49 protein-coding genes, 1 tRNA gene and 1 pseudogene (1 of these 51 only partly in view) are annotated in these 56372 nt (G+C 72.7%); 17 read left to right on the top strand and 34 right to left on the bottom strand.

Annotation, left to right across the window (positions count from 1 at the left end; all coding sequences use genetic code 11):
- Positions 1-307: 307 nt before the first annotated feature.
- Positions 308-901 carry a TetR/AcrR family transcriptional regulator gene (locus ACIPRD_RS18245; RefSeq protein ID WP_356399303.1) on the bottom strand — a complete coding sequence of 198 codons (594 nt, stop codon included), beginning with the start codon at positions 899-901 and terminating at the stop codon, positions 308-310.
- A 173-nt stretch (positions 902-1074) separates the two neighbouring features.
- Here ACIPRD_RS18245 and ACIPRD_RS18240 point away from each other — a divergent pair, with 173 nt between their 5' ends.
- Positions 1075-1962 carry an NAD(P)-dependent oxidoreductase gene (locus ACIPRD_RS18240; RefSeq protein ID WP_401564136.1) on the top strand — a complete coding sequence of 296 codons (888 nt, stop codon included), beginning with the start codon at positions 1075-1077 and terminating at the stop codon, positions 1960-1962.
- A 69-nt stretch (positions 1963-2031) separates the two neighbouring features.
- Here the strand turns inward: ACIPRD_RS18240 and ACIPRD_RS18235 are convergent, their stop codons facing one another.
- Positions 2032-2469: a PPOX class F420-dependent oxidoreductase gene (locus ACIPRD_RS18235; RefSeq protein WP_356399305.1), complete on the bottom strand. Its 438-nt coding sequence runs from the start codon at positions 2467-2469 to the stop codon at positions 2032-2034.
- Between the two features lie 143 nt (positions 2470-2612).
- Here ACIPRD_RS18235 and ACIPRD_RS18230 point away from each other — a divergent pair, with 143 nt between their 5' ends.
- From ACIPRD_RS18230 to ACIPRD_RS18220, 3 genes are all read left to right on the top strand, one after another.
- Positions 2613-3200, top strand: coding sequence for a TetR/AcrR family transcriptional regulator (locus ACIPRD_RS18230; RefSeq protein WP_401564132.1), 588 nt, complete (start codon positions 2613-2615; stop codon positions 3198-3200).
- Between the two features lie 62 nt (positions 3201-3262).
- A complete protein-coding gene (locus tag ACIPRD_RS18225; RefSeq protein WP_401564228.1) occupies positions 3263-4660 on the top strand; it encodes an MFS transporter in 1398 nt (465 codons plus the stop codon).
- Between the two features lie 81 nt (positions 4661-4741).
- Positions 4742-5965, top strand: coding sequence for a serine hydrolase domain-containing protein (locus ACIPRD_RS18220; protein ID WP_401564129.1), 1224 nt, complete (start codon positions 4742-4744; stop codon positions 5963-5965).
- A 59-nt stretch (positions 5966-6024) separates the two neighbouring features.
- Here the strand turns inward: ACIPRD_RS18220 and ribA are convergent, their stop codons facing one another.
- The gene (gene ribA / locus ACIPRD_RS18215; protein ID WP_356399313.1) at positions 6025-6684 is read right to left on the bottom strand and encodes a GTP cyclohydrolase II; all 660 of its coding nucleotides are present in this window, start codon (positions 6682-6684) and stop codon (positions 6025-6027) included.
- Between the two features lie 135 nt (positions 6685-6819).
- Between ribA and ACIPRD_RS18210 the strand changes: the two genes are divergently transcribed.
- Positions 6820-7563, top strand: coding sequence for a creatininase family protein (locus ACIPRD_RS18210; protein ID WP_356399792.1), 744 nt, complete (start codon positions 6820-6822; stop codon positions 7561-7563).
- A gap of 101 nt (positions 7564-7664) precedes the next feature.
- On the opposite strand, the pseudogene ACIPRD_RS18205 reads toward ACIPRD_RS18210, so the two are convergent.
- From ACIPRD_RS18205 to ACIPRD_RS18185, 5 genes and pseudogenes are all read right to left on the bottom strand, one after another.
- A pseudogene (locus ACIPRD_RS18205) lies at positions 7665-8783 on the bottom strand (lysylphosphatidylglycerol synthase transmembrane domain-containing protein); the annotation flags it as partial.
- A 314-nt stretch (positions 8784-9097) separates the two neighbouring features.
- Positions 9098-10153, bottom strand: coding sequence for a class I SAM-dependent methyltransferase (locus ACIPRD_RS18200; protein ID WP_401564126.1), 1056 nt, complete (start codon positions 10151-10153; stop codon positions 9098-9100).
- Entirely contained in the window at positions 10150-11331 is a 1182-nt protein-coding gene (locus ACIPRD_RS18195) for a glycosyltransferase family 4 protein (RefSeq protein ID WP_356399317.1), read from the bottom strand. The genes ACIPRD_RS18200 and ACIPRD_RS18195 overlap by 4 nt, the downstream gene beginning before the upstream one ends.
- A complete protein-coding gene (locus ACIPRD_RS18190; protein ID WP_401564123.1) occupies positions 11328-11726 on the bottom strand; it encodes a 6-pyruvoyl trahydropterin synthase family protein in 399 nt (132 codons plus the stop codon). Before ACIPRD_RS18190 ends, ACIPRD_RS18195 begins: the two co-directional genes overlap by 4 nt.
- Before the next feature lie 115 nt (positions 11727-11841).
- Positions 11842-12825: a dehydrogenase gene (locus ACIPRD_RS18185; RefSeq protein ID WP_356399321.1), complete on the bottom strand. Its 984-nt coding sequence runs from the start codon at positions 12823-12825 to the stop codon at positions 11842-11844.
- Between the two features lie 107 nt (positions 12826-12932).
- On the opposite strand from ACIPRD_RS18185, the gene ACIPRD_RS18180 reads away from it, so the two are divergent.
- Complete coding sequence (locus ACIPRD_RS18180) at positions 12933-13718, top strand: CDP-alcohol phosphatidyltransferase family protein (protein WP_356399323.1); 786 nt, start codon at positions 12933-12935, stop codon at positions 13716-13718.
- Between the two features lie 370 nt (positions 13719-14088).
- Here the strand turns inward: ACIPRD_RS18180 and ACIPRD_RS18175 are convergent, their stop codons facing one another.
- From ACIPRD_RS18175 to ACIPRD_RS18125, 11 genes are all read right to left on the bottom strand, one after another.
- Positions 14089-14865, bottom strand: coding sequence for a YcnI family protein (locus ACIPRD_RS18175; RefSeq protein ID WP_401564119.1), 777 nt, complete (start codon positions 14863-14865; stop codon positions 14089-14091).
- Positions 14866-14905: 40 nt separating this feature from the next.
- Positions 14906-15631: a hypothetical protein gene (locus ACIPRD_RS18170; protein WP_401564117.1), complete on the bottom strand. Its 726-nt coding sequence runs from the start codon at positions 15629-15631 to the stop codon at positions 14906-14908.
- Positions 15632-15683: 52 nt separating this feature from the next.
- On the bottom strand, positions 15684-16226 hold the full coding sequence (locus tag ACIPRD_RS18165; RefSeq protein ID WP_356399329.1) for a hypothetical protein: 543 nt from the start codon (positions 16224-16226) through the stop codon (positions 15684-15686).
- Positions 16227-16505: 279 nt separating this feature from the next.
- On the bottom strand, positions 16506-17870 hold the full coding sequence (locus ACIPRD_RS18160; protein WP_401564114.1) for a GH1 family beta-glucosidase: 1365 nt from the start codon (positions 17868-17870) through the stop codon (positions 16506-16508).
- 29 nt (positions 17871-17899) lie between these two features.
- On the bottom strand, positions 17900-18739 hold the full coding sequence (locus ACIPRD_RS18155) for a carbohydrate ABC transporter permease (protein ID WP_401564226.1): 840 nt from the start codon (positions 18737-18739) through the stop codon (positions 17900-17902).
- Between the two features lie 22 nt (positions 18740-18761).
- Positions 18762-19754 carry a sugar ABC transporter permease gene (locus ACIPRD_RS18150; protein WP_356399333.1) on the bottom strand — a complete coding sequence of 331 codons (993 nt, stop codon included), beginning with the start codon at positions 19752-19754 and terminating at the stop codon, positions 18762-18764.
- A gap of 5 nt (positions 19755-19759) precedes the next feature.
- Positions 19760-21076 carry an ABC transporter substrate-binding protein gene (locus tag ACIPRD_RS18145; RefSeq protein WP_401564112.1) on the bottom strand — a complete coding sequence of 439 codons (1317 nt, stop codon included), beginning with the start codon at positions 21074-21076 and terminating at the stop codon, positions 19760-19762.
- Positions 21077-21794: 718 nt separating this feature from the next.
- Positions 21795-23903, bottom strand: a complete 2109-nt coding sequence (fusA, locus tag ACIPRD_RS18140; RefSeq protein ID WP_401564109.1) for an elongation factor G — start codon at positions 23901-23903, stop codon at positions 21795-21797.
- 469 nt (positions 23904-24372) lie between these two features.
- Positions 24373-25395, bottom strand: coding sequence for a nucleotidyl transferase AbiEii/AbiGii toxin family protein (locus ACIPRD_RS18135; protein ID WP_401564107.1), 1023 nt, complete (start codon positions 25393-25395; stop codon positions 24373-24375).
- Positions 25396-25560: 165 nt separating this feature from the next.
- A complete protein-coding gene (locus ACIPRD_RS18130) occupies positions 25561-26613 on the bottom strand; it encodes a nucleotidyl transferase AbiEii/AbiGii toxin family protein (protein WP_401564104.1) in 1053 nt (350 codons plus the stop codon).
- Complete coding sequence (locus tag ACIPRD_RS18125) at positions 26610-27407, bottom strand: hypothetical protein (protein ID WP_401564102.1); 798 nt, start codon at positions 27405-27407, stop codon at positions 26610-26612. The genes ACIPRD_RS18130 and ACIPRD_RS18125 overlap by 4 nt, the downstream gene beginning before the upstream one ends.
- Positions 27408-27665: 258 nt before the next feature.
- Between ACIPRD_RS18125 and ACIPRD_RS18120 the strand changes: the two genes are divergently transcribed.
- Positions 27666-28787 carry a hypothetical protein gene (locus tag ACIPRD_RS18120; protein WP_356399347.1) on the top strand — a complete coding sequence of 374 codons (1122 nt, stop codon included), beginning with the start codon at positions 27666-27668 and terminating at the stop codon, positions 28785-28787.
- A gap of 36 nt (positions 28788-28823) precedes the next feature.
- Here ACIPRD_RS18120 and ACIPRD_RS18115 read toward each other — a convergent pair whose 3' ends face one another.
- Together ACIPRD_RS18115 and ACIPRD_RS18110 are read right to left on the bottom strand one after the other, a co-directional pair.
- The gene (locus tag ACIPRD_RS18115) at positions 28824-31781 is read right to left on the bottom strand and encodes a SpoIIE family protein phosphatase (protein WP_401564100.1); all 2958 of its coding nucleotides are present in this window, start codon (positions 31779-31781) and stop codon (positions 28824-28826) included.
- 164 nt (positions 31782-31945) lie between these two features.
- Positions 31946-33412 carry an acyltransferase gene (locus ACIPRD_RS18110; RefSeq protein WP_401564097.1) on the bottom strand — a complete coding sequence of 489 codons (1467 nt, stop codon included), beginning with the start codon at positions 33410-33412 and terminating at the stop codon, positions 31946-31948.
- Positions 33413-33696: 284 nt separating this feature from the next.
- Between ACIPRD_RS18110 and ACIPRD_RS18105 the strand changes: the two genes are divergently transcribed.
- The 4 genes from ACIPRD_RS18105 to ACIPRD_RS18090 all read left to right on the top strand — a co-directional run bounded on the left by ACIPRD_RS18105 (position 33697) and on the right by ACIPRD_RS18090 (position 36888).
- The gene (locus ACIPRD_RS18105; RefSeq protein WP_401564225.1) at positions 33697-34866 is read left to right on the top strand and encodes a cytochrome P450; all 1170 of its coding nucleotides are present in this window, start codon (positions 33697-33699) and stop codon (positions 34864-34866) included.
- A 383-nt stretch (positions 34867-35249) separates the two neighbouring features.
- Positions 35250-35507: a hypothetical protein gene (locus ACIPRD_RS18100; protein ID WP_401564094.1), complete on the top strand. Its 258-nt coding sequence runs from the start codon at positions 35250-35252 to the stop codon at positions 35505-35507.
- On the top strand, positions 35482-36012 hold the full coding sequence (locus ACIPRD_RS18095; RefSeq protein WP_401564092.1) for a DUF6879 family protein: 531 nt from the start codon (positions 35482-35484) through the stop codon (positions 36010-36012). Before ACIPRD_RS18100 ends, ACIPRD_RS18095 begins: the two co-directional genes overlap by 26 nt.
- A 27-nt stretch (positions 36013-36039) precedes the next feature.
- Positions 36040-36888, top strand: coding sequence for a helix-turn-helix domain-containing protein (locus ACIPRD_RS18090; RefSeq protein WP_401564090.1), 849 nt, complete (start codon positions 36040-36042; stop codon positions 36886-36888).
- 729 nt (positions 36889-37617) lie between these two features.
- Here ACIPRD_RS18090 and ACIPRD_RS18085 read toward each other — a convergent pair.
- The 5 genes from ACIPRD_RS18085 to ACIPRD_RS18065 all read right to left on the bottom strand — a co-directional run bounded on the left by ACIPRD_RS18085 (position 37618) and on the right by ACIPRD_RS18065 (position 41109).
- Positions 37618-37743 carry a hypothetical protein gene (locus tag ACIPRD_RS18085; RefSeq protein ID WP_401564087.1) on the bottom strand — a complete coding sequence of 42 codons (126 nt, stop codon included), beginning with the start codon at positions 37741-37743 and terminating at the stop codon, positions 37618-37620.
- 343 nt (positions 37744-38086) lie between these two features.
- Positions 38087-38174: transfer RNA gene (locus ACIPRD_RS18080), tRNA-Leu, on the bottom strand.
- Positions 38175-38564: 390 nt separating this feature from the next.
- Positions 38565-39512 carry a beta-ketoacyl-ACP synthase III gene (locus ACIPRD_RS18075; RefSeq protein WP_401564084.1) on the bottom strand — a complete coding sequence of 316 codons (948 nt, stop codon included), beginning with the start codon at positions 39510-39512 and terminating at the stop codon, positions 38565-38567.
- Positions 39513-39650: 138 nt separating this feature from the next.
- Positions 39651-39806, bottom strand: coding sequence for a hypothetical protein (locus ACIPRD_RS18070; RefSeq protein ID WP_356399365.1), 156 nt, complete (start codon positions 39804-39806; stop codon positions 39651-39653).
- On the bottom strand, positions 39781-41109 hold the full coding sequence (locus tag ACIPRD_RS18065; protein ID WP_356399367.1) for an OFA family MFS transporter: 1329 nt from the start codon (positions 41107-41109) through the stop codon (positions 39781-39783). The genes ACIPRD_RS18070 and ACIPRD_RS18065 overlap by 26 nt, the downstream gene beginning before the upstream one ends.
- 812 nt (positions 41110-41921) lie before the next feature.
- Here ACIPRD_RS18065 and ACIPRD_RS18060 point away from each other — a divergent pair.
- Entirely contained in the window at positions 41922-43703 is a 1782-nt protein-coding gene (locus tag ACIPRD_RS18060; RefSeq protein WP_401564223.1) for an exo-alpha-sialidase, read from the top strand.
- Here ACIPRD_RS18060 and ACIPRD_RS18055 read toward each other — a convergent pair.
- Entirely contained in the window at positions 43653-44663 is a 1011-nt protein-coding gene (locus tag ACIPRD_RS18055; RefSeq protein WP_401564220.1) for a bile acid:sodium symporter family protein, read from the bottom strand. The genes ACIPRD_RS18060 and ACIPRD_RS18055 overlap by 51 nt on opposite strands.
- Before the next feature lie 236 nt (positions 44664-44899).
- Here ACIPRD_RS18055 and ACIPRD_RS18050 point away from each other — a divergent pair, with 236 nt between their 5' ends.
- The 3 genes from ACIPRD_RS18050 (at position 44900) to ACIPRD_RS18040 (ending at position 48988) form a co-directional block, all read left to right on the top strand.
- Positions 44900-45769 (top strand): LysR family transcriptional regulator, encoded by an 870-nt coding sequence (locus ACIPRD_RS18050; RefSeq protein WP_401564080.1) that lies wholly within the window; start codon positions 44900-44902, stop codon positions 45767-45769.
- A gap of 437 nt (positions 45770-46206) precedes the next feature.
- On the top strand, positions 46207-48033 hold the full coding sequence (locus ACIPRD_RS18045) for an AMP-dependent synthetase/ligase (protein WP_356399371.1): 1827 nt from the start codon (positions 46207-46209) through the stop codon (positions 48031-48033).
- A gap of 118 nt (positions 48034-48151) precedes the next feature.
- Entirely contained in the window at positions 48152-48988 is an 837-nt protein-coding gene (locus ACIPRD_RS18040; protein WP_401564077.1) for an aldo/keto reductase, read from the top strand.
- A gap of 110 nt (positions 48989-49098) precedes the next feature.
- Here ACIPRD_RS18040 and ACIPRD_RS18035 read toward each other — a convergent pair whose 3' ends face one another.
- On the bottom strand, positions 49099-49710 hold the full coding sequence (locus tag ACIPRD_RS18035; RefSeq protein WP_401564074.1) for a hypothetical protein: 612 nt from the start codon (positions 49708-49710) through the stop codon (positions 49099-49101).
- Between the two features lie 192 nt (positions 49711-49902).
- Here ACIPRD_RS18035 and ACIPRD_RS18030 point away from each other — a divergent pair, with 192 nt between their 5' ends.
- Positions 49903-50607: a glycoside hydrolase family 75 protein gene (locus tag ACIPRD_RS18030; protein ID WP_356399376.1), complete on the top strand. Its 705-nt coding sequence runs from the start codon at positions 49903-49905 to the stop codon at positions 50605-50607.
- 13 nt (positions 50608-50620) lie between these two features.
- Here the strand turns inward: ACIPRD_RS18030 and ACIPRD_RS18025 are convergent, their stop codons facing one another.
- The 4 genes from ACIPRD_RS18025 to ACIPRD_RS18010 all read right to left on the bottom strand — a co-directional run bounded on the left by ACIPRD_RS18025 (position 50621) and on the right by ACIPRD_RS18010 (position 53712).
- Positions 50621-51322: an SDR family oxidoreductase gene (locus tag ACIPRD_RS18025; RefSeq protein WP_401564070.1), complete on the bottom strand. Its 702-nt coding sequence runs from the start codon at positions 51320-51322 to the stop codon at positions 50621-50623.
- 155 nt (positions 51323-51477) lie between these two features.
- Positions 51478-52461, bottom strand: coding sequence for a class I SAM-dependent methyltransferase (locus ACIPRD_RS18020; protein ID WP_401564069.1), 984 nt, complete (start codon positions 52459-52461; stop codon positions 51478-51480).
- A gap of 187 nt (positions 52462-52648) precedes the next feature.
- Positions 52649-53401, bottom strand: a complete 753-nt coding sequence (locus ACIPRD_RS18015; RefSeq protein WP_401564066.1) for a class I SAM-dependent methyltransferase — start codon at positions 53399-53401, stop codon at positions 52649-52651.
- A 5-nt stretch (positions 53402-53406) separates the two neighbouring features.
- A complete protein-coding gene (locus tag ACIPRD_RS18010) occupies positions 53407-53712 on the bottom strand; it encodes a 4a-hydroxytetrahydrobiopterin dehydratase (protein ID WP_356399383.1) in 306 nt (101 codons plus the stop codon).
- Positions 53713-54005: 293 nt separating this feature from the next.
- Between ACIPRD_RS18010 and ACIPRD_RS18005 the strand changes: the two genes are divergently transcribed.
- Complete coding sequence (locus ACIPRD_RS18005) at positions 54006-54869, top strand: helix-turn-helix transcriptional regulator (RefSeq protein WP_356399385.1); 864 nt, start codon at positions 54006-54008, stop codon at positions 54867-54869.
- A gap of 75 nt (positions 54870-54944) precedes the next feature.
- Here ACIPRD_RS18005 and ACIPRD_RS18000 read toward each other — a convergent pair whose 3' ends face one another.
- Positions 54945-55370, bottom strand: coding sequence for an OsmC family protein (locus ACIPRD_RS18000; protein WP_356399387.1), 426 nt, complete (start codon positions 55368-55370; stop codon positions 54945-54947).
- A gap of 191 nt (positions 55371-55561) precedes the next feature.
- Positions 55562-56372, bottom strand: the 3' portion of a protein-coding gene (locus ACIPRD_RS17995; protein WP_401564063.1) for a phage holin family protein. It continues 1286 nt past the right edge of the window; only the last 811 of its 2097 coding nucleotides appear in the window; the start codon falls outside the window, past its right edge — the gene reads right to left on this strand; it ends in the stop codon at positions 55562-55564.

The raw sequence follows: 56372 nt of genomic DNA, 5'->3' as shown, positions 1-56372 counted from the left end.
CCGGTACCCCGTGCTCCGGGGCGCTGGGCACACCCCGGAACAGCCGGAACAGGGTGATCATCGGTCGCGATGACGTGGCGGGCGCGACGCCGTGCCCCGTCTCACCGGAGTCTCACCCCTTACACACCCCCACACCCGCTCCTTGCACGGCTCTCACTCTCGCCGGGCGGGGGGGCCGGGCGGGGGCCGGGGACGGAGCCGGGGACGGAGCCGGTCGCGGGACGGCGGCCGGTCGCGGGACAGGGCCGCACGGGACGGCGGCCGGACGCGGGACGGCGACCGAGCGCGGATCGGCGGACGGGCGCGCTCAGGAAGCGGGCAGGGCCGCGTCGAGGAGGGGAGCCAGTTCCCGTACGACGGTCTTCAGCGGGCGTGTGTCCTGTTCCGCGCGCGCCATGAGGATCGCGCCCTCCAGAGCGCTGATCATCAAGGTGGCGAGGGACGCGGCGCGGGCGGGCGGCACCCCCATGCCGGCCAGCGCCCCGGCGACCGGGCCGCGCCAGGCCGTGAACGCGGCGGCCGCCGCCTCGCGGGTGGGGCCTCCCGCCGCGGCGCAGTCCACGGTCGCGGCGGCCACGGGGCAGCCGGACGCGAAGCCCTGCCTGTCGTACTCCCCGGTCCACTGCGCGGCCATCGCCGCGAAGAGACCGGCCGGGGTCGGGGGGGCCAGTTCCGCGAGGAAACGGGCGACCCTGCCTCCCGCGTACCGGCCGGTCCACTCCAGTGCCTCGTTGACCAGCTGTTCCTTGCCGCCGGGGAAGTAGTGCTGGAGCGAGCCGCGCGGTGCCCCGGCATGCGCGGCGACGTCCCGCATGCCGGTGGCGGTGACGCCGTCGCGCCGGATGAGCTGGGCCGCGCTGAACACCATGCGCTCACGCGGGCCGCGCGTGGGCTCCGCCATGTCCGGCCTCCTCCCGCTCTCGCTCCGCCGGCGGCCGCACCGCCGGACCTCCACCCTATGACCGGCGTCATAACAGTCGCTACTATGACAGCCGTCATAGTCGGCATCCCGTCGAGCGAAGGGCGACTCCCGTGGCTCCCGTGACTCCCACGACTCCCGTTCCCTCGGCTCCCGTGACTCCCCCGGCTCTCGGCTTCCTCGGCCTCGGGGTCATGGGCCGGCCGATGGCGCTGCGGCTGGCCGCCGCGGGAACGCCGCTGGTGGTGTGGAACCGCACCCCGGAGCGCGCCGGACCGCTGCGCGCGGCCGACTCCGAGGTGGCGGCGGACCCGGGCGAGGTGTTCGCGCGCACGGACGTGGTGCTGCTGATGCTCGCCGACGAGGCGGCGGCCGACGCCGTCCTGGCCCGCGGCACCCCCGCCTTCGCCGGGCGGGTCGCGGGACGGACCGTGGTCCACATGGGCACGGCCTCCCCCGCCTGGTCCCGCGCCCTGGAGGCCGACGTCCGCGCGGCGGGCGGCCGGTACGTGGAGGCGCCCGTCTCCGGGTCCCGCGTCCCGGCGGAACAGGGGCAGCTGGTCGCCATGCTCGCCGGGGACGAGTCCGCCGTGGACGCCGTACGGCCGCTCCTCGCCCCGCTGTGCCGGGAGACCTTCGCGTGCGGACCGGTGCCGGGCGCGCTGCTGATGAAGCTGTCGGTGAACCTCTTCCTGATCACCCTGGTGACGGGGATGACCGAGGCCTTCCACTTCGCCGAGCGGCAGGGGCTGGACCGGCGGCTGTTCCTGGAGGTGCTCGACGCCGGCCCCATGGCCAGCGCGGTCTCCCGCATGAAGGGGCCCAAGCTGCGGGAGCGGGACTTCGCGGTGCAGGCGGCGGCACTGGACGTGCTGAAGAACAACCGGCTCATCGCGGGGGCGGCCCGCGAGACCGGCCTCGCCTCGCCGCTCCTGGACGTCTGCCACGCGCTGTTCGAGGAGACGGTGGCCCGGGGACACGGCGGCGAGGACATGATCGCGGTGCTGCGCGCGATCGAGGCGAGGACGGAGGGGGCGCGGTAGCCGCCTCCGCCCGTACGCGCGTCCGGTCCGGCCGCCCGCCCCCGCCGACCTCGGCGCCGGCCGCCCCGGTCAGCGCCTGGGCACCCCGTACGCCCGGTCGACCGGCAGGCGTACGACCAGGCGCCGGTCGCGGACCATGGCGGCACGGAAGTCGTCCCAGTCCGGGTGCTCGCCGAGGACGTCGCGGTAGAGCCGGACCAGTTCCTCGACGGTCTCGTCGTGCGGGTCCGCGGCGACCGGCATCAGCTCCGCGGTGCCCTCGGCGACCGTGTAGGCCCAGCGGTCCTCGCTGGTGACGTGGTAGGAGGCGCGGGGGTCGCGGCGCAGGTTGCGGGTCTTGGCGCGGTCGTCGGTGACCGAGATGCGGATGACGCGCTCGTCCGGGTCGTAGGCGTGGCTGACGTTGGACAGCTGGGGGCGCCCGTCGCTCTTGAGGGTGACCAGCACCCCGCCGTGCCCTTCGGAGAGCAGCTTGAGCAGTTCGTCCTGCGTCGAGTCCTGAGTCATACCGGCGTCAACCCCGCACGGCACCCCGGGCATTCCCCGCACGACCCTTCCACGGGCCACCGCGGCACGGAGGCGGTTGGCGGCGGACCACGACAGCCCAGAGGCCGTAGACAATGTCTACGTACTCCTGGTAGACACGGCCCATGACCGAGTCCGACACGAACCTGCGGGCCCGCCTCGTCGACGTCGGCGTGGCCCTGGTGGCCGCCGAGGGAGCCGAGGCACTGACGCTGCGGGAGATCGCCCGGCGCACGGGGGTCTCGCACGGGGCGCCGCGCCGCCACTTCCCCACCCATCTGGAACTGCTGTCCGCGATCGCCCGCCGGGGCTTCACCGACCTGGCCGGCGAGGTGGAGGCGACGCTCGCCGAGACAGTGGGGGCCACCGCGCGCGAGCGGATCGCCGCGCTGGCACGGACCTACCTCCGGTTCGCGCTGGAGCATCCCGGCATGCACGAGCTGATGTTCCGTCATGACGTGCTGGAGAGCGGCCACCTGGGGCTGCGCGGGACGAGCCTTCCCCTCTTCGGACTCTTCGCGGATCTCGTGGGCCAGGTCAGCCCCGGGGCCGACGCCCGGCGGACCGCGGGAGCGCTGTGGGCCGCACTGCACGGACTCGCCCAGCTGTGGCGTTGGGGCAGCCTGCAACTCGCCACCGGTGAGCAGGAGTTCGCACCACTGCTGGACACGGTGCTGAACGCGCACCTCGGGCCACGCGACGGTGAACGGTGAGCCGGGAGGCCGGGCTTGCGCCCGGAAGGGCCCAGGAGCGGCCCTCGGAACGAACGCTGAGGCTGACGCTGGTGAGCAGCGTGGCCGGTGCCGTCCTCGTCGCCCTGGACGGCACTGTCCTCACGGTCGCCCAGCCCACCCTCCAGCGCTCTCTGCACGCGTCGTTCGCCCAGGTGCAGTGGACCAGCACCGCGTATCTCGTCGCGGTGGCGAGCCTGCTGGTGTTCGCGGGGCGGCTCGGTGACCGGTACGGGCAGCGGCGCGTGTTCGCGATCGGCATGCTCGGCTTCGGCGCGGCCTCGGCGGGCATCGGGCTCGCGCCCGGCATCGACTGGGTGATCGGACTGCGGGCGGCCCAGGGCGTGTTCGGGGCGCTGCTCCAACCCGCCACGCTCGGCATGTTGCGGACCGTTTTCCCGCCGGACCGGCTCGCGACGCCCCTCGCGGTGCGGACCAGCGCGATCGGACTGGCGGCGGCCGCGGGACCGCTGCTCGGCGGGGCCCTGGTCGGCGCGTGGGGCTGGCGGGCGGTGTTCTTCCTCAGCGTGCTGCCGGCCCTGGCCCTGGGGCTGCCGGCGCTGCGCAGCACGGACCATGCGGCCGCCGGGGCCGCCAGGGCCGCCAGGGCCGCCGGGGCCGCCAGGGTCGGGACCTCTCGTCCCGGCCTCGATCCCGCCGGTGCCGTCCTGCTCGCGGTGGCCCTGGCCTGCCTCGTGCACACCCTGGTGTCGCTGCCCGCCTCCGCCGCGGCCACCTCCGCCGGACTCGGGGTCGCCGCGCTCAGCGGTGCCGCGTTCGTGTGCCACGAGCGGCGCACCGCGAGCCCGCTGCTGCCGCCCGGGGTGATCGGGTCACCCGCCGTGGGAGCGGCGCTCGCCGTCCTGGTCGCGGCGTCGGCCTCTCTCTTCGGCGCGGTGTTCACCGAGACGTACGTCCTCCAACGCGACCTCGGACTCGATCCGTTCGGCAGCGCGCTGCGCGGCGTGCCGCTGGCGATCCTCATGGTGCTCTCCGCTCCCCTGTGCCCCGCCCTGCTGCGCCGGTGGGGTGCGCGGTGGACGGTGGGAGCGGCGACGGCGGTCCTCGCGCTCGGCGTCCTGGCACTGTCCCGGCCTGCCGGAACGCTCACGGTGGGCTGCGGATTCGCCCTGCTGGGCGCCGGGTTCGGCACGGTGATGGTGGCGGCCACGCATGTCGTCGTACGACGGGCCGAGGTGGCGGCGGCAGGGGTGGCGGGCGGGCTCCAGCAGACCGCGCTGAACGTGGGACCGGTCGTGGGCGTCGCCGCGGCCACCGCCCTGGCGGGCGCGGGTGCGGACCCCGCAAGGACGCTGCTGGTGCTGGCCGCGGTGGCCGCCGTGGCCGTTCCCGCCGCCCGCGCGCTGCCGGGGCGCGGCGTCGTGTCGATCACACAAACACCTGATGAGCGGGTCTTTCCCGGTGGTCCTGCGCGACGATGAGGCTCGTGCGGCCGGGCAGCGGGCGGGCAGGACGGTCCGGCCGGGGCGGCCGCACGGGTACGAGCGTGACGGAGGAGAGCGATGGCACAGCTGCGACAGGAAGCCGAACCCGCCGAGGCCGGGCTGGACAAGAAGGCGCTGGACCGTCTCGACCGGCACTTCGCCCGCCATGTCGACGAGGGGCGGCTGCCCGGCTATCTGGTGGCCGTGGCCCGCGGCGGCCGCGTCGCCCACCTCACCACGTACGGACACCGCGATCTGGCCGCCGGTCTGCCGGTCGAGGCGGACACGCTGTGGCGGATCTACTCCATGACCAAGCCCGTCACGGCGGTCGTGGTGCTGATGCTGGTGGAGGAGGGCAGGCTGTCCCTCGACGATCCGCTCGAGAGGTATCTCCCGGCCTTCGCGAACCCCCGCGTGTACGAGAGCGGTTCGGGAGCGGACGTACGGACCCGGCCTGCCGCCGGACCCGTCCTGATCCGGCATCTGCTCACCCACACCGCGGGCCTGACGTTCGGCTTCTACCACAAGCACCCCGTGGACGCCCTCTACCGCGAGGCGGACCTCGGCTCCTCCGTGCCGGCGGGCGCCGACCTCGCCGAGACGGTCGACGTGTACGCGCGCATGCCGCTCCAGTTCGACCCGGGCACGCAGTGGAACTACTCGGTCGCCACCAATGTGCTGGGGCGTGTGATCGAGGTGGTCTCGGGAAAGCCGCTGGACGAGTTCTTCGCCGAGCGGGTCTTCCGTCCGCTCGGGATGACGGACACCGGCTTCCACATCACCCCCGAACAGGGCACGAGGCTGGCCGAGTTGTACGGCGAGACGGAGGAGGGCGGCATCGAGCCGGTGCCGGGACTGCCGGTACGCGGACGGCCGCGCTTCCTGTCCGCCAGCGGAGGCCTGGTGTCCGGCGCCGGCGACTACCACCGGTTCATGGAGATGCTCCGCCGGGGAGGCGAGCTGGACGGCGTCCGCCTGCTGGAGGCGGGCACCCTCGCACGGATGACCCGCAACCAGCTGCCCGGCGGCGCCGTCCTGCGCTCCTTCGGTGCCCCGGCCCACCAGGAACCCGGCAACGACGGGCTGGGGTTCGGCTTCAATGTCTCCGTCGTGACCGACCCGTCCCGCACGCTCGCCCCGTCGCGCCTGGGCACGTACGGCTGGACCGGCGTGGCCACCACCGCCTTCTGGGTCGACCCGGGTCACGATCTGACGGTGCAGTTCATGACCCAGGTACGGCCGAAGAAGCTGAAGCTCTTTCCCGAGCTGCGGCGGCTGGCGTACGGGGCCCTGGCGGACTGAGGCGGGCGGGCCGCGGCGCCACGGCTCCCGGCGGGGGCGCGGGACGGCCTCCCGCCCCGTCAGGAGCCGTGCGCTACGGCGTCCAGGTGGGGCAGGTGGTGGTCCAGACGCTCCCGCTTGGTGCGCAGGTACCGGATGTTGCTCTCGCACGGCTCGATGAGGAGCGGCACCTGCTCGGAGACGCGGATGCCGTGCTCCGTCAACGCCTCGCGCTTGCGCGGGTTGTTGGACATGAGCCGGACCGAACGCACCCCGAGGTCGTGCAGGATCTCCGCCGCCACGCGGTAGTCGCGGGCGTCCACGGGCAGCCCGAGCGCCAGGTTCGCCTCGACCGTGTCGAGCCCCTCCGCCTGGAGGGCCATCGCGCGCAGCTTGGCGAGCAGTCCGATGCCGCGGCCCTCGTGGCCCCTCAAGTAGACGACGATGCCGCTGCCTTCGGCGACGACGGAACGCAGCGCGGAGGCCAGCTGGTCGCCGCACTCGCAGTGCTGGGAGCCGAACGCGTCACCGGTCAGGCATTCCGAGTGCAGTCGCACCAGCACGTTCTCCGTGCCGATCTCGCCGTGCACCAGGGCGACCTGTTCGTCACCGCGGTCGTGGTCCATGTAGCCGACCGCCTGGAATTTCCCGTACACGGTGGGCAGCGGGGCATTCACGACGCGTTCCGCACCCGAACGCCGAGAGGACTTCTTGCCGAAGGCACCGGTGTTTTCTGTCATGATCTGATTCCTCAACAGAGACGAAAGGCCGTGAAAAAGATGAGTGGTTCGGGAGCGAGGGCGGCGGACGGGACGTCGTCGGCCGGGACGTACGGGACGGCCCTGGAGCCGGCCCGGGAGGTCGCGCACGGCGTGATGCCGGCGGACACCACCGAGGACGTACGGGCGCGGGGTGCGGGGAGGTCACCTCAGGTCGCCGTCCTTCCCGTCGGCAGCTTCGAGCAGCACGGTCCGTATCTCCCGCTGGCGACCGACACGCTGGTCGCCTGTGCCGTGGCCGGGGAGATCGCCGCCCGGTACCCGGTGCACCTGCTGCCTCCGGTGACGATCGCCTGCTCGCACGAGCACGCGGACTGGCCGGGCACGGTGAGCATCTCCGCCGTGACGCTGCACGCGGTGGTCCGGGACATCGCGGAGTCGCTGCGCCGCTCCGGCGTCGAGGCGCTCGTCGTGGTCAACGGGCACGGCGGCAACTACGTGCTGGGCAACGTCGTCCAGGAGGCCTCCGCGCGCGGGGAGCGGATGGCGCTCTTCCCGGCCGCGGAGGACTGGGAGGAGGCGCGGGAGGCGGCCGGAGTGGTCACCTCGCTGCTCACCGACATGCACGCCGGGGAAATCGAGACCTCCATTCTGCTGCACGCTCATCCCGAATTCGTCCGCCCTGGTCACGAGTCCGCCGATTTCACCGCGGACGACCGCCGTCATCTGCTCACCACGGGAATGTCCGCCTATACCGAATCGGGGGTCATCGGACGTCCGTCGCTGGGTTCGGCGGAAAAGGGGAAGGCGTTGCTGGCCGGCCTGGCCGAGGCGTTCGAGCCGTATTTCCGGCTGCTCACCGGTTCGTCGGACGAGGACTCCGGCGCGGTGCGCGGGTAGCCGCGCAGCCCGGTGTACCAGCGGGCGACGAGGACGGCGGCGCCGGGCAGGCTCGCCACGAGGCTGAGCACGCCGTACACGACGGCGACCGCGACCCCGCTGCTCGCGCCCAGCCCGGCGGCGCCGAACGCCCAGGCGGTGGCGCCCTCGCGGGGGCCGAACCCGCCGACGTTCAGCGGTACTCCCATGGCGACCAGGGCGAGGACCGCGAGCGGCAGGAGCACGGGCACCGACGCGGTGGCGCCCGCCACCCTGGCCGCGACGACGAACATCGCGAGATGGCCGGCGAGCACGACGGCGGACGACAGGGCGACACCGGGCGCGCTCTGCCGGGACAGCAGGCCCCGGCGCGCCTCGCCGAGGGCGGCGCCGCCCCAGGTCCCGGTCCTCGTCCCCGGCGTGCCGGACGCGTCGTCCGCGCCGCGCCGGGAGGGGGCCCGGTTCATCCGGACGGCGACGACGACGGCCAGCGCGCCGAGCGCGGCCAGGGCCGCGGGGGCGGCGAAGCCGCGGACGTCGGCACGGACCGGGGAGGGCAGCGCCAGCAGCAGCGCGGCGCCGATGACGGCGAGGGTCACCTGGCCGGCGACCCGTTCCAGGACCACCGCCTTCACGCCGCGCCTCATGTCACCGGCGCTCTGCCCGTGCCGGACCGCCCGGTGGACGTCCCCGAGGACCCCGCCCGGGAGGGCGGCGTTCAGGAACAGCGCACGGTAGTAGTCGGCGGTCGCGGCGCCCAGCGGCAGCCGGATCCCGAGCGCGCGGGCCACCAACTGCCAGCGCCACGCGCTGAACACGGTGGTGACCACCCCGATGCCCAGCGCGAGCAGCACGGTCACCGTGTCGATGCGGCGCAGTCCGTCGAGCAGGACGCCGGTGCCGAGCCGCCAGAGCAGCAGGGAGAGGATGGCCACGCCGGCGACGGTGCCGAAGTGGGTGCGCAGGGCGCGGGAGTCGAGCCGCCGGCGGGCCGGCGGCTCCGGGGCGACCTGCCCGCCGCCCCGCTCGCCCGCACCCTCACCCGCGTCGGCGAGGCTGTGGGCATCGGCGGAGATCCGGGCGATGACGGGGGACGGCACGACGGCGGAGCCCGGTGCGTCCGCGACAGCCGGGGCAGCCGGGGCGTCCACGGTGGCCGCGCCGCCGACGGAGGCCAGGCCGTCCGGGGTGGCCGGGCCGCCGGTGACGGTCGTACCGCAGACGGTGGCCGGGTTGTCCATGGCGGCCGCGCTACCGGCGGAGGCCGGACCGTCCACGGTGACCAGGCCGTCCACGGTGGCCGCGCCACCCGCGGAGACCGGGGCGCCCGCGGAGACCGGTGCGTCCGTGGCGGCCGGGGTGCCGGCCGCGGTCGTGCCGCGGGCGGGGCGCGGCACGACCGGTGCGGCCTCGGCGGCCGGTGCCGCGCCGGCGCCGGCGGCGCGGGAGCCGCCGCGCGGCCCGCGCGCGGCGGTCACCCGCAGCTGGATCCCGGCCCGTGCCGAGCGCAGTGCCGTGCCCGCCCCGGCTCCCACGCCGTCCCCCGTCCGCCCGCTCATGCCGTGTCCCCCGCCGTCCCGGTCAGCGCGAGCAGGTCGCTGTGGTGCACGACGACCCGCAGCTCCCCCGCCTCGCAGGCGGCCAGACGGTCCCGCAGATAACGCTCGGCGCGCTCGGCCAGTTCGGGCCGCTGCTCGACGGCGGCGCCCACCCAGCCCCGCAGCCACTGGGCGGTCAGCGTCGACTCCGCCGCGCCGAGCCGCCACGGGCTCGGGTGGACCCGGACCGTGGCGCCGTACTCGGCGAACACCTCGCAGGCGACGGGCACGGCGTCCGGGCCGAGCAGGCCGCCACGGCGCTGGTGCGCGTTGAACGCCTCGGCGATCTCGTCGTCCAGCGGGTCGGACGGCGTGAGGTCGACCCGGCCCGCGACGGACAGCGTGAGCAGTGCCGGCACACCGGCGCCCGCGCAGGCGGCGGCGAGCGTGCGGAGCTGCTCGCGGTCGAGGACGTCGAGCAGCGCGGAGGCCGTCACCAGCGAGGCCCCGGCCAGCGCGTCCGGGGTGAGCAGGGCGACGTCGCCGCGCCGCGTCTCGACCGTGACCCGGCTGCCGTCGGCGGAGGCGCGCGGGGAGGCGACCGCCGCGAAGTGCAGCAGGTACGGGTCCCGGTCGTGCAGGACCCAGTGCTGGGCGCCGTCCAGCCGGGGCGCGAGCCAGCGGCCCATCGAGCCGGTGCCGCAGCCCAGATCGTGCACGACCGCGCCGCCCTCCGCCCCGGCCGCCCGGTCCCGCAGCGGCTTGAGCAGCTCCTCGGCGCGGGCGTCGGCGTCGGCGGCCTCCCGCAGCTGGAGCCACTCGGGCGCGTACCGGGCCGGCTCCTCGGGATCGTCCTCCCGCAGCCGTACGGTGGCCCGCTCGCCGGGGCGGGCGACGGGCCCGGCACCGGCGATGACGGAGGAACCCGCGGTTCCGCTCTGTCCGCTGTCCATGAAGGCCTCCTCGCCCGTCCCCGGCACGTCTGCCCCGGCCGGCGCGGGCCGAACGGATTCCGCTGCGCCCGGCCCCGGCTGGGCCGGGACCGACCCGGTCATCGTGTGCGTGTCGCTCATGCCGCCCTCCTCGGGGCGCCGGGGAGCCTGCCCAGGACTCCGGCCAGGCTGCGGGCGGTCGTCGGCCAGCCGCCGAGCGCCGCGCGGCGGCCGCGGGCGGCGGCCTTCAGCCTGCGGCGGACGTCGGCCTCGCCGAACCAGCCGCGCAGTTCGGCGGCGAGCGCGGCGGGGTCCTCCGGCGGGACGAGGATGCCGGGCACACCGCCGTCGGGGGCGCGGCCGACCGCCTCGGGCACGCCGCCGACATCGGTGGCGAGGACGGGGATGCCCCGGGCGAGGGCCTCGGTGACCGCCATGCCGTACGTCTCGGCGTAGGAGGTGAGGACCATCAGGTCGGCGGCGGCGTAGCTGGCGTCGAGCGCGGCGCCGGAGCGGGGGCCGGTCAGGCGCAGCCGGTCGGTGAGCCCGAAGCTCTCGATCTGGGCGCGCAGCCGGGTGACGTACTCCGGGTCGTGGCCGAGGCCGCCGACCAGGTCGCAGGTCCACGGCAGGTCCCGTACCGCGGCGAGAGCCTCGACCAGGCGGTGCTGGCCCTTGCGCGGGGTGACGGCCGCGACGCACAGCAGGTGCGAGACGCCGTCGGTGCCGGGCGCCGGCGGCGCGATGTCGGCGCCGGGGGTGGCGAGATGCACCCGTTCGGGGGCGAGGCCGTGGTGGGAGACGAGACGGCGGACCGCCCAGTCGCTGGTGGCGACGACCGCGGGCACCGCCCGCAGCACGGTCCGCTCCCGGGCGTCGAGGTCGGCGGCGAGCGCCGGGTCGAGGCCGGTCTCGTCGCCGAGCGGCAGGTGCACGAGGACCGCGAGCCGGAGCCGTTCGGCCTCGGGCACGACGACCTCGGGCACCCCGCAGGCGACCAGTCCGTCCAGCAGGACCACCGTGTCGTCGGGCAGTTCCGCGAGGGTGCGGGCGAGTGCCTCCCGGTCGGCGGGGGCCGGGTCCGGCCAGGTGCCGGACGCGGCGTGCCGGACGACCTGCCAGCCGAAGCCGGGCAGGTCCAGGCAGACCCGGCGGTCGTAGGCGTTGCCGCCGCTGGGCGCGGACGGGTCGTCGACGCCGCCCGGCATGACGAAGTGCACGGTGCTCAGGGACATGGGGATGATCCCGATGCTCTCGGGGGCGGCGGGCCGTACGGCCGCGCCGGCCAGCGGGGCCCGCTCGACGGTCAGATCGCTCACAGGCCACGCTCGTAACTCGCCCAGGCGACGTGCGACTCGTGCAGCGTCACCGCGATCCCGGCGAGACCGCGGGCCCCTTCGCCGAGCGCCCCCTTGTGGACGCGTTCGGCGAGCCGGTCGGCGACGACCTTGGCCAAGAACTCGGTGGAGGTGTTGATCCCGGCGAACTCCGGCTCGTCGTCGAGGTTCCGGTAGTTCAGCTCGGCGGTGATGGCACCCAGTTCCTTCGTCGCCAGGCCGATGTCGACGACGATGTTGTCCTCGTCCAGCTGCTCGCGGCGGAACGTGGCGTCCACGAGGAACGTGGCGCCGTGCAGTCGCTGCGCGGGTCCGAAGACCTCGCCGCGGAAGCTGTGGGCGATCATGATGTGATCGCGGACGGTGATGCTGAACAACGGACGACCCTCCAGGTGCGGCGCGTCTGATGCCCCCTCGGTTGGTGACGGGGGTTGACGTCTAGTACGGCTCTTCGCTTCCCCGCGTTCAGTGCTTCCTCACTCTTTTCTCAGGTCAGGCCGGGTCGCCGTACCTGACGCGGTGGCACAGGGCCGGGATCTCGCCGGCGGCGAGACGCGGCATGACCTCGGGCAGTTCCTCGAATGCGCTCTCTCCGGTGATGAGTGCGTCGAGCGCCGGGTCGGCGAGCAGTTCCAGGGCGAGTGCCATCCGTTCGGCGTAGCCGCGGCCCGCGCGGGCGGCCGGGGAGACGGTGCCGACCTGGCTGCTGCGGACGGTGAGCCGGCGGGAGTGGAAGGCCTCGCCGAGCGGCAGGGTGACGCTCCGGTCGCCGTACCAGCTCAGTTCGACGACCGTGCCCTCGGGCGCGAGGAGTTCCAGGGCCCGGGTGAGGCCCTGCTCTGTGGCGCTGGCGTGGACGACGAGGTCGCAGTCGCCGAGCGCGTCGCCGGGGGCGGCGAAGTCGACGCCGAGGGCCTCGGCGGTCTTCGCGCGGGCCGGGTCGGCGTCGACCAGCTGCAGCCGTATGCCGGGGAAGCGGGCGAGCAGCGCCGCCACCGAGCAGCCGACCATGCCGCCGCCGACCACCGCGATCCGGTCGCCGACCAGGGGGGCCGCGTCCCACAGGGCGTTCACGGCCGTCTCGACGGTCCCGGCGAGCACGGCCCGCGCGGCCGGGACCCGCTCGGGCACGACCGTCACGGCGCTCACCGGAACGACGTAACGGCTCTGGTGCGGATACAGGCAGAAGACCGTACGCCCGATCAGCTCATCCGGCCCCGCCTCCACCACCCCGACGCTGAGGTAGCCGTACTTCACCGGGGCGGGGAAGTCGCCCTCCTGGAACGGCGCCCGCATCACACCGTGTTGGCCGGCCGGGACCCCGCCGCGGAACACCAGGGTCTCGGTGCCGCGGCTGACCCCGGAGTACAGGGCGCGTACCAGTACCTCGCCCTCCCCCGGCTCCGCGAGGGTGATGTCACGCAGCTCACCGTGGCCGGGTGAGCGCAGCCAGAACGCGCGCGCCGAAGGGTTCATCGGCATCCTCCTGAACGATCGGGAACTTGTTCACGTACCGAGAAGTGCACAGGCCGCGCACAGTACGCGGCGATGATCAACTCTGTCACTCGGCCGGAGGATGTGCGGTGGCCCTGAACAACACGTATGACGCAAGGCTCCAGCAGGAGACCGCTGTGGGGGCGGGTATACAGATCCTGCTGCTGGCCCTGCTCGGCACAGCCATCGGCATGGGCATAGCCGGCTGGCTCACCGGGCTCGCCTTCGCGTTCGCCACCTGGGCCGTCCTCGCCCGCGCGCTGCACCGCTCCCCGCTGCGCTCGTTCGGTCCCGCCAACCGGGTCACGCTCGGCCGGGCCACGCTGGTCGGCGGGGTGACCGCGCTGGTCGCGGACTCCTTCGAGAGCTCGCCCCCGGTCACGCTGCTGGTCGGCCTGACGGCCGTCGCGCTCATCCTGGACGGCGTCGACGGCAAGGTCGCCCGCCGCACCGGCACCTCCAGCGCGCTCGGGGCCCGCTTCGACATGGAGGTCGACGCGTTCCTGATCCTCGTGCTCAGCGTGTACGTCTCCATGCGGCTGGGCCCGTGGGTCCTGCTGATCGGCGGCATGCGCTACGTCTTCGTCGCCGCGGCACGGGTCGCGCCCTGGCTGAACGCCGCGCTGCCCCCGTCCTTCGCCCGCAAGACGGTCGCAGCCCTCCAGGGCATCTGCCTGCTCGTGGCCGGCGCGGACCTGCTGCCGCAGGCGGCCGACCTCGCGGTGGTGCTGTTCGCCCTGGGCTCACTGGTGTGGTCGTTCGGCCGGGACGTGGTGTGGCTCTGGCGCCACTCCCGTCCTGCCGTCGTGGAGGAACCGGCCGTCGAGCCGCAGGTGCTGGATCTCGACCTGGAACTGGAGCTGGCGACGCGCTGAGCGCGGGAGCGGCGACTCGCAGGCCCCGGACCGATCGCCGGTCCGGGGCTCTTTCGTGCGCGGAAGCCACATGTGCGGGCTCACATGTGCGGGCTCACACGTGCAGGGCCACACATGCGGGCCCTCTTGGTGGGGCCTTCACGCGTGGGGCCTTCACGCGTGGGGCCTTCACGCGTGGGGCGCACCGCGGTGTCGCGGTGCGCCCCGATCCGCGGCCGGCGCCGGCGGGTACGACCGGCAGCGGGCCGGAACGGCGGTGAGCCGGAGGCGCGGTGAGCCAGAGGACCGGTGAACCGGAGGACCGGAGGACCGGTAACGCGCGCTAGCCGGACGCGCGGTAGGCCGGACGCGCGCTCTCGGACCGTGCGGTCTACGACCGAGCGGACCGGCTCCGGACGATCGCGAAGGCCGCCACCGCGAGGCCGAGCACCCCCACGACGAGGCCGGCGGTGCCGATGCCGCGCGCGGTCGAGTCGTCGGAGTCGGCCGCGGCGGACTTGGACGCGTCGTCCGAGCCGCTCTTGGAGCCGCTGACGGATCCGCTGTCCGAGCCGCTCTTCGACGCCGCCGGGGCAGCGTCGTCGTCGCCCGCCGTGAGCTTCAGCAGCGGTGCGGGGTTCTCCGGCTCGTCGTCGCCGGCGGCGGGCGCCTCGATCCAGCGGACGACCTTGCCGTCGGAGTATGTCTGGAGCGTCTTGAACGCCAGCTGACCGGTGTCCTCGGGCAGCTGCCCGAAGGCGACGTCGAAGTCCTCGTACTGCCCCGCGCCGATCTTGCCGCCGGTCCAGGTGATCTCGGACACGGCGTCGGTGATGGTCCCGTCGTCGGTCTTCACCGGCGTCTTGAGCCTGGTGGTGGTCACCTTGGGCTTCCAGCCGTCCTGGGGGTGGACCAGGACCCCGAGCACGGGGTGGTCGGTGGGGAGGAAGACCTGCACCTTGCTGGTGCTCGCGGTGTCCTCCTCGTTGGGCACCCGGAAGGTGAGGACGCCGTCGGTGGCCCCCTTGGCGTAGCTCTCCGGGTGGACGGTGACGTGCGCCGAGGCGGCACCGGCCGCGGCGAGGAGCGCGGCGGCGGTGACGGCGGTGAGGGTGCCGGCGCGGCGCAGGGCGGAGCGGGTGCGGGTGCTGGTGTGTGTCGTGGACATGAGTGGGTGGATCTCCGTACGGGTGAAGTGTGAGGGACGGTCAGGCCGAGTACGGGATCGGGACCGGGGGGCCGCGACGGCTCACCGCGTGCCGCAGCGGCAGCAGGCACGGCAGGCCGGCGACGGCGGGGAAGCGGAGCGGGACGGGGACCGGGACCGGCAGCGGCACGTTCCCCCACCAGGCGGCGAGCCCCGGCACGAGCGCACCGGCCCGCCGCAGCAGCCCCCACACGGCGGCCTCCCCACGCCACAGCCACCAGGAGGCGACGAGCGCGGCGAGAAGGTGCGCGGCCGTGGCGTGCGCGGTGAGAGCGTGCGGACGCATCCCGCCGCCCCCGCCGCCTATGGCCCCCATGGCCTGCAGGGAGTGCACGGCATCCATGCCACGCATGCCGCGCATCGCCTCCATGCCGTGCATGGCGTTCATGGCGCGCATGGCGTGACCGCCCATGTGGTGCCCGGGCAGGTGGGTCTTCCCCGTGGAGCCGGCCCAGGGGGATGCGGGGCCGGTGGCGCGCTGAGCCGCGTCGAAGGTGACGTGCAGAGCGGCCTGGGTCGCGAGCATCACCGCGCCGATCCCGGGCAGCGAGCGCTCCCGGCCACCGAGGAGCCACCCCAGCCCGGCCACGGTGAGGAAGGCGGCCCCGTCGACACCGGGCCGGGGCATGACCCCCATGGCGAGCCCGTGGCCGGCGGCCGCGAGCAGCACGCACACCGCGGCGAACACCGCGGCCCGCAGGCCACGGACTGCCGACGATGCGCTCATGACGGCCGATCCTCCCACGCACGGTTGATACGCGTGGCACCGATGTCCGCGTTCACCCCCCGATGCCTGTCGCGTCGAGGAGCCGCACCAGATCCCGGCGTCCGTAGCCCGACAGCCCGGCCCGGTGGACAGCCGTGAGCAGCAGATGGGCGACGATCTCCCCCTTGCGGCCGTCCCTCCCGTCCCCGAACCACTCGTCGGGCTTCTCGACGCCGAGGCCGTTCATGACCAGCCCGTGCACGCGCCGGATCTCGGCGACGGTGTCGGCCACCGCGTCGAGCAGTGTGGATCCGGGTCGCTCGCATTCCAGGGCGAAACACCCCCGGTCGACCGGCCGGCATCCCTCGGGAGGGTTCTCCAGCAGTCCCGCGTAGCGGAGATCGTCGGCATCAGCGCCGCCGAACACGTCGTCCACCAGCACGAACCGGTGGTGTCCCTGCCGTACCGGTGGCGGCGGGTCGTGGTACTCCCAGCCCGCTTCCGCATAGACGCGGCGCCGCACCTCCTCCGCGTCCGCCCCCGTGACGGCGAAGCCGCTGGCGCTGTTGCGGCCGGTGGTCGTGCCGTCAGGATTGCGGTGAAAGGACAGGCCCATGAGTTCCCCCGAAGCTGATCGCCGATCCGGTCGTCGGTCGTCACTGATCCGAACGAGCGGCGATCCCCTCGCGTCCCCACGTCACGGGGTATCACCCGAACGCGTGACCGCACGGACGCGCGGTTGCCTTCGCGCAGCGAGCGGCGACGCCGGCACCCGGCGGCCGCGACGGCATCCCGCGGCATCCAGCGGGACCGCGCGGGGATGCGTGAGGGTCGGACGCCGGGGTGGGCACCACGCTCGTGGAGGCGTGCCCGCCCCGGCTCCTCCGGGCCGGGCTCAGGCGGCCCGGTGGCCCCGGCTGCGGTGTGCGCGGACGATGTCCGCGTAGCGGTGGCCGCTGCCCTTGATGGTGCGGGTCTGGGTGGCGTAGTCGACGTGGACCAGGCCGAAGCGCTTGGCGTAGCCGTAGGCCCACTCGAAGTTGTCGAGGAGCGACCAGGCGAAGTACCCCGCGAGGGGGGCGCCCTTGCGGGCCGCGGCGGCGCAGGCGGCGAGGTGGCGCTCCAGGTAGTCCTGGCGTTCGGGGTCGTCGACCGTGCCGTCGGGTGCGACGAGGTCGGGGTAGGCGGAACCGTTCTCGGTGACGTAGATCTTGCGGGCCGCGTACTCGTCCGTGAGGCGCAGCAGCAGGGCCTCGATGCCGCCGGCGTCGATCTCCCAGTCCATGCCGGTGCGCGGGACGTCCTCGCGGCGCACGGAACGGACGTAGGGGGCGGGGCCCTCGGGGTCGTCGGCGACGTACGCAGGGAAGTAGTAGTTCAGGCCCAGCCAGTCGAGCGGGGCGGCGATCGTCTCCAGGTCGCCGGGCTGTTCGGGGAGTTCGACGCCGTACGTCTCGACCATGTCGGCGGGGAAGCCGCGGCCGTGCACCGGGTCGAGCCACCAGCGGTTGACGTGGCCGTCGTGCCGGCGGGCGGCCGCGAGGTCCTCGGGGCTGTCCGTGACGGGGTGGACGGTGGAGAGGTTGTTGACGATGCCGACGCGGGCGCCGGGCGCCGCGACGCGGATCGCCTGGGTGGCGAGGCCGTGGCCGAGGAGCAGGTGGTACGAGGCGCGTACGGCGGCGGTGAGATCGGTCAGGCCGGGGGCCATCTTGCCCTCCAGGTGGCCGATCCAGGCCGAGCAGGAGGGCTCGTTGAGGGTGGCCCAGTGGTTGACGCGGTCGCCGAGGCGTTCGGCGACGACCGCGGCGTACGCGGCGAAGCGTTCGGCGGTCTCGCGTTCGGGCCAGCCGCCGCGGTCCTGGAGGACCTGGGGCAGGTCCCAGTGGTAGAGGGTGACGGAGGGGGTGATGCCCGCGTCGAGCAGGGCGTCGGTCAACCGGTCGTAGAACGCGAGGCCCTTGGCGTTGACGCGGCCGTTGCCGTCGGGCATCACGCGCGGCCAGGCGACGGACAGCCGGTAGGCGTTGACGCCCAGGCGGCGCATCAGGCCGACGTCCTCGGGCCAGCGGTGGTAGTGGTCGCAGGCGATGTCGCCGTGATCGTCGTTGTCGGTCTTTCCGGGGGTGTGCGAGAAGGTGTCCCAGATCGACGGCGAACGGCCGTCCTCGGCCACGGCTCCCTCGATCTGGTACGCCGATGTGGCCGTGCCCCACAGGAAGTCGTGCGGGAGTGCGGCGAGGTCGATGGGTTCGGACACGGAAGTCCCTTCGGAGCGGGGGGTGTGGGTCACTTGACGGCGCCCGCCGTCAGACCGGCGACGAGATAGCGCTGGAGCAGCAGGAACCCGGCGACCACCGGGAGGCTGACGACCAGTGAGGCCGCCATGATCTGGTTCCAGTAGACGTCGTTGAGGGTGGAGTAGCCCTGGAGTCCGACGGCGAGGGTGCGGGTGGTGTCGTTGGTCATGACGGAGGCGAAGAGGACCTCGCCCCAGGCGGTCATGAAGGCGTAGACGGCGACCGCGACGATGCCGGGGATCGCGGCCGGCACGACGATCCGCAGCAGCGCGCCGAGCGGCCCGCAGCCGTCCACCAGCGCCGCCTCGTCGAGGTCGCGGGGCACCGAGTCGAAGTACCCGATCAGCATCCAGACGGAGAACGGCAGCGAGAAGGTGAGGTACGTGAGGATCAGTCCGCCGCGCGAGCCGAACAGGGCGATCCCGGTGGCGTTGCCGATGTTGACGTAGAGGAGGAAGAGCGGGAGGAGGAAGAGGATGCCGGGGAACATCTGGGTCGACAGGACGGTGACCGTGAAGACGCGCTTGCCGCGGAAGTCGTAGCGGCTGACGGCGTAGGCGGCGAAGACGGCGATGACGACCGAGCAGACGGTCGCGGCGCCCGAGACGATCAGCGAGTTCACGAAGTACTTCGCGAGGGGCACGGTCGACCAGATGTCGATGTACGGCCGGAAGGTCAGTTCGCTGGGCAGCCAGCGGAACTTGCCCGTGACGTCGGCGAGGGGTTTCAGCGAGCTGGAGACCATCACGTAGACGGGGACCAGCACGAACCCGGTGAGCAGGGTCAGGAACACACGCCGCGACCACAGGAACGAACGCGGCGATGCCATGGGCGAGTTGCGGGCCGTCGCGTCACGCACGGGCCTTCCTCCTTCCGCCGCGCGAGGTGAGCAGCAGGTAGACGCCCGTGACGGCCAGCAGGAAGAGCAGCAGCAGGACGGACATGGCGGAGCCGGTGCCGAAGTTCCAGGTGACGAAGGACGCCTGGTAGATGTGCACCGAGACGAGGTCGGCGGCCTCGGGCGCGGACCTGCCGAACAGGACGTAGGGGGTGTTGAAGTCGTTGAACGTCCACAGGAACAGCACCAGGATCAGCACCTGGTTGACGGGGCGCAGCGACGGCAGGGTGATGCGCCGGATCTGCTGCCACATCCCGGCGCCGTCCAGAGCGGCCGCCTCGTACAGTTCGCGCGGGATGTTCTGCAGGCCGGCCATCACGATGAGGAAGGCGAACGGCCAGCCCTTCCACACCGACACGGTCAGCAGGGCGTAGAAACTGTTGTCGCCGATGAGCCAGAAGGACGGTTCGCCGGTGAGGTGCAGCTGGTCGTGCAGGACGTGGTTCACCAGGCCGTTGTCGTGCTGGAACATGAACACCCAGGTGATGACCGCCGTGTAGACGGGCAGCGCGTACGGCACCAGGAACAGCGTGCGCAGCAGGCCGCGGCCGCGGAAGGTGTCCTGCATGAAGACGGCGGCGGCGGTGCCGGTCAGCCAGCACAGGGCGACCGACAGCAGGGTGAAGCCGACGGTGACGAGGAACGAGTGCAGCAGCGCCTCGCCGACGGGCGCGTCGAAGTCCACCGACACCTTGTAGTTGCCGATGCCGGACCACGGGGCGGTGCCCCAGTCCCGGATGTAGAACTGGGTCAGCTCCTTGAAGCTCATCACGATGCCGATGACCATCGGCACGAGATGGACGAGGAGTTCGAGGAGCAGGGCGGGCAGGAGCAGCAGGTACGGCAGTCCGACGCGTCGGATCCGCCCGGTGCGGCGCGGGCCGCGCGCCGCACCGGGGGAGGCTGTGCGCACCGACTCGCCCGGAGCGGTGGTGGTGGTCGTCATCGCGTTCAGGCCGCCGGCATCTGCTGCTGGGCCTTCTCCAGCTTGGCCTTGACGGAGTCGGCGGTGACGGCGCGTCCGGCGGCGGCGTCGGCGAACAGGTCCTTGACCGCCGTACCGACCGCGGTCTCGAACTGCGACTCGGAGGCGACCTGCGGCAGCGCGGCGGCGCTGGTGGCGAGGGTGTTCTTCAGGACCGCGTTGGCGGGCGCCGTGAACGCCGGGTCCTCCTGGGCCGACTTGACCGGCGGGATGGAGCTGTAGGCCTTGTTGAGGATCTTCTGCTCGTCGTCGCTGGTCATGAACTTCACGAACTTCGCCGCGCCGTCGGGGTTGTGGCTGTTGCGGAAGACGGCGAGATTGATGCCGGCGACCATCGAGTTGACCTGGGTGCCGGTGCCGGGGGTGCCGGACTGCACGGGCACGGGCGCGATGCCGTACGCGTCCTCGCTCATCCCCTGCGACTTGAGGTTGGCGGCGGCGGACTGCCACAGCAGCATGGCCTGGTTGCCCTTGGCGAAGTCGCTGACGGACTGGTTCTGCGCGTACTCGGCGTCGCCGGGCGGGATGGCCTTGTCCTTGGCCATGAGGCCGACGTACTGCTGGACGGCCGCGACCACCTTGGGGTCGGTGAAGTTCGGTTTGCCGTCGGGGCCGAAGAAGTCGGCTCCGTGCTGCTTGGCGAACACGAAGACGTGGTGGATGTTCTCGGAGAGGTTCGAACCCTCGGCGCCGAGCACGGACTTGCCCTTGGCCTTGATCTTCTTGCCGTCGGCGACCAGTTCGTCCCAGGTGGCGGGGGGTCCCGCGATGCCGGCGTCGGCGAAGATCTTCTTGTTGTAGTAGAGCGCGTACGCCATCGAGTACAGCGGCACCGCGACCGGGTCCTTGCCCTCGGCCCCGGTGGATCCGAGCGCGGAGTCGACGAACCGGTCCCGGCCGCCTATCTTCGCGAAGTTCTTCGCGTCCCAGGGCAGCAGCGCCCCGGTCGCCTGCAGGGAGGCGCTCCAGGTGTTGCCGATGTTCAGCGCGTCGGGTCCCTGGCCCGAAGTGGTCGCGGTGAGGATCCGGTTGAGCAGGTCGGTCCAGGGAACGACCTCCAGCTTCACCTTGATACCGGTCTGCTTCTCGAACTTGTCCAGTTCGGGCTGCAGGACCTGCTTGTCCACGGCGATGCTCGCGCCCTGGTTGGAGGCCCAGTAGGTCAGCGTCTTCGGCGAGTCGCCGGACCCGTCGTTACTGGACGAACCCCCGCCGCAGGCCGTGGCCGCGAGGGCGAGAGACATGGTGACGGCACCTACGGCCGCGGCTCGGATGCTGCGCATGGCTCCTGGTGTCCCTTTCCGGGAGTCGAGAACCAGGGGGGTGGTGACGGGCGTCGGCACGCCGTTCGCCTCCCCAATCCCCTCATGGCTTAATTTAGGACGTGAGTTAAACCCTTGGACGGGGGCTCGTCAAGGGATACGGCAGGGGTGGATCCCGGCTTCGCGACCGCGGGCGGCACGACCAGGGCGGACTCGGACGGAAGCGCGCTCCTCGAAGTGCCCTTCCATACAACGACGTTCACCTCGTGAAACCGGAAAGCCCGGCAAGGGCGGGCGCGTTCACGTGTCCACGGGTACGACTCATTCGCCGCGTATGAGAGCCTCGTTGACGGCCTCGACGCGTGCGAACAGCGGGCCGCGGGTGACGATCCCGTCGCCCATCCCCCTCCCTCGTCCCCCGGCCCCCGGCGCCACGGGTCGACGTCGATGACAGTGACGGTGACCAGCGCGTTGCCCAGTCCCACTACGGCCCACCAGTCCCGGCCGCCGGCGCTCACCCGCCCGTTCGACGGGCTCGCCGGGACAGCCTGCGCAGGGACGTGCCGGTGAGCGCCCGTACGGGACACCCACCGGCACACCCTCACCCGGTCACAGCCGGCACCGCAGCCATGACCGCGACCCCGGCGACCGGTCGTACGCCCACCTGCCCGGACGCCGGCCGGTCACGGTCACCGGACCGGAACCACCGCGGGAGCCGGAGCCGACACCCACGTCACGGTCACCGGACCGTGTCCGCCCCCGGAGCCGACCCGCCGGCCGCCGCCACGGGGCCCGGTGCCATCGCGTAGCCGGCGGGGCGGGTCGTGAAGGTGCCCCGGCCCTGTGTGCGGCTGCGCAGGCGGGTCGCGTAGCCGAACAGTTCGGCCAGCGGCACGGTGGCGGTGAGGACCGCCGAGCCGGCGCGGCTCTCGGAGCCGGTGACACGGCCGCGCCGGGCGGCCAGGTCGCCGAGGACGCCGCCGACCGCGTCCGCCGGCACGGTCACCGTGACGTCGGCGACCGGTTCCAGCAGGGCCATCGCGCAGGTGCGCAGGGCCTCGCGGAGGCCGGACCGGCCGGCGGTGCGGAACGCCATGTCGGAGGAGTCCTTCACATGCGTGGAACCGTCGGTCAGCGTGACGCGCAGCCCGGTCACCGGATGCCCGCCGAGCGGGCCCTCGGCGAGGGCGTCCCGGCATCCGGTCTCGACGGCGCGCACGTACTCCTGCGGAACCCGTCCGCCGACGACGGCCGACCGGAACTCGAAGCCAGTGACGCCGACTTCGCCTCCGAGCGGCTCCACGTCGAGAACGATGTGCGCGAACTGCCCGGCGCCGCCGTCCTGTTTGACGTGCCGGTGGACCAGTCCGCGTACCCCGCGCAGCACGGTCTCCCGGTGCGCGACCCCCGGCCTGCCCACCGCGACCTCGAATCCGCCCTCCTGCCTGATCCTCTCCACGGCGACCTCCAGATGCAGTTCACCCATGCCGGACAACACGGTCTGCCCGGTCTCGTCGTCGGTGCGCACGACCAGGGAGGGGTCCTCCTCGGCCAGCCGCGCCAGAGCCGTCGCGAGACGGCCGGTGTCGGTGGCGCGGCGCGCCTCGACGGCCACGGAGACCACGGGCTCGGCGACCACGGGCGGTTCCAGCAGCAGCGGAGCGGCGGGGTCGCACAGCGTCGAACCGGCGCGCGCCGTCTTCAGGCCGACGAGCGCGACGATGTCGCCGGCCGCCGCGCGGTCGAGCTGGGCGTGCCGGTCTGCCATGACCCGCAGGATCCGTGCGACACGCTCGGTGCGCCCGCTGCCCGCGTCGCGCACGGTGTCTCCCTTCTCGATCGTGCCCGAGTACACGCGCACATAGGTCAGCCGTCCCGTGCCGTTCGCGTTCACCTTGAACGCGAGTGCGGCGAAGGGTGCTTGAGGATCGGCGGCCCTCACCTGCCCGTCGTCCTCGTGGACTCCGCGTACGGCGGGTACGTCGAGCGGTGACGGCAGGTAGGCCACCACCGCGTCCAGCAGGGGCTCGACGCCCCGGTCGCGGTACGCGGACCCGCACAGGACGACGACGCCCGCACCGCTGTGGGTGAGATCGCGCAGGGCACCGGTGAGGGTGGCACCGGAGAGCGTCTCCCGGTCGCAGAACTCCTCCAGCGCGGCCGGGTGCAGCTCCGCCACCGCCTCCTCCAGCAGCCGCCGTCTGCGCAGCGCCTCGTCCCGCGATCCGTCCGGTACCGGGCCCTCGACGAGCGTGCCGGGAGCCCCGCCGGCGTCGTCCCACACCAGCGCGCGCATGCGCACCAGATCCACGACGCCCGTGAAACGCTCCTCGGTTCCGATCGGCAACTGCGTGGCGAGCGGCGCCGGATGGAGCCGTTCCCGGATGGACTCGACGGCGGTGTCGAGGTCGGCACCGACGCGGTCCATCTTGTTGACGAAGGCGATGCGGGGCACCCGGTGCCGGTCCGCCTGCCGCCACACCGACTCGCTCTGCGGCTCGACCCCGGCGACGGCGTCGAAGACGGCCACGGCTCCGTCCAGCACCCTGAGCGCGCGTTCGACCTCGTCCGCGAAGTCCACGTGCCCGGGGGTGTCGATCAGGTTGATCCGGTGTCCGTCCCAGGCGCAGCTGACGGCCGCGGCGAAGATGGTGATGCCCCGGTCGCGTTCCTGCGGGTCGAAGTCGGTGACGGTGGTGCCGTCGTGCACCTCCCCGCGCTTGTGGGTGGTGCCGGTGGCGTAGAGGATCCGCTCGGTGACGGTGGTCTTCCCCGCGTCGACGTGGGCGAGGATGCCGAGGTTGCGGATGGTGGCGAGGCTGTCGAGAGTGGTGGGGCGGGTGCGCATGGCCCGAGGCCTTTCTGCGGAGCAGGAGAAGGGGCGGCGCGATTCCCGGACGAGGGCACGAGGAACCCGGAGGACTGACCTGGCCGACTGCCCAGAGTAGAAGGGAAGTTGGGTCCGCCCGGAGTCGCGTCGGGTCGGTTCGGGTCGGTTCTGTTCGGTCAGATGCTCGTCACAGGCATCCGGTGCCGGCCGCGCAGCGGGCACCGGACGGACGAGGACACCAGGATCACCTCGGACCGGGACGGGTGAGCCACGACGACTGCGGTACGGTCACGCACGGCCGGGCTCCCCTCGGTGATCGGTGGTCGGTGATCGGTGGCGGAACAGCGCGCCGCCGAAGACCTCGGACCGGCGCGTGCCGCACGGCGAGTGTAGGAAGCACGGCATGCTCGCGCCCACCGGTTTTTCCCCGCCGGTGTCCGCGGGTGGACCGTCCCGCGTCCGTGCCGTCGCCCTCGGCCCGGTCGGCCTAATCGGCGGTGGAGAAGGTCGGCGCGAGAGCCGTGCACAGCCTGTCCGCGAAGTCGTCCTCCGTTCCCGTGACTTCGGGGTACTCGGCGGTGAAGTGGCCCCATTCGGCGGCCCGCGCGGACTCCGCGATCTCGTCGAGGCCCACCGGACGGCACCCCTCGGAGGGGTCCGCGTGGAGAAACACCTGCCGCAACAGCTCGTGACGCAAGGGCGTGTGCTCAGCGAGCAGGACGGCGTCGTAGAGGTCCTTGCCCTGAGGGTGTATGTCCGTGCACAGCCACATGACCTTCCACGCCAACGACAGTTCGGCCGTGGCCGCGTTGAGCGGGATCCGCGCGTCGCCCGACATGGAGGGCATCAGGGTGGCCTCGGGTGCCGCGGGCAGTGACTCGTTGAAGACGAAGTCCAGTTGAACGGTTCCGCCGGGCAGTCCCTCGGCGGTCCAGGGCAGCACCAGACGCCGTCCGGGGACGCGGTCGTACGTCCAGATGTCGTCTCCGACCGCACCGGCGGCGTCGAACCGTACGACGGTGCCGGCGCGGTGGGAAGCCGCCTCGGCCGCCCCGGCGATGCCGTCGAGCATGGCCGACGTACGCGCCTCCTCGATCCCCCACGACGCCGGGGTGACGACGAAGTCCAGGTCCCCCGGCTCCCGTGCCGCGTCACCGAACCAGGCGCGCAGCAGCACACTGCCGCGCAGCACGAGCGAGTCGGCCCATGCGGAGTCGGCGACGGCGGTGAGGACCAGGTCGAGCGCCGTACGGCGGGCCGCACGCCAGGCGTCTTCGACCGGCGGGTCGGGGAAGCGCGGGTCGGCGGCCCGGTAGGCGTTGCTGTACTGCTTCAGCGCGGGGTCGAACACGGAACGCTGCACGGCACGCGGGTCGGTGACCGGACGCAGCGTCGAGGGCAGTTCGAGCCGGGACCGCGTGTCCTCGTCGAGCGGGCTCTGGGGCAGGCTCTCTTCGCGCCACCCGAACCTCTCCCAGGTACCGGCCCCCGTGCGCCCGCCTCCTGCCATGCCCGTGTTGTTCCCGTCACCCGTCATCACGCACCGCCCTCTCCCCCGTGACGCGGCCACCACTTCACCGCGGCCGCCCGGGGCGCACCCCGGCCCCCTTGCCCGATCATCGCAAGTCTTTCCTTGCCCGGACAGCGAGTTGCTCCGGAGGGGACGACCGCGTGATCAGCGGATCAGCGGGTCCAGGGCCCCGGCGAGCCGGTGCAGCCACTCCTCCGCCGTCCCCTGCGCCCAGGGGTACTCCTGCCGGAATCCGTCCCAGTCCACGTCCCAGCGAGCCACCTCGCCGGGGCGGCGGAAGGTGTCCGCCGCGTCCGCCGCTCCGCACGCGGCCCGCCGGAAGACCGTCCGCAGCAGGCGTGCCGGAAGAGGCGCCTGCGCCGCCTCGGCGAGGAGTACCGCGTCGTACAGGTCCTTGCCCCGCGCCCGGCCGCCGTCCCGGCCGTCCAGGTGCAGCCAGAGCAGCTTCCACGCCAAAGCCACGTCCGGGCCGACGGTCCGCACGGGGGTGGGCCCGCCGCCCGCGCCCCGGGGGATCGCCGTCCACACCGGGGGCTCGGGGAGTATCTCGTCCCGGGCGAAGTCCAGTTGCACCTCACCCGGCGGGAGGCCGTCCGCGTGCCACGGGACGAGCAGACGTACGCCGGGGGTGTCGTACTCGCCGTAGGTCCAGGTGCCGTCCGGGCGCGCGGCCTCCGGATCGAGGAGCAGGCCGGGGGCGGCCTGCGGCGACCGGGCCAGCCGTTCGAGCAGGTCCCGGTACGGCGGGCGGGGCTCCGCGAGGTCCGCCTCGCTCATCCAGCGCAGCCCCTCGGGCGGCGGTACGGCCCGCTGCCCGCCGGTGCCGAACTCCTCGTACGCCCACATCTCGTACCGCGCCGCGCCGGCGGCGGCCTCGGGCCACTGCTGGACCTCTTCGACGCCGTCGACGTACGGAAAGGGGTCCAGCGGATCGACCCCTGCGTTCTCCTCGACGACCACCCAGTCGAGGTCGGCGGGTTCCCGGGCCGCGTCGCCCACCCAGGCCTGCATGACCATGCTTCCGCGCAGTACGAGACCGTCGCTCCACGGCGCCTCCGCGACGAGACTCAGCACGTGGTCCAGCGCCGCCCTCCGGGCCGCTCGGTGTCCGCCGGCGAGCGGCCGACGGCCCGCTTCGGAGCCGTACGACGGCACGGGAGCCCGCGCGGACGGGTGGGCGTGCCGGGGGCCGGTCACGCGGGCCTCGATGCCGGGCGCAGGACGGTGGCCGGCGGCCGGACGGTGGCCGACGGCGCGGCTCCGGGCACGGGAGCCGGACTCGGTACCGGCACCGGCACCGGCACCGGCACCGGCAGGATCGGCGCCGACACCGGCACGGACACCGCCGGGAAGGCCGAATCACCCGCTATCCAGCCCGAGTCGGCCCCGGGATTGTCGTCGTACACGACGAACTCCCGCTCCACCTCCACGATCGCGTACCCCGCGTCCTTCAGCGCCGCGACCAGCGCGTCCAGGCGGCGCCCCGCCTCGGGCCGCCCCACCCCACGGCATCGCTGTGTGACGAACCGCTCGTGCAGTCCGCCGGCCGCCTCCCGGCGGGCGTTGCGGGAGAGGTGCGCGGAGTGCGACTCGGCCAGCGCGCGGACCGCGCCGAGATGCGACTCGCGCAGGACGAGCTTGAGGTGGTGCTCGAAGTAGCAGTGCCCGGGGAGAAGCAGGGCTTCGGCATCCGTGCCCGGCACCTCCTCGTTCCAGGGCGCCGCCTCGATCTTCACCCGGGCCACGCGGAAGCCGTCCTCGCGCAACCGGTCCGCCCACCCGCGCGCCACTCTCCGCTGGCCCGCCAGGGTGCCGCCTCCCCGGCCGGTCAGCATCGGCTGGTCCGGCGTCCGCCCCCGGTCGAGCAGGATCCGGGTGTACTTGAGCCCGTACCGCTCCGCCCACAGGCGCGCGGGATCCTCTCCGCCGCCCTCACCTGCCCGCGGCTCGACCGTCAGATGAATCTCGAACTCCCCCGCGAACTGCCTCACCGTTCCCCCTCCCCCTCACCTCGTTGCCTGATCACACGTTCGACCGTAAGGCCCGCCACTGACAACGGATGCCGCCGGTCGCGGCGTTGGCGGCAGAGACCTCAGCTCTCGCCCCAACAGCACCGCCAGAAGCTAAGGTTGCAGCTCAACGGGGCATCCGTCGGCCAGGATGCTGCTCACCGAGGCGCTGTGCCGTGACGTCGGCGGTTCCTGACCTGGCCGCGTGGCCCCTCGCTGAACCGCTGGGGGGAACTCGCCGTGATCGAAACTCCGATGGACGCCGCCGAGACCGATGGGGACGACGACGCCGACCGTAAGGCCGTCGAGGAGGAACGGGCCGAGCTGAAGGCGTTCGTCAAAGGGCTGAGCGCGGACGACATCAAGTCGGGCAACTGGTTCACGAAGCTCATGTCCCAGGCCATGAACTCCTATACGGAGAAGGTCGACTGGCGCTACTTCCAGGAGCGGTACGAGGGCGTTCCCGCGGATGCGGTCATCGACCAGCGGATCAAGATGGCGGCCCGGTACGCGGCGCTCGAAGGCGGCCTCTCCGCCAGTGCGTACACGGCTGCCGTGGCCGCCACTCTCGGCAGTCTCGGCGGGGCCTCACCGGCCACCGTCCCGGCGGCCGTCGCCACCATGATGGTGGACGTCGCGTTCGTCACCCGGCTCCAACTCCGCCTGGCCTACGACATCTCCGTGCTCTACCGGGTCCCGGTCGACGTGTCCGACCCGGACGACATGTGGAAGCTCATCCGGGTGGCCTTCACGATCAAGGGCGGGGAAGTGGCGCGAGAAGGAGTGATCAAGGCGGTCCCGGCGATGATGCGACCGCTGATCAAGCGCTTCTACTCCAAGTCGGTGCTGGCCGCGGCGAAGGGATTCCCCGTCGTAGGGAAGTACCTCCTGCAGCGCAACGTCATCAAGATCGGCATCCCCCTGGTCGGCGTCCCCCTCGCGGCGGTGCTGAACCGCTACACGACGCTCCTCGCGGGTCGGCACGCACAGGCCGTCTTCCGCAACGAAGCACGTGTGATCGAGATCGCCCAGAATCTGAGCAAGAGGAGCAAGCACCCGCAGCTGATGCTGTGGGTGGCGTGGCTCGTGATCAAAGCGAACCGCACGATCGCCGACGACGAGGCACTGCTGATGCGGCATCTGGTCAGCATGGTCCGCGAGCGGCATCAGGTCGTCGACGAGGAACTCGCCCACCTGATCGACATCGACCCCGCCGAGGTGTGGCGGCGCATGGACGCCGAGCCGGGAGACCTGAGCGACCTCCTCGACGTAGCCGAACGGGTGGCCACGGTGGACGGTGACCTCAACGCGCGCGAGAAGGACGTCATCTCCGAACTCCGGAAGCGCTGCTGCCCGGCCTGACATCGCCGGAGGAGGGCGGCGAAGTGCCGGCCCTCCTCATCCCGACCCTGCCCCCTCACCTCCCGGCAACGGCAGTTCCGCCCAGATGGTCTTGCCGGTGCCGGTGTGGCGGGTGCCCCAGCGTTCGGTGAGCTGGGCGACGAGCATCAGGCCGCGGCCGCCCTCGTCGAGGATGCGGGCCCTGCGCAGGTGGGGGGCGGTGCTGCTGGAGTCGGAGACCTCGCAGATCAGGGTGCGGTCCTTGATGAGGCGCAGCAGGATGGGCGGGTCGGCGTGGCGGATCGCGTTGGTCACCAGCTCGCTGACCACGAGTTCGGCGACGAAGTCCATCTCCTCCAGGCCCCAGGCGCGCAGCTGGGCGGCCGTCAGCGAACGGGCCTCGGCGACGACGGCCGGGTCGGGAGGCAGCTCCCACTGCGCGATGTGCCGGCTGTCCAGGCCCCGGGTCCGGGCGAGGAGCAGCGCGACGTCGTCGGCCGGCCGCCCGTCCAGCAGCGCCTTGAGCACGATGTCGCAGGTGGTCTCGAGCGAGGGGACGGCGTCCGCCAGGGCGGTCCGCAGGCCGCGCAGGCCGGTGTCCACGTCGTGGTCGCGGGCCTCGATCAGACCGTCGGTGTACAGCGCGAGCAGGCTGCCCTCGGGAAGGTCCACCTCGACCGATTCGAAGGGCAGGCCGCCGAGTCCCAGGGGCGGTCCGGTGGGCAGTTCGAGGAAGTCGACCGTGCCGTCCGGGGTCACCAGGGCGGGCCAGGGGTGCCCGGCGCTGGCGAGTGAGCACCGGCGGGTCACCGGGTCGTACACGGCGTACAGGCAGGTGGCGCCGAGGTCGGCGGTCTGCGGCTCGGCGCCGGTCTCCAGTCCGGTGCTGAGGCGGATGACCAGGTCGTCCAGGTGCGCGAGCAGTTCGTCCGGGGGCAGGTCGACGTCGGCCAGCGTGCGCACGGCCGTACGCAGCCGGCCCATGGCGGCGGAGGCGTGGAGTCCGTGGCCGACGACGTCGCCGACGACGAGCGCCACCCGGGCGCCGGACAGCGGGATGACGTCGAACCAGTCGCCCCCGACCCCGGCCCGCGAACCGGCGGGCAGGTAGCGGCCGGCGACGTCGACGGCGGCCTGCTCGGGGATGCCCTGCGGCAGCAGGCTGTGCTGGAGGGCGAGCGTGGTGGAGCGCTCGCGCGTGTAGCGGCGGGCGTTGTCGATGCAGACGGCGGCGCGTGCCGCGATCTCCTCGGCGATCCGCAGATCGTCCTCGCTGTACGGCGGTGAGGCCGGATCCAGGCGGGTGAACAGCGCGGCGCCGAGGTTGACGCCTCGGGCGCGCAGCGGCACCGCCATCAGCGCGTGCGGATGGTGCCGGCGCACCCAGTCGGCCCGGCCGGGGTCCTGTTCGAGCCAGCGGACGACCTCGGGATCGGTGATCAGGTGCCGGGAGCCGCGGCCGGTGGCCAGGCAGCGTTCGAGCGGCGAGAACTCCGGGTAGCGGGCCAGCTCGCCGACCGCCACCAGACCCTGCACGTCGGTACGGGCCGCCGCGCGCCGCAGCTCCAGCGGGGCGCCGACGGGAATGGGCGCGGGCTCGTCGCCGTGCAGTACGGCGTCCAGCAGATCGACGGAGACGAAGTCCGCGCAGGAGGGTACGACGATGTCGGCCATCTCCTGCGCGGTGCGGGTGACGTCCAGGCTGCTGCCGATCCGCCTGCTGGCCTCGTTGAGCAGCGCCAGCCGTTCGCGCGCCGCGGACTGCTCGGAGAAGTCGAGCGCGGCCACCTGGACCCCGCGCACCAGACCGCCGGGATCCTTGAGGGGGTCCACGTGCACGATCCAGGCGTGCGCGTGGGACTCCCCCGGCACGCGCACGTAGTTCTCGACGCGTTCCGGCACGCCGGTCCTGGCGACCCGGTCCACGGTCTGTTCGGGGCCCTCGAACCTCGGGTCCGGCATGTGCTCGGTGATCCGGAGCCCGCGCAGGTCCCGCTCCGGTGCGCCGAGCTGCCGCGCCATCGGGGCGTTCACCCGGAGGAAGCGGCCGTCGGTGTCGTAGATCGCCAGGGCGAACGGGGACTGGTCGAAGGACCAGCGCAGGAGGGGGTCGGAGTCCCGTCCGCCGTCCGGCTCCTGCAGCCGGTCCTGGGGGGTGAGCGGTGGGTGTGGTGGGTGCGGCGTGTGCGGTGCGTGCGGTGCGTGCGGTGCGTGCGGCGTGTGCGATGCGTGCGGTGCGTGCGGTGCGTGCGAGGCCGGGTGGTCGTGAGGGGCATGGGGGGCTGACGCGGCTCGTGGGGCTTGGGGGTCATGCGGGGTCGGCTCGGCTCGGGGGGTGCGCTCGGCTTGGGGCGCCTGCTCGGCGCGGGGGGCGTGCTGGGCTTGGGGAGCGTGCTCGGCACGGGGAGCGTGCTCGGCTCGGGGCGCCTGCTCGGCCCGGGGGGTGCGCTCGGCTTGGGGAGCCTGCTGGTCATCCTGCTCGGCGCGGCCGGCCGGAGCGGGGCGGTCGAGGGCTGCGGGGCGGTCCACCGGTGCGGGGTGCTCAGCGAACGCGGCGTGCTCCCGCGGGGACTGCTGGGGGCGCCGGAGCGGCGCCTCCTGCTCGCCGGGAGCCTGCGGAGGGAGGGCTTCGAGGAGCCAGCCCGTGCCGCCGTCGGCAGTGGTCAGGGGGCGGGCCCGCAACCGGCATGCGACCGGGGTGCCGTCCCGGGCCCGGAGCACCGCGCGGCCGACCCAGCCCTCCCGCCTCGCGAGTCCCGCGAGAGCGGGGAGCGAGGCGTGTCCGCCGTACCCGGGGGACACGACCAGATCGGTCACCGGTCGGCCCACGGCCTGGCCCACCGAGTACCCCAGCAGGCGCTGCGCTCCCGGGCTCCAGGCGGTCAGCACCCCGTCCGGGTCCGTCACGGCCACGGCCTGGCCCGCTTCGACCACGGCCGTCGCCTCACTGGTGTCGAAGGGGGCGCCGGCTTCACGGTCTCGGGGTTCATGGTCGCCGGTCGCCGGTGTGTCCATGTCCGATCATCTCCCCTTCCGCATGCTCGCCGAGTCCAGAATCCCTCGTTCCCGTCGAGCATGCCGAAGGGAACGGTTCTCGTCGTGGGGCGGCGGCCTTTCGGGGGGCGCGGTACCCGGTGTTCCGGAGGCGCCGCGACCCGCTGTCCGGGACACCGCCGGTCTCACGTGCGCGGTTCGCCCATCAGGGGTTCCCGGGCGCCTTCGGGCGCACTCCTCACGTGCTCCCCGTACGCTCCCCGCTCCCCCCGCTCCTCCCCCTCCCGGCGTACGCCGGACCACCGGGCGGCCGTCACCAGTGCCGTGCCCAGCGCCAGGCCCAGGGCGGGAAGTGCGGGGAACGCGCCACCGGGCGCGAAGCCCTGCGTGGCGAAACGCGTCAGAGCCGCGATCGAGGCCGCCAGTCCGCACCACAGGGGCCAGGGGCACGACGGGGACCACGCACGGCGCAGGGGCGAGGTTCGGCCCAGGGACCCGGTGCGACCCAGGGGTGAGGTTCGGCCCAGGGACCCGGTGCGACCCAGGCCCATCCGCGGCCTCGCCCGCTCCGCCGGCAGCGCGGGCCCCCTCTCCAGCGGGCGCAGCACCGGCAGGGCGCCGGCCAGGAGGAGACCGAGCACCAGCAGCCACGGCACCCGGAGCGCCCACCACGCGGCGGAACCGAGCGTCGGCTCGGGCGCGAGGCCGGTCAAATAGAAGGCGCCGGCGGCGATCAGCACCGGGAGCATGTGCCAGAGGTACAGCGTCATGCTGGCGCCGCCCACGGTGCGTACGGCCCGCCACACGCGCTCGCGGTCGAGGAGCGGCCGGAGCAGCGGTGCCAGGAGCAGGCTCAGGCCGGCCTGGGTCACCACCCACGCCAGCATCGCCGCCGACGGCGGATCGGTGTTGCCGGGGTCCTGCCCGGTCACCAGGATCAGGCTCACCGGGAACGGGCCGAAGACGATCAGCGCCGCGAACGCCGTCGCGCCGCCGGCCGCCATCCCGGCCGGGGTCAGGCGGCGCCGCGTCAGCAATCCGTCGCGCCAGCAGAAGCCGAGCTGGTAGGCGACGCCCCACACGAGGACGTAGTCGATCGGTCCGACGTACGGCGTGTGGAAGCCGGTCACGAGCACGTCGACCACGAGGGCGGCCGCGCCCATGGCCACCGGGACGCGTGGCCCCCAGCGGCGGTGCGCCGCGTGCAGCAGCGGGGTCAGCGCGCCGAGGACCAGATACACGGGCAGGAACCAGAACTGCATCCCCATCGCCCAGCCGGCGAGGGCCAGGACGTCCCGGTCCACCCCGGCCGCCGCGCAGACCCCGACGGCGAGCAGCACCAGCCCGCCGTACGCCGCCACGGGCAGCAGCAGCCGTGCCGCCCGGCGGCCCACCCAGTCGCCGGCCGTACCGCCCGCCGCGCGGGTCCGCTCCCACGAGCCGCCCGCGGCATGGCCGCCGGCCAGGAAGAACAGCGGCATGATCTGGAACCCCAGGGTCAGCCACTGGGTCCAGGGCAGCGAGGCCAGCAGTTCGGGTGCGGTGATCACCCCGTCGGGGCCGCGCACGAGGGCGGTGATCAGCCAGTGCCCGAGGACCACCGAGACGATGGCCCACGCGCGCAGGAAGTCGACGTAGCGGTCTCTGCTCATGTCCTGTCATGCTGCCGCGGCGCCCGTGCCGACACGCTGAAGAGGCGGGCTCGCAACCATTTCGTGCCCGGTACGACATCACCCGCGCGCGGCTCCCCGCGGCCCGTCGCCCCCTCCGCCCGGCGCAGCCCTCGCCCGTCGCCGCCGTAAGCCCGATCCCGCCTGGTCGTATGCGGCCGGATTCGCCCTTCGGCGCGGGTGGCACCCGCTGCTAGCGTCGGGACGGACTGCGAAACGGGGGCGGGTTGACGGTGACGACAGCCGAAGTGGTCGATCTGGTGGCAATGGGCGAGGACTTCGTCCGCGATCCGTATCCGGTCTACGCGGCGCTGCGCGAGCGCGGCCCGGTGCACAGGGTGCGGATTCCGGAGGGAGCGGAGGCCTGGCTCGTCGTCGGGTACGAGGCCGGGCGGGCGGCGCTCATGGACGCGCGGCTGTCCAAGCAGTGGAAGAACGCCTCGCCCTCCTTCCCGATCTTCAGCCCGTCCGCGGGTCCGCACATGCTGAACTCCGACCCGCCGGACCACGAGCGGCTGCGGAAGCTGGTCGTCCGTGCGTTCACCCCGCGCCGGATCGAACAGCTGGCGCCGCGTGTGCGGCAGATCACCGACGAGCTGCTCGACGCGATGGCGGCGATCCCGCAGGGGCGGACCGATCTGGTCGAGGCGCTCTCCTTCCCGCTGCCGATCTCGGTGATCTGCGAGCTGCTCGGTGTGCCCACGCTGGACCGGGCGGCGTTCCGCGCCTGGACCGCCACGGTCCTCAGCGATCCCGACCCGAAGGCGCGGCTGGCGGCGACGGACGAGGTGGCCGCGTATCTCGCCGGTCTGGTGCGGAGCAAGCGCCTCGAACCTGGCCAGGACCTCCTGAGCGACCTGATCCGCACCACCGACGAGGACGGCGACCGGCTGTCCGAGGCCGAACTGCTCGGCACGGCTTGGCTGTTGCTGGTCGCCGGACACGAGACCACGGTCAATCTGATCTCCAACGGCGTGCTGGCCCTGCTCACGCATCCCGAGCAGCTCGCCGACCTGCGCGCGGACCCGTCGCTGATGGCCAACGCGGTGGAGGAGATGCTGCGGTACGACGGCCCGGTGGAGACGCCGACGTACCGGTTCACCACCGAGCCGGTGCAGGTGGGCGACACGGTGATCCCCGGCGACGGGCAGATGGTCCTCGTGGCGCTGGCGGACGCGAACCACGACCCCGCCCGCTTCCCCGATCCCGGCCGTTTCGACATCCGCAGGCCCGCGGGGGGCCACATGGCCTTCGGGCACGGCATCCACTACTGCCTCGGCGCGCCGCTCGCCCGTCTGGAGGCGCGCATCGCGGTCGGCGCCCTCCTGGAGCGCTTCGCCGGCCTCGCCCTGGACGTCCACCCGGCGGCCCTGGCCTGGCGCGAGGGCATGCTCATCCGCGGCCCGCAACGGCTGCCCGTCCGCTGGACTCCGTGACCGCACGCCGGAACGCGGAAAGAGCCCGGATGAGTCAGGACGATCTCGCGAAGGTCCCGCTGGTGTCCGAGGGGGACTTGAACCCTCCACTCGGGCACCAGCCCTTTAGGTCGCTGACCTGCGAGAACGCACCCGTCTGCGCCCCTTCGAGGCTGCGCGGGTTGGTCATGCTTACCTGCTGTTTCTGCCCGTTCCCGGCCGCTGTTGGTCATGCGTTGGTCACGTGCCCAACCCGCTGCCGGACCCTGCCACCCCCACCGCTTCGCATGGCCGATAGTCGCCCCTCCTGGCACGTATGACCATCCGCTCACCCTTGACGCTGATGAGCCGTCACGGCGAAGCTCGTGCAAGTTGGCGTAAGCCCCTCGACACCGGAGGCAGGCATGGCACTACGGTTCATCGGGATTGATCCAGAAACAGGGCAGCAGGGCTCTCCCACCATCTGGGTGGACGAGGAGAAACAAGATCTGGTGCTCCAAGGCTGGAAGCCGGACGAGGAGCTACGGGCGGAGTGCGCAGCGTTCGAGGCACCCGGACACGCGCCGGGCATCCCTGCGCATGAGGCTGTAGTCCGGATTCCGGCCCGCATGGTGCCGATGCTCAGGGAGGCGTGCGATGTCGCAGAACGAACCGGGTTTTAACGAGCTGCTGGCGGCGGCCAGGCACTCGGCCGTGCACCTGGAGATGCGCGATTCGTACGGCGTGGGAGATGAAACCGAGGACTTCGAGCACTGGAAGCGCACGGCAGAACGCGACGTAGACCCCGGCTCCGCTTACTGGAGCCCCTGGGTTGAATTGATTCGTGGCACCGTCGCCCGGGGTGTCGTCGTACGTCGCGCCCGAATCGTCTCCGAGCCTGTCACCGACTACATCCGGTACGAGCACGCGGGGACGGTCGTCAACATCCACGCAGGGGAACAGGTCCGTTGGCTGCCGAGGCGCGAGGTGTCCGACATCGCGCTACCCGGTAACGACTGCTGGGTGTTCGACAATGAGACGGTGCTCTTCAACCACTTCTCCGGGTCCGGTGACTGGTCCGAGCCCGGCTGGGAAGTACGCACCGAACCGGCCGTAGCGCGGCTGGCATCGTCAGCGTTCGAGGTCGTCTGGGAGCGCGGCATCCCGCACGAGAAGTACACGGTCTGATCCAGCGAAACACCGAAGAGCCAACTCGTGCCTGCGTCTCCCTCCTCAAGCGCTCAGGCCGCCCGCGAAGTCATCGCCGCTCGACTCGGTGAGCTACGCAAAGACGCGGAGCTGACTGGTCATGAGCTGGCGCTTCGGTGTGGCTGGAGTCCCGCGAAGTCATCGCGCATCGAACGCGCCAAGACACCTGCCTCTGATGCCGATATCCGTGCGTGGTGCAAGGCATGCGGCGCGGAAGGTCAGACGGTTGATCTGGTCGCCGCGAACCGTCAAGCCGATCAGATGTACGTGCACTGGAAGAAGCTGCACAGGCACGGAATGCGCCGGGCACAAGAGGAAGTCGTCCCCCTGTACGAGGGCACGCGACACTTCCGCGTCTACTGCTCCAACGTGATTCCCGGCGTGCTCCAGACGGAGGCTTACGCGACTGCGCTGCTCTCCACGATCGCCACCTTCCAAGGCACCCCGGATGACTCGCCCGAGGCCGCAGCCTCGCGGGTCGAGCGCTCGCACGTCCTCCACGAAGGCGGCCACCGCTTCGCGTTGCTCATGGAAGAGACGGTGCTCCGGTACCGCATCGGGGATGCGGACACGATGGCCGGCCAGCTCGGCTACCTGCTGGCAGTGATGGCGCTCCCGAACGTCAGCCTCGGCGTCATCCCGTTCACCGCTGAGCGGCGCGTGTGGCCCCTGGAAGCGTTCTATCTGTTCGACGACCACCGCACGAGCGTCGAACTGCTGACAGCCGCCGTGAACGTGTCCGCACCCCGTGAGATCGCTGTCTACGCCAAGGCGTTCGCCCAACTGGCAGAAATGGCCGTCTACGGCTCGGACGCCCGCGCCCTCATCACGGAGGCGATTAGCTCTCTCGGGTAATCCGTATGCAAGCTCGTGCAAGAACGTGGACCAGCATCTTCCCGCCTCCCTGCCGTCCTTGACACAGCGGAGTCACCGGAGAGGGCGGGCCATGGCGAGCGACAGCAGAGCGCACGGGACCGAGTCGGCTGATCATCTGGGCAGCAGTGAAGCACGACAGTTCCTCTCCCGTCTCTCCGGAGCATTCGGCATGGACGGCGTGCTCATGGCGCAGAAGAGCAATCCCGGCCCGGAGGGCGCCGCCCTTGCGCCCAACTCGGCCTTGCGCCGGCCCCGCTGCGAGTGCGGCAGCCCGAAGTGTCCTGACTACAAGGCCCCGCCGACCGGGGATCTGAGCAGCAAGGTTTCTGAGGCCGACGCGCGGAGCCGCAGGGGCGGGCTGTGAGCGTCCAGACAGCAACGCGTCCGGCCCGGAAGCGTGAACGCAAGGCTGCACCGGAGCCTGCGGTCGAGACACCGACGCGCCCGCAGACCTGCTGCGGAGTGTGGCTCCCCCATGCGGCTACGTCGAACTCCCCCAGAGTCCGACCCGGAACACTCCGGGGTGATGCGCTGCATGGTGTGCTGGGAAGTGTGGACGCTGCCAACTGAGCGGCACTGTCCCGGTTTCCGGCCGACGTTCATGTCTGCACTGCGAATGCTGGACTCATGCCGGGATCTGCGACGCTGACCAAGCAAACGAACGCCCCCACCGATCTGGTGGGAGCGTTCTTGAGTTTGTTCGAGCAGTCAGAGCAGTGCGCGGAAGGGGTTGGAGTCGATGAGCGGTTCTGGCCGCTTCACCGGCTTGGGCTCCGGGGCCTGCTTGAGGGTCGGGCGATAGGTGTCCAGGCTGACGACTGTGGCCCGCTTCACGTGACGCTCCGCGCTGGCCGGCATCGGCTCCGCAACCGTCTGCACCTGCCCGACGACTTCCGGATCCACGACTGGAGGCACAGCAAGGTCACGAACGATCTGGAGGCCGGGGAGAACCCCGTAGAGGTCTCCGCCAACGTCCGGCACCACTCGCCGGGCTACACCATGGCCCGGTACGGCCACTCTCGTAAGGACGGAGCGCGCCGACTGGCCGCCTCTGGTGCTGGCCGACTCGGCCTGTCATCCCTGGTCCGACCTGGGGAATCTCCAGGCTGTTGGTCACGTGGTCGGTCACGCCGCAGTCCTGAAAAGCAAAAGACCCCTGATGAACAGGGGTCTTAGCTGGTGTCCGAGGGGGGACTTGAACCCCCACGCCCGATAAAGGGCACTAGCACCTCAAGCTAGCGCGTCTGCCATTCCGCCACCCGGACTAGGTGTCTGCCGCCTTTCGCGGTGTTCCCCGCGGCGACATGGATAACAATACCAAGGTTTCGGAGTGCCTTTCACCTGCGTATCTGTCCGGCGCGTGGCCGCCCGGGCACACACAGCGTCCGGAACACTCCGGTGACACTTCACGCGTTCGCGTGAGCACGTTATGTGAGGATCCGGCCACTCCTGTGGTGGTCCCGGCCCGCTTCCGCCCTGGCGCCCCGGGAACGCCGTCCCCCGGGGCACCGCCGCCGGTCCCGGCCAGGCCCGCGCCCAGTCGCTCACGGGCACCCGGCGAAGTCACCGACAGCCGGCGAACTCGTTCACGGGCACCCGGTGAAGTCGCCCACCGGCAGCCGGCGGCCTCGCTCACCGGCACCCGGTGACCTCGCTCACGGGCACCGGACGACCTGCCCGGCGTAGGAGAGGTTGCCGCCGAAGCCGAACAGCAGGGCCGGGTCGCCGCTGCGTACGGCCCCCTGCTCGATCAGCTTGGACAGGGCGAGCGGGATGCTGGCGGCGGAGGTGTTGCCGGACTCGGTGACGTCGCGGGCGATCACGGCGTTGACGGCGCCGATCTTCTGCGCGAGGGGTTCGATGATCCGCAGGTTGGCCTGGTGCAGGACGACGGCGGCGAGGTCGGCGGGGTCGACGCCGGCCTTCTCGCAGGCGCGGCGCGCGATGGGCGGCAGCTGGGTCGTGGCCCAGCGGTAGACGCTCTGCCCCTCCTGCGCGAACCGCGGCGGCGTGCCCTCGATCCGTACGGCGTTGCCCATCTCCGGCACCGAACCCCACAGCACCGGTCCGATCCCGGCCTCCTGGCCCGGCGCGCACGCCTCGACCACGGCGGCCCCGGCGCCGTCGCCGACGAGGACGCAGGTGGTGCGGTCGGTCCAGTCGGTGATCTCGGACATCTTGTCCGCGCCGATGACCAGGGCCCGGGTGGCGGCGCCCGCCCGGACGGTGTGGTCGGCGGTGGCGAGGGCGTGGGTGAATCCGGCGCACACCACGTTGACGTCCATCGCGGCGGGCTGAGGGATGCCGAGCCGGGCCGCGACCCGCGCGGCGGTGTTCGGGGAGCGGTCGATCGCCGTGGAGGTGGCGACGAGGACCAGGTCGATGTCGCCGGGGGTGAGGCCGGCCGCGGCGAGGGCCTTGGCCGCGGCGTGCGCGGCGAGCTCGTCGACGGGCTCGTCGGGGCCTGCGATGTGCCGGGTACGGATGCCCACCCGGCTGCGGATCCACTCGTCACTCGTGTCGACCATGCCCGCCAGTTCCTCGTTGGTGAGCACCCTGGCGGGCTGGTAGTGACCGATGGCGGCGATACGCGAGCCGTTCATGAGGAGGTCCCCCTCGTTTCCGTGTTAGCGGGATCCTCCAGTCTTATCCGTGACCGGCGGGTACGAGGACGCGTGAAGCAACAGGAATCGGGCATCCGTGTTGTCGGCTTCCGCAGTCCCCGTGGACCCTCCGAACACTCACCCCGTGAACAGTTGTGTCGCCTTCTGCACGAGCTCGTAGAGGCCGTAGACGAGGGGGGCTCCCACCCACAGCCAGGACAGGGCGATCAGGCCCCGCCGGTCGGGCGGCCCGCCGTCGCCGGCCGTCTCAGGCGGGCTGCTGTCGCTGGACATCGGAGGCCTCCCTCTGGGCGGGGACGTGGTGGCGGGTGTCGACGGGGCGGATGAGTTCGTTGGCGGCGAACCCGACGACGAGCAGGCCGATCATGATCGAGAACGACAGTCCGTACAGGCCGGCCCCGTGTTTCCCGGCCGACTCCTGCCGGTCGGCGATCCAGTTGACGATCAGCGGCCCGAGCACGCCGGCGGTGGACCAGGCGGTGAGCAGCCGGCCGTGGATGGCGCCGACCTGGTAGGTGCCGAAGAGGTCCTTCAGATAGGCGGGGACCGTGGCGAAGCCGCCGCCGTAGAAGGAGAGGATCACCAGCGCGCAGAGCACGAACAGCGGCTTGGCGGTGTCGCCGAAAAGCGCGATGAGCAGGTACATCAGCGCGCCGACGCCGAGGTAGAGGCGGTAGATGTTCTTGCGCCCGATCAGGTCGGAGGTGGACGACCAGCCGATCCGTCCGGCCATGTTGGCCGCCGACAGGAGCGCGACGAACCCCGCCGCTGCGGAGGCGGAGACCGGGGTGGAGCTGTCCGCGAAGAAGTCCGTGATCATCGGCGCGGCCTTCTCCAGGATGCCGATGCCGGCGGTCACGTTGGTGCACAGCACGACCCACAGGAACCAGAACTGCGGGGTGCGCACGGCGCTGCGCGCGGACACCTGCACTCCCGTGACGGCGGCCGGTCCGGCCTCGGCGGCCTGCGGCGCGCGCGGGACGCGGACCAGGAGGACGCCGAGCGACATGAAGACCGCGTACGACAGGCCGAGCACGAGGAACGTGAGCGCGATCCCGGAGTGGTCGGAGCCGAAGGACTGGAGCATCTGCGCGGACCAGGGGGAGGCGATCAGCGCGCCGCCGCCGAAGCCCATGATCGCGATGCCGGTGGCCATGCCGGGCCGGTCCGGGAACCACTTGATCAGGGTGGAGACGGGCGAGATGTAGCCGATGCCGAGACCGATGCCGCCGACGAAGCCGTAGCCGAGGACGATCAGCCAGTACTGCTGTGTCTGGGCGCCGAGCGCGGAGATGAGGAAGCCGGTGGAGAAGCAGACGAGCGCCACGCTCATCGCCCAGCGCGGCCCGTTGCGTTCGACGAGGGTGCCGCCGAACGCGGCGGACAGTCCGAGCATCACGATCGCGAGCTGGAAGGGGAGGGCGCTCTGGGTGCCGTCGAGGTGGAGGGCGGATTCCAGGGGCGGCTTGAACACGCTCCAGGCGTAGGCCTGCCCGATGGACAGGTGGACGGAGAGGGCGGCGGGCGGAACAAGCCATCGGCTCCAGCCCGGAGGTGCGACAGGGGGGCTGCTCATGGGGCCGGACGGTAGGGCGGGACAAGGGAGTTGAGAAGGCCCGCGCCGGTCGCGTGCGGTGAACGGTACGCACGATGCGTCCAACGGTCGCGGCCGCCCGCCGCTGCCCCGGATCAGGCGTGTCGGGCGGCCTTCTCAGGTCGGGCTTTTTGCCGGGCCGCCACCGGCCGTCGCTCCCCCGTCCGCCGCTCCCCCGTCCGCCGCGGCCTGGGCGAAGGCAGCGATCGGGGCGAGGCAGGACCGGCCGCCCAGGCCCGGACTGGTCGGGTCGCGCCGGCCTCGGCGGCAAGGCCGGCCTGCGCCCCCCGAGGCGACACGTACCGCGCGCGCCGCACGCTTCTTGTGGGGTGTCCGGGCCCCGACTACCTTCGTGAGAGCGCACGTTGGACGTGGGATGTCCGCATGTCCAGATGTCCGGCCGACGAAGGGCAGGTCGCTCCATGCCGTCAGGTCTCCGCGCTCGTCCGAGATCCCGCCTCGGATCCCGCTTCGGGTCCGTCCTCGGATCCCGCCTCGGATCCGGCTTCAGATCCGTCCCCGTATCCCGCCTCGGATCCGGCTTCAGATCCGTCCCCGTATCCCGCCTCGGATCCGGCGTCAGAACCCGTCTCGGATCCCGTCTCGGATCCAGGCTGTTCATCGCCGTCACGGCGGCGGCGCTGGTGGGGGTTCCGCTCGCCGTGCCCCATCCGGCGCACGCCCAGGCGGCCGTGTCCCAATCTGCGCACGCCCAGGCCGCCGTACCCCATCCTGCGCACGCCCAGGCCGCCGTACCCCGTCCGGCGGGTGCCGGGTCCGCTGCCGGCCGCCCGGTGGGGCGGGTGGGTCCCGGCCGCGACGGCGGGTTCGAGCAGCAGGTTCTGTTCAAGGCGGCCCAGGACCCCGGTTACGCCTGCTTCCGTATCCCGGCGATCGTGCGGTCGGCGCACGGCACTCTGCTGGCGTTCGCCGAGGGCCGGGTCCTCAACTGCGGGGACGCGGCCGACATCGACATCGTGGTCAAGCGCTCCACCGACGGGGGCCGCACCTGGGGGCCGCTGCGGGTGGTCAACGAGGGCGGGGGCGACACGCACGGCAACCCGGCACCCGTCGTGGACCGCGCGACCGGCCGCATCCTGCTGGCGGAGACCTACAACACGGGCCGTACGGACAGCGCCGGTTGCTCCACGCCCTGCGACCGCAGCCCGCACCTGCAGTACAGCGACGACGACGGACTGACCTGGTCCACGCCGCGCGACCTGAGCCCCGAGATCCTGCCGGCCGACTGGAACTCCTGGTACGCGACCGGGCCCGTGCACGGCATCCGGCTCACCCGCGGCCGGCACGCCGGGCGGCTGGTCCTCGGCGTCAACACCGAGACGTGGGACGGCGGCCGGATCACCGCCAACCACGCGGCGCTCGTCGTCAGCGACGACCACGGGGGCCACTGGCGGATCGGCGCCACCGACACCTGGCCGGTCGCCGCCGACGGCACCTTCCGGCAGAAGCCCTCCGAGGTCACCCTCGCCGAACTGGCGGACGGCACGGTCCTGGTGAGCGGACGCGAGCAGGACGGCACCGACCTCGGCCACCGCACCCAGACCGTCAGCCGGGACGGCGGCGGCAGCTTCGCCGCGCCCTTCCGCGGCCTCCCCGCCCTGTACGCCCCACAGGTGCAGGGCTCGGTCCTGCGGGTGGGCGACCGCCTCCTGCTGGCCTGCCCCGCCGACCCCGACCGGCGCCGCACGATGATGATCCGTTCCTCCTACGACGGCGGCCGCACCTGGGACAGCGTGGACCGCGGCACGGTCGTCACCACGGACTGGTCCGGCTACTCCGATCTGGTGCGGGCCGATTCCGCCGCGGTGGGCCTGCTGTACGAGGGCGGCGCGGCCGACGCCCGCGACGAGATCCGTTTCGCGCGCTTCACCGTGGACCGGCTCGCTCCGCGCCGCGGCCCCGACCCGCGCACCGCCGACCTGGCCCCGGGCGGGCGCCCGGCCTCGGTGCTCGGCGGAGCCGGGGAGACGGACGGCGTGCTCGGCGGCGCGCTGCGGTTCGACGGCACCGACGACGCCGTACGTCTTCCGTACAGCCCTCGGCTGCCGCTGGGCGACAAGGACTTCACCGTGTCGCTGTGGTTCCGGTACACGGCCGTGTCCGGGGAGCAGCCGCTGCTGTGGATGGGCGGCATCGGCAGCAGCCAGCCGCAGGTGTGGCTGCGCGGCGAGCCGGCGAACAACCGCCTCCAGGGCCTGATCACCGTGCGCGACGGGGCGGCGGCGCCGGCGACGGCGTTCGTGCGCTCGGCCGGCGCGTACAACGACGGACAGTGGCACCACGCCGTGCTCAGGCGCGGTGGCGGCCGGCTGTCGCTCGCGGTGGACGGGACGGAGACGAGCGCGGCCGGCGTGCCGGGCTCGGTGAGCCGCAACTCGCCGTTCGGCGTCCATGTCGGACAGCGCATGGACAGCCGCGCCTTCTACACCGGCGACCTCGACGAGGTCAGGGTCTGGGACCGTGCCCTGGGCGACGCGGAGCTGTCGGACCAGCGGGCCCTGCGGTCAGCGCAGGACACCGTGCTGTGGCTGCCCCTGGACCGGGTGCGCGGCTGACGGCCGCGGGTTCTCCTCCTCCGCGTCGCGGGCCCGCCGCTTGGCGATGACCGCGCACACCATCAGCTGCATCTGGTGGAACAGCATCAGCGGCAGCACGGCGAGGGAGGCGTGGGCGCCGAACAGGACGCTCGCCATGGGCAGTCCGGAGGCGAGGGACTTCTTCGAACCGGCGAACTGGATGGCGATCCGGTCCGCCCGGCCGAAGCCGAGTGCCTTGCCTCCGTACCAGGTCAGGGCGAGCATCACGGCCAGCAGGACGGCCTCGACGCCGAGCAGCGCGCCGAGTTGGAGGGGGCGCACCTGGTGCCAGATGCCCTGCGCCATGCCCTCGCTGAAGGCGGTGTAGACGACCAGCAGGATGGAGCCGCGGTCGACGAGTCCGAGCACCTTCTTGTGGCGGGCGACGAAGGGGCCGATCCAGCGGCGCAGCAGCTGTCCGGCGAGGAACGGCACGAGGAGCTGGAGGACGATCCTGCCCAGCGAGTCGGCGGAGAACCCGCCGCCGCCGTTGCCCAGCAGCACGGCCGCCAGCAGCGGGGTGACGACGATGCCGGCCAGGGAGGAGAAGGATCCCGCGCAGATCGCGGCGGGCACGTTGCCCCGGGCGATCGAGGTGAACGCGATGGACGACTGGATGGTCGACGGCACCAGCGTCAGGAACAGCAGCCCCTGGTAGAGCGGGTGCGTCAGCAGGACCGGCACCAGGCCGCGAGCGGCCAGCCCGAGCACCGGGAAGAGCACGAAGGTGCAGGCCAGCACCGTGAGGTGGAGTCGCCAGTGGCGCAGTCCGTCCAGCGCCTCACGGGTGGAGAGCCGGGCGCCGTAGAGGAAGAACAGGAAGGCGATCGCGGCGGTCGACGCGCCCGAGGCCACGTCGGCCCCGGTGCCCCGCGCCGGGAGGAGCGCCGCGACACCCACGGTGGCGAGCAGCAGCAGGATGTACGGGTCGATCGGCATCCGGCTCGGCAGGCGCAGGCGTTTCACGGTGCTCCGATTTCTGGTCGTCGGGGACGGGGGTGCCGGCACGGACGGGAGGGCCGGGCCGGCACGGACGGGCTCGCACCCGGGGGCGCAGGGGCTCCGGGGTGCGTCTCCATCGTCTCCCGCCCCGTGTCGATCGGGAATCCGGCACACCACTCTGACTGTCATCACGGTTCGCGATGACCGGGCTCCGGCGGGCGTACCCTGCCCGCATGTACGACCCCACCCACCTGCGGACCTTCCTCGCGGTGGCCCAGACGCTCAGCTTCACGCAGGCCGCGCGGCGGCTCGGGCTGCGCCAGTCGACGGTGAGCCAGCACGTACGCCGGCTGGAGGAGGCCGCCGGCCGGCAGCTGTTCGCGCGGGACACCCATTCGGTGGAGCTGACCGAGGACGGCGAGGCCATGCTGGGCTTCGCGCGCCGGCTGCTGGAGGTGCACGAACAGGCGTCGGCGTTCTTCACCGGCACGCGGGTGCGGGGCCGCCTGCGGTTCGGCGCGTCGGAGGACTTCGTGCTGACCCGGCTGCCGGAGATCCTGGAGGCGTTCCGGTACGACCATCCCGAGGTCGATCTGGAACTGACCGTGGAGCTGTCCGGCACCCTGCACGAGCGGCTGGCCGCCGGGAAGCTCGACCTGGTGCTGGCCAAGCGGCGTCCCGAGGATCCGCGGGGCGAGCTGGTGTGGCGCGAGGACCTGGTGTGGATCGGCGCCGAACGCCTCCGTCTTGACCCCGACCGGCCGGTCCCGCTGATCGTGTACCCGCCGCCCGGCATCACCCGGGCGCTGGCCCTGGAGGCGCTGGAGGCCGAGGACCGGGCCTGGCGGATCGTGTGCACCAGCGGCAGCCTCAACGGACTCATCGCCGCCGCCCGCGCGGGCCTCGGGGTGATGGCCCACTCCCGCCGCCTGATCCCGCCCGGTCTGTTCCGGGTGCCGGACCGGGCGGGGCTGCCCGAGCTGGGCAAGGTCGACTTCGTCCTCGTGCACGGCCGACGGCGCCCCGCAGCGGAGGGTGCCGCCGACGCGCTGGCCGCGGCGATCCTGGCGGGCGGGGAGCGGCTGCGCCGCCGCGGCGGCTGAGGGCGCGCGAAGCCGACCTGAACTGCCCGTGACACGGATGCGCCGGGGGCGGGCGGAGTCCGACGACGGGACCCGGGCGGCCCGTCGCGCATGGCCGCGGGGCCTCCGGGGAATGCCCCCGGTGCCCGTCCGCGCCGGACGGCGGCCCACCCGGTGTGGATCATGGTCCGCTCCCCACGCATGCGGAGACACTCGCCATGGGCCGTAATCGGCGCGTACAGATTCGGTGGAGATTGGGGCGGCGCTCCCTACGGGACCGTAAGTGTTGTGTCCGTCCCTTCCCCATGTGCGGGCATTTTCCGGTCACCGAACGACGCGAACGCGCGGTATGTACCGTTCTGCGATCCCTCCCGCACGTGGGGACTGTGAGGTAGCTTTCACGGCGCCGTGCGGAGGTTCGCTGGCGTGTACGAGGAGCGAGGAACGGGGAGCGACGTTTGCACGAGTTCACCAACCCGCTGTTGGCGCCGGCGCCACAGGCCGGCGGTCTGGCCGACACCGTGTTCGAGCACGCGCGGACCGATCCGCTGCGCGTGGCCCTCGGCCGCAAGGACGAATCCGGCCAGTGGCAGGACGTGACCGCGGCGGACTTCCGCGACGAGGTGCTCGCCCTCGCCAAGGGTCTGCTGGCCCGGGGTGTCCGCTTCGGCGACCGGGTCGCGATCATGTCCCGCACCCGCTACGAGTGGACCCAGTTCGACTTCGCGCTCTGGACGATCGGCGCGCAGGTCGTGCCGCTCTACCCGACCTCGTCGGCCGAACAGTGCTTCTGGATGCTCTACGACTCCGGATGCACGGCGGCGATCGTGGAGCACGAGGACCACGCGATGACCATCGCCACCGTCATCGACCGCCTGCCGCAGCTGCGCCAGCTGTGGCAGCTGGACGAGGGCTGCGTGCAGGAGCTGTACGACGCCGGGGCGCACCTGGACGACGAGCTGGTCCACCGGCACCGGCAGGCGGTCACGCCCGACTCGATCGCGACGGTCATCTACACCTCGGGCACCACGGGCCGCCCCAAGGGCTGCGTGCTCTCGCACGGCAACTTCATGTTCGAGGCGGACAGCGTGATCGGCCGCTGGGAGCCGGTGTTCCACTCCAAGAAGGGCGACGAGGCCTCCACCCTGCTGTTCCTGCCGCTCGCCCATGTCTTCGGACGGATGGTGGAGGTCGCCACCATCCGCGGCGGGGTCCGGCTGGGCCACCAGCCGCAGCTGCACGCCGCGGCCCTGCTGCCCGATCTGCAGGCCTTCCGGCCGACGTTCATCCTCGCCGTGCCGTACATCTTCGAGAAGGTGTTCAACTCCGCCCGGCGCAGGGCGGAGAAGGAGGGCAGGTCGGGGCCGTTCGAGAAGGCGATCGACATCGCGGTGCGCTACGCGGACGCCCTGGAGGCGAAGGCATGGGGCATCGGCCCGGGGCCGTCGGCGGCGCTGCGGATGCAGCACCAGTTCTTCGACAAGCTGGTGTACTCCAAGGTGCGGGCGGCGATGGGCGGCCGGATACGCAACGCGATGTCCGGCGGTTCGGCGATGGACCGCCGGCTCGGGCTCTTCTTCGCCGGTGCCGGCGTGCAGATCTACGAGGGCTACGGGCTGACGGAGTCCACGGCCGCGGCGACCGCCAACCCGCCCGACCGCACCCGCTACGGGACCGTCGGCCAGGCCGTCCCGGGCGTGACCGTGCACATCGCGGACGACGGGGAGATCTGGCTGAACGGCGAGAACGTCTTCCAGGGGTACCTGAACAACCCCAAGGCGACGGACGAGTCCCTGCACGACGGCTGGCTCGCCACCGGTGACCTCGGGGCGCTGGACGAGGACGGCTATCTGACCATCACCGGCCGCAAGAAGGAGATCCTGGTGACCTCCGGCGGCAAGAGCGTGTCGCCCGGCGTGCTGGAGGAGCGGGTCCGCGACCATCCGCTGGTTAATCAGTGCATCGTGGTCGGGAACGACCGGCCCTATATCGCGGCGCTGATCACCCTGGACCAGGAGGCCGTCGAGCACTGGCTCCAGATGCGCGGCAAGCCGGGGCAGGCCTCGGCGCAGCTGGTGCGCGACCCGGATCTGGAGGCCGAGGTGCGGCGGGCGGTGGTCGCCGCCAACACGCTCGTCTCGCAGGCCGAGTCCATCCGCACCTTCCGCATCCTCGCGCAGCCCTTCACCGAGGAACACGGCCTGCTGACGCCGTCGTTGAAGCTGAAGCGCAAGGCGATCGAGAAGGCGTACGAGGTCGAGGTCGAGGCGCTCTACCAGGCCTGACGCCACCGTCGGGCGGCGCGCGGTCCGACACGGGAGGGTGTGTTCAGGAATGCTTCCGGGCAGGTGATCGTTGACCATGGGAAGACCACCTGTCGACAACCGAAGGATCAAGAAGCCCGTGAGCAGCAAGGTCCCCCCGATCACCCTGAACAACGGCGTCGAGATGCCCCAGCTGGGCTTCGGCGTCTGGCAGGTGCCGGACGACGAGGCCGAGCGGGCCGTCGCCACGGCGCTGGAGGCCGGGTACCGCAGCATCGACACCGCGGCGATCTACGGCAACGAGGAGGGCACCGGCAAGGCCATCGCGGCCTCCGGTCTGCCCCGAGAGGACGTCTTCGTCACGACCAAGCTCTGGAACAGCGAGCACGGCTACGACTCCACGCTGCGCGCCTTCGACACGTCGCTGGAGAAGCTGGGTCTGGACTACCTGGACCTGTATCTCATCCACTGGCCGCTGCCCTCCAGGGACAACTACGTCGACACCTACAAGGCGTTCGAGAAGCTGTACTCCGACGGCCGCGTCCGGGCGATCGGTGTGTCCAACTTCCACCCCGAGCACCTGCGGCGCCTGATCTCCGAGACCTCGGTCGTCCCGGCGGTCAACCAGATCGAGCTGCACCCGCAGCTCCAGCAGCGGGCCACGCGCGCCTTCGACGCGGAGCAGGGCATCGCCACCGAGGCCTGGTCGCCGCTGGGCCAGGGCAAGGGCCTGCTGGAGGTGCCCGCGATCGTCGCGATCGCCCGGAAGCACGACCGCACGCCCGCCCAGGTCGTGCTGCGCTGGCACGTCCAGCTGGGCAACATCGTGATCCCGAAGTCCGTGACGCCGTCGCGGATCAGGGAGAACATCGAGGTGTTCGGCTTCAGCCTGGACGACGAGGACCTCGCGGCGATCAGCGCGCTCGATGAGGACCGGCGCCTCGGCCCCGACCCGGCCGAGTTCGACATGGCCTGACGTGCGCCGCCCGCCCGGGACGGCCTCCCGGGCGGGTCGGGCACGGCCGGGCGCGGACGGTGACCCGGACCTCCGGGCGGACCGGTAAATCCGGTCAGTGGGCCAGGGGGTCAGCCGGGCCGTACGTCTGCGTGGACGACCTCGAACTCCTCCAGGCCGACGACGTCCACCCGGACCTTCGCCGCGGTGTCGTGCCGGACGGCGGCCTGGGCGGCCCGTGACGCGGCCATGGAAGCGCGGTCGGTGAAGAGGGCGCCGACCTGTCCGGTGCCCCGCTCCCGGTCGAGGAAGAGGCCGGCCGTCGCCAGGCCGTGCATCTCCTCCAGCCGCGGGAGCACGGCCGAGCGGAAGGTGTCGGCGAAGATCCGGGCGTCGGCCGGGTCGAACTCCACGCGCGTGACGCGCAGCCCGCCGCCCGCCCGCGGCACGCCGACCGCGTGGTAGACCACCGCCTCGAAGTTCTCGACCGCCAGCGTGCCCGCGAAGGGCCGCAGCATGCCCGGCCGGTGCTCGCGCATCACCTCGTCGCTGTTGTGCCGGGCCTTCTCGGAGTCCCACCAGCTGACTCCCAGCAGCTTGCCGAGTTCCCGGTCCACGAACACCCCGGCCCCCCGGTACCCGGGCCGCTCCTCCAGCAGCTCCCGCCCCTCGCTGTTCAGCGCCCGCACGGCGGTCTCGATCTGCTCCGGGTCACCGGTGACGTAGATGGTGCGTACGAACATGAGATCTCTCCTCCCGGCTCGGCACGACCAGTGTTCCGCCGGGAACGGAACACCGCAAAGCAGTGCGTCCGGCCCCTCCTCGGCGGTCCCGGGGACGCGCCGGGCCGTCGCGAGGCTTGACGCGGACATGCGGTCAGGGCACCGTGGACGACACCCGGTAAGGAAACTTTCCTAACAGAAGGGTCCCCCACAGTGCGTCTACGATCACTGACCCTCGCCGCGGCCTCCGGGGCCGCCCTGCTCGCCGCCGGTGCCCTCCCCGCGGGCGCCTCCGGCCTCTCCCACGCCCGCGTCCCGGCCTCGGCCCAGGAGGGCACGGTCGGCGCGGCCGACCTGCTGGCCAAGGTGACGTCCTGTTCGCAGATCTCGAACGGCAAGTACCGGACCGACGACGAGACCTCGGCGACGGTCCCCGTGTGCGGCAAGAACGGCGCGGTGTTCTGGAAGGCCGACATGGACATCGACTGCGACGGCCAGCGCAGCACCAACTGCAACGAGGACCGCGACCCCTGGTACCAGGACGACACCGCCTTCCACCAGTCCGACGGCAAGCCCCTGAAGGCCGAAACGCTGCCGTACGTGGTGGTGCCCAGCTCCAGCAGCATCTGGAACTACGCGGGTGCGGGCATCAAGGGCGGCGGTGTCGTCGCCGTCGTCTACAACAACAAGGTCGAGTACGCCGTGGTCGGGGACACCGGCCCCACGAAGATCATCGGTGAGGCGTCGTACGCCACCGCCAAGGCGCTCGGCATCGACCCCGACCCGGCGACGGGCGGGGCCGAATCCGGCGTCACGTACATCCTGTTCAAGAACTCCGCGGTCTCCCCGATCGAGAGCCACAGCGCGGCCGTGACCCTCGGCGACCAGCTGGCCAGGCAGTTCCTGCAGAACAACTGAACCGGCGCGTACGTCAGTTGGGCTGACCCAGCGGGCGTACGACGACGGTGTTGACGTCGACCCCGGCCGGCTGCCGGATCGCCCAGACGACCGAGTCGGCGATCTGGTCGCCGGTGAGGAGGTTCCCCGGCGGCAGGCTGCCGTGGCTGTCCCAGAAGGGGGTCTCCACCCGGCCGGGGGCGACCAGGGTCACCCCGATGCCGAACTCCGTCACCTGGCGCCGGGTGTTCTCGGCGAGTCCGGTGACGGCCCACTTGGTGGCGCCGTAGAGGTTGCCCGGGGTGGGCACGAACCCGGCGACGCTGCCGATGAGGACGATCCGGCCCCGGGACTCCTTCAGCGCGTCGACGGAGGCGCGGACGAGCAGGGCGGGGCCGAGGACGTTGGTGAGGACCATCTCGGTCCAGCCGGCCGGGTCGCCCTCGGCGACGGAGTCGTGGGTGGCGAAACCGGCGTTGGCGATGACGGTGTCCAGCCTGCCGTACGCCTTCACGGTGCTGTCGACCGCCTCGCGCACGTCCTCGTACACCGAGGCGCTGCCGACGACGGTCCGCAGCGCCTCGGGGTTCCCGAGACTGTCGGCGAAGTCCCGCAGCCGGCGTTCGCCGCGGCCGGTGACGGTGACCCGGTGCCCGGCGTCCAGCAGCTGCCGCGCGACGGCGGCGCCGATGCCGCTGCCGCCGCCGGTGATGAGTGCGACCGGAGTTTCGTTCATGGTGACCCCCTGTGCGTTTCGGTGAACGGCGGGGAGTCCATCACTTGGAGTGCTCTCCAGGTCAAGTGGCTTTGCAGGAAAGGGCTTTGGGACCTGGTCGAGAAGCCGGCCCTCGGAAGCACACGCCCTGGGGGGCGCCTCCCCCAGGACGCCCCCTAGGCGGGGCGTACCGCCGTGTGGACCGAGTAGGCGCCGAGGACGAAGACGTCCGGCCTGCGGTGCACGCTCGCCGGGTCGGACGGGTCGAGCAGCCGGTCCAGGGTGGCGCGGTCCTCGGCGTCGAGGCGCTCCTCGCCGGCCTCGCGCAGCCGGGAGAGATCGCCCGCGATGTAGTCGCGGGCGCGCTCGCCGGCGGGTGCGGGCAGGTCGATGAGGAAGCTGCGGGTGCGCGCGTCCTTCAGTCCGGCGGCGGTCAGCAGGGCCGGCCAGTCCTCGGTCTCGGCGACGGTGCCGGGCAGGCTCGCGCGCATGCCGGCGAACCACTCCTCCTGCACCGCGTCCAGACGCGTCTGGAGTCCGGGCCGGCCGAAGCCGATGTCGCGCGGCAGGAAGCGGAGCGGCAGTCCGCCCTCCAGCAGGGCCACGGTGCCGCCGGGGGCGAGCCGCTCGGCGAACGCGGTGAGCGCGGCCCGCTGGTCACCCAGGTGGTGCAGGCTCCGGCCGGCCCACAGCAGGCCGGCGGGCTGATCCAACTCGGCCAGGACGTCGGGCAGTTCTCCGGCGAGGGTGTCGAAGCGGCCGTCGAGTCCGCGCTCGGCGGCGCGGGCCCGGGCGCGTGCCAGCAGGGGTGCGGCGCTGTCGACCGCCACGACCCGGGCGTCGGGGAAGGCCTCGGCGAGCAGGCACGAGACGACTCCCGGGCCGCTGCCCGCGTCCACGATCAGGCCCGGCTCCTCCGCCTCCCGGGCCAGCCACGCCAGCGCGTCGCGGTACAGGGGCGCGAACAGTTCTGCCTGCGCCTCCAGGTACGCGCCCATCGCGCTCCAGTCGAGGTCGCCGTGGTGATGGTGGCCGCCCCCGTGACCGCCGGCGTGGCCGGCCCCGGGGCCGTCTCCGTGCGCGTCGCCGCTCCCGCTCCCGTTTCCGTGGCGGTGGGTGTCGTGGTCGTGGTGGGGGTCGGCGTGGTGGTCGTGCGCCATGGTGGTCAGCCTCTCGTCCGGTTGCGGCCAGCGTGCGCCGACACACCGGGAACGGGCCAGTTCCTTTGCCGTAACGGCAAAAGCGGGTGCCCGGAAAGGGATCGCGCGGCAAACGTCCGCGGGGGCCGTCAGGGACCGTAACCAGGGTCTTTCTTCCGGATCAGGCCGGCCTAGCAGGCCCTGGAGGTCACTCCGGCTTCCGGAAGGCGCGCAGGGTGAAGACGGGGTCGGGGCGGTGGCGGTGCTGGTCCGGGAGACGGGCGAGGCGGGCGGCGAAGGCCTCGGTGCGCGGGTCGTCGGAGCGCAGGAGCCCGAACCAGCCGCGCCGGAGGTCGTCGATGGTGCTCGCGGGGGTACGGCCCTGGCCGGTCCCCGGGAAGACGGCCTCGCCGCACGGGACGAGGCCCAGTCCGGCGGCGTGCGCGGCGACCGTGCCGGCGGCGTCGGGGGCGGGGCGCAGCGGGCGCGTGGCGAGGACGCCGTCGATGTCGCTGCCGACGTCGTGCGCACGGGCCTTGTCGACGGTGGTGACGTACACCCCGCCCGGCCTCAGCACGCGTGCGCACTCGCCGAGCGCGGCACGCAGGTCGGCGGGGTCGGCCAGCAGGTGCAGCAGCCAGACGGTGCTGACGGCGTCGAACGACGCGTCGGCGAAGGGCAGTCGGCGGCTGTCGGCCCGCAGGACCGCGCCGGGCATGCGGGCGCCGGCCATCCGGACCATCGCGGGGGCGAGGTCGGTGCCGGTCACACGGAGTCCGGGGCGGGCGGTCGCCAGGCGCCGGGTGACGATCCCGGTGCCGCAGGCGGCGTCCAGCAGCCGGGCCGGCCGTCCCGGCACACCGGGTATCAGTCCGAGGACGGCGCGGGCGGCCGCCTCGGCGCGCGGCTCACCGCCGCGGGAGGCGTCGTAGACGTCCGCTTCTTTGTCGTAGTCGAGCACGGGCGTCAGTGTGCCGTGCGGCCGGGCGCGATGTCCTCCACTCTGCGGGCGAGTTCGAAGTCCTTCTCGGTGACGGCGCCGCCCGCGCTGTGGGTGTGCACGGCGAGGGAGACGGTGTCGTACCCGAGGGTGAGGTCGGAGTGGTGGTCCAGCTCGTCCTGGATGCCGGCGATGCCCATCACCAGGGCCGCCGCGGCGAAGTGCGAGCCGAGCCGGTAGCTGCGGGTGAGGCGGTCTCCGTCCAGCGACCAGCCGGGCAGTCCGGCGAGCCGGTCCTCGATCTCCTTCTGCGACAGCGGTTCGACGGGCATGCCGGGTCTCCCTCCGTGACGGCGCCGGTCCGGACGCGCCGGATCGTGCGCGGGTCCGCGCGCCGGGGCGGCGGGCGGACGGTCCGCTTCCGTCCGGCGCGGGCGGCCGTGCCGGACGGGGACACGGCCAGCCTGCCACGTCCGGCCGCGCACCCGCCCGGTCCCGGTGCGCGGCGGGACGGCGTCGCCGTGCCGGAGGCCGGTGCGCTCCCCCGTCCTCGCGGACGTGTGTGCGGGAGGGCGGGTGCGTGGCACACTGCACGCGTACGTCGGCGCGTAGGGGAGGGCGTGGCGTGAGTGAGCGGCGGGCCGCGCCCACCGTGGGTCAGGTGGTGCTCGGCAAGCGGTTGCAGGAGCTGCGGGAGGCGGCGGGGCTCGGCCGTGACGAGGCGGCCCGGGTGCTCCGGGTGGCCTCGGCGACCGTACGGCGGATGGAGATGGCCGAGGTCGCGCTGAAGATCCCGTACGTCCAGATGCTGCTGTCCACGTACGGGGTGGCCGCCGAGGAGGCGGCCGCGTTCGTGCGGCTGGCCGAGGAGGCGAACCGGCCCGGCTGGTGGCAGCGGTTCCACGACGTGCTGCCGGACTGGTTCAGCCTGTACGTCAGCCTGGAGGGCGCCGCCCGGATCATCCGCTCCTACGAGCCGCACTTCGTGCCGGGACTGCTGCAGACCGAGGCCTACGCGCGGGCGGTGCTGGAGGCCGGGACGATAGGGCAGACCGGTCCGGACACGGTGGAGCGGCATGTGTCGCTGCGCATGGAACGGCAGCTGCTGCTGGAGCGGGACGATCCGCCGCACCTCTGGGTGATCATCGACGAGACCGTGCTGCGGCGTCCGGTGAGCTCCCGGCCCGAGGTGATGCGCGATCAGCTGGACCGGCTGCTGGAGTACGCCGAGCGCGACCGGGTCACCCTTCAGCTGGCCGAGTTCGCGGCCGGTCCGCATCCGGGCACGTACGCGCCGTTCACGCTGTTCCGGTTCGGCGAGCCGGAGCTGCCGGACATGGTGTTCACCGAGTACCTGACCGGAGCCCTCTATCTGGACTCCCGGCGCGAGGTCTCGGCGCATCTGGAGGTGCTGGACCACATGACGGCGCGCGCGGCGTCGGCGCGGCGCACCCAGAAGATCCTCCGGCAGTGCCGCGAGAGCCTGTGACCCTTGGCTTCCGTCCCGAGGACGCGGATGCCGCGCCCCGGAACGGGAGCGCGGCATCCCCGGCCGGTGCGGGTGTCAGACCAGTTCGGCGGTCAGGGTGATGTCGGTCCCCGTCAGGGCCTGGCTGACCGGGCAGTTCTTCTTCGCGTCCTCGGCGGCCGCGACGAAGGCGTCCTCGTCCAGGCCGGGCACCTCGCCGCGGACGGAGAGGTGGATGCCGGTGATGCCCTCGCCGGGCTGGAAGGTCACGTCGGCCCTGGTCTCCAGACGGGTGGGCGGCGTACCGGCTCCGGCGAGGCCGTGCGACAGCGCCATGGAGTAGCAGCTGGAGTGGGCGGCGGCGATCAGTTCCTCGGGGCTGGTCTTCCCGTTCGCCTGCTCGGCGCGCGACGGCCACGACACCGGCTGCTCGCCGATGCCGGAGGAGTCGAAGGCGACGACGCCGCTGCCCTTGAGCAGGTCGCCTTCCCAGACGGTGTGTGCGGTGCGCGTGGTGGCCACGGCTGTTCCTTTCGGGGGCGGTTGGGGCCGGGTTCCCGGTTCCGTCCCCCATCCGACCACATCCGGGTTCGCCGCACCGTGAAGACCGGCCCGCGCGGGGCGCCCGGACCCGGCGCGGGAGGTCGCGCGTAGGGGCGGACGCGCGTACGGACGGTCGCGTGTACGGGCGGTCGCGCGCGTGGGGTGGGAGGTCACGCCGCGCGCCGGCCGCCGTCCGTCTCCAGCGGGACCTGGGGGCCGTCGGACTCCCCCAGCCAGCGCCGCAGTACGTCGTGCACGTGCTCGGCGCCCACCGGTTCCGTCCCCTCCTCGGCCGGGGCGGACAGGGCGAGCGGGGAGAGCAGGAACGGCCGGGACTGGGCGCCGCCGAGACCGCCGTGCGAGCCGATCTGCTCCTCGAAGGCGTGGACTTCGCCGGCGGCGGGGTCGTACCGGGAGTTGACCATGATGTCCGCGGTGTGCGGGAAGGAGTGGGTGCGGCGGACGGCGTCGGCCGCACCGGGGCCGAACACCGCCAGCGGTCCCGGGCGCAGGTCCAGTTCGGCCAGCGGGATCTCGGTGCCGCACGGGCCGAGCACCACCCCGCCGTGCTCCTCGCTGCGCACCAGCAGGAAGCCGATGCCGGGGTGGTCGGCGAGGGTGGTGAGCAGCCTGGGGTGCCGGGCGTCGATCTCCTCCTTCGTCATGCGGTGGGGCACGTCGGGGAAGGAGACCAGGCCGAGGTTGCCGGAGGCCAGGACGACGGGCTCCGCGCCGGTGCCCGCCGGGTGCCGCGTGCCGTCCTCCTCGTCGGGCCGGCGCAGCGCGGCGCGGACGGCGGCGCGAGCCTCGGTGCCGCTGCCGCCGTCCTCGCGGTGTCCGGTGCCCGGCAGGGTCCGCCGGGCGCGGCGGGACAGCGGCAGGCCGCAGCCGGAGCGGACCAGGTCGGCGAGGGTGAGGCCGTGGCGGGCGCGGAAGGTCTCGCCGGGGCTCTGGCCGTGGTCGGAGAGGACCACCAGGCGG

Origin of the sequence: Streptomyces sp. NPDC090108 (genome assembly GCF_044747185.1) — a bacterium.
Lineage (GTDB): Bacteria > Actinomycetota > Actinomycetes > Streptomycetales > Streptomycetaceae > Streptomyces.
Note: the sequence above shows the minus strand (reverse complement) of the source record. Positions and strands in the feature narration are given on the sequence as shown.

What these genes read in the sequence shown, in the direction of transcription:
- ACIPRD_RS18200 (WP_401564126.1), bottom strand. Translation starts at nt 10,153, where the DNA reads ATGAGCGACACGCACACGATGACCGGGTCGGTCCCGGCCCAGCCGGGG.
- ACIPRD_RS18055 (WP_401564220.1), bottom strand. Translation starts at nt 44,663, where the DNA reads ATGCCGATCGACCCGTACATCCTGCTGCTGCTCGCCACCGTGGGTGTC.
- ACIPRD_RS18010 (WP_356399383.1), bottom strand. Translation starts at nt 53,712, where the DNA reads ATGCCCGTCGAACCGCTGTCGCAGAAGGAGATCGAGGACCGGCTCGCC.
- ACIPRD_RS18175 (WP_401564119.1), bottom strand. Translation starts at nt 14,865, where the DNA reads ATGTCCACGACACACACCAGCACCCGCACCCGCTCCGCCCTGCGCCGC.
- ACIPRD_RS18110 (WP_401564097.1), bottom strand. Translation starts at nt 33,412, where the DNA reads ATGAGCAGAGACCGCTACGTCGACTTCCTGCGCGCGTGGGCCATCGTC.
- ACIPRD_RS18220 (WP_401564129.1), top strand. Translation starts at nt 4,742, where the DNA reads ATGGCACAGCTGCGACAGGAAGCCGAACCCGCCGAGGCCGGGCTGGAC.
- ACIPRD_RS18095 (WP_401564092.1), top strand. Translation starts at nt 35,482, where the DNA reads ATGTCGCAGAACGAACCGGGTTTTAACGAGCTGCTGGCGGCGGCCAGG.
- ribA (WP_356399313.1), bottom strand. Translation starts at nt 6,684, where the DNA reads ATGACAGAAAACACCGGTGCCTTCGGCAAGAAGTCCTCTCGGCGTTCG.
- ACIPRD_RS18035 (WP_401564074.1), bottom strand. Translation starts at nt 49,710, where the DNA reads ATGTTCGTACGCACCATCTACGTCACCGGTGACCCGGAGCAGATCGAG.
- ACIPRD_RS18185 (WP_356399321.1), bottom strand. Translation starts at nt 12,825, where the DNA reads ATGAACCCTTCGGCGCGCGCGTTCTGGCTGCGCTCACCCGGCCACGGT.
- ACIPRD_RS18065 (WP_356399367.1), bottom strand. Translation starts at nt 41,109, where the DNA reads ATGAGCAGCCCCCCTGTCGCACCTCCGGGCTGGAGCCGATGGCTTGTT.
- fusA (WP_401564109.1), bottom strand. Translation starts at nt 23,903, where the DNA reads ATGCGCACCCGCCCCACCACTCTCGACAGCCTCGCCACCATCCGCAAC.
- ACIPRD_RS18245 (WP_356399303.1), bottom strand. Translation starts at nt 901, where the DNA reads ATGGCGGAGCCCACGCGCGGCCCGCGTGAGCGCATGGTGTTCAGCGCG.
- ACIPRD_RS18070 (WP_356399365.1), bottom strand. Translation starts at nt 39,806, where the DNA reads ATGTCCAGCGACAGCAGCCCGCCTGAGACGGCCGGCGACGGCGGGCCG.
- ACIPRD_RS18105 (WP_401564225.1), top strand. Translation starts at nt 33,697, where the DNA reads ATGGGCGAGGACTTCGTCCGCGATCCGTATCCGGTCTACGCGGCGCTG.
- ACIPRD_RS18170 (WP_401564117.1), bottom strand. Translation starts at nt 15,631, where the DNA reads ATGAGCGCATCGTCGGCAGTCCGTGGCCTGCGGGCCGCGGTGTTCGCC.
- ACIPRD_RS18115 (WP_401564100.1), bottom strand. Translation starts at nt 31,781, where the DNA reads ATGGACACACCGGCGACCGGCGACCATGAACCCCGAGACCGTGAAGCC.
- ACIPRD_RS18235 (WP_356399305.1), bottom strand. Translation starts at nt 2,469, where the DNA reads ATGACTCAGGACTCGACGCAGGACGAACTGCTCAAGCTGCTCTCCGAA.
- ACIPRD_RS18150 (WP_356399333.1), bottom strand. Translation starts at nt 19,754, where the DNA reads ATGACGACCACCACCACCGCTCCGGGCGAGTCGGTGCGCACAGCCTCC.
- ACIPRD_RS18210 (WP_356399792.1), top strand. Translation starts at nt 6,820, where the DNA reads ATGCCGGCGGACACCACCGAGGACGTACGGGCGCGGGGTGCGGGGAGG.
- ACIPRD_RS18050 (WP_401564080.1), top strand. Translation starts at nt 44,900, where the DNA reads ATGTACGACCCCACCCACCTGCGGACCTTCCTCGCGGTGGCCCAGACG.
- ACIPRD_RS18020 (WP_401564069.1), bottom strand. Translation starts at nt 52,461, where the DNA reads ATGGCGCACGACCACCACGCCGACCCCCACCACGACCACGACACCCAC.
- ACIPRD_RS18145 (WP_401564112.1), bottom strand. Translation starts at nt 21,076, where the DNA reads ATGCGCAGCATCCGAGCCGCGGCCGTAGGTGCCGTCACCATGTCTCTC.
- ACIPRD_RS18100 (WP_401564094.1), top strand. Translation starts at nt 35,250, where the DNA reads ATGGCACTACGGTTCATCGGGATTGATCCAGAAACAGGGCAGCAGGGC.
- ACIPRD_RS18135 (WP_401564107.1), bottom strand. Translation starts at nt 25,395, where the DNA reads ATGGCAGGAGGCGGGCGCACGGGGGCCGGTACCTGGGAGAGGTTCGGG.
- ACIPRD_RS18230 (WP_401564132.1), top strand. Translation starts at nt 2,613, where the DNA reads ATGACCGAGTCCGACACGAACCTGCGGGCCCGCCTCGTCGACGTCGGC.
- ACIPRD_RS18075 (WP_401564084.1), bottom strand. Translation starts at nt 39,512, where the DNA reads ATGAACGGCTCGCGTATCGCCGCCATCGGTCACTACCAGCCCGCCAGG.
- ACIPRD_RS18155 (WP_401564226.1), bottom strand. Translation starts at nt 18,739, where the DNA reads ATGGCATCGCCGCGTTCGTTCCTGTGGTCGCGGCGTGTGTTCCTGACC.
- ACIPRD_RS18025 (WP_401564070.1), bottom strand. Translation starts at nt 51,322, where the DNA reads ATGAACGAAACTCCGGTCGCACTCATCACCGGCGGCGGCAGCGGCATC.
- ACIPRD_RS18165 (WP_356399329.1), bottom strand. Translation starts at nt 16,226, where the DNA reads ATGGGCCTGTCCTTTCACCGCAATCCTGACGGCACGACCACCGGCCGC.